This is a genomic window from bacterium (assembly GCA_004299235.1).
GTDB lineage: Bacteria > Chloroflexota > Dormibacteria > Dormibacterales > Dormibacteraceae > SCQL01.
In genome coordinates this window covers 227,979-285,649 of sequence record SCQL01000031.1, presented here as the reverse complement: position 1 = coordinate 285,649, position 57,671 = coordinate 227,979, and the positions used below count along the sequence as shown (strand labels likewise).

Sequence of the window (57,671 nt, the reverse complement as noted above, 5' to 3'; positions counted from 1 at the left end):
GAGCCACAGGCTCGGCGCCACGTAACCGAGAAAAGCGGCGACCGCGCCGGTGATCGGCGCCAGCACCAGGGTTGGAATCGGAAGCGGGAGCAGCAAACCGGTCCCGAGCCCGACGATGGCGACGAGGGCGGCAAGGCTGTACCGCACGGCCTGGAATCCCGCTGGGGTGAGGCCGCCCGGATCGCCGGCGCGGCTCAACTTCTGGCGCAGCTGACCTGCTGCTCGCGCCGGCAGGCGCGCGGTGAACGGCCGCACCAGTGATTCGAGCCGTTTGACCAGCGTCTGCCTGGGCGCCGGCGCCGCCCAGGAACCGTTGGTCGCCGCCGCGGCCGCCTGGTTCTGGTCGAGGGCGACGAAGTACGTCACCACGATGGCGCCGCAGATGACACCGGCGGAAAGCGCGATGAGGAACATCTAGTGCACTAGCGGCTCACGCTTGCAGGGCGGTCATGCGGCGTATCAGCAGGTTGCCGACCAGGATGAGGAAGCCCGCGATCCCGAGCAGGACGTAGCCGAGCAAGGTGCCGGTCATCGGCGCGAAGTAGCCGGGGACGAACACGTAGAGGCCGAGGGCCAGGAGGATGGGCAGCCCGGTGATGATGGTCGCGGAGGCGCGCGACTGGGCGGTGAGCACGCTCATGTCACGCTTGGTCTGCAGGCGGTCGCGGAGTGTGTCCGAGATGTTGTCCAGGACCTCGGCCAGGTTGCCACCGACCCGGGTGTGAAGCAGGATCGCGGTCACGATGAACTCCAGGTCCGGGCTGTTGATGCGCAGCAGCAGGGCGCTGAGCGCGTCCTCGACCGAGGTGCCCAACGTGATCTCGGTGGCGACGCGCTCGAACTCCGTCGAAACAGGAGGCTGGGACTTGGTCGCCACGGTCTCGAGCGCTCGGTCGATCGCGTAGCCCGTCTTGAGTGAGTTCGAGAGCAGCTGCAACATGCCGGTCAGCTGGTCGTTGAACATGTCCTGCCGGCGCCGCTGAAGGAACGAGATCACCAGCGGCGGGGCCACGAACCCGATCACCCCAAGCACGATCGGACCGATGGAGAAGCCAAACCGGAACAGGCCGATCAACGCCCCGAGTGCCACCGATCCGATGCGGACCAGCAGGTACTCGGGCGGCGTGATGTTCAAACCGGCGCGAGCCAGGTCCTCCATCAGCGTCGGCCGTCCGCGGATGCTGCGCCGCTGACTCAGGTTGTCCGCGGCGGGTCGCAACAGCCTTTCGACCAGCTCACGCGGCGTGGCTCGAGGCGGCGCGGGCTCCAAGGGCTGGGCGATGCGTTCCTTGCGGATCCGGTCGAGGCTCCAGAAGAACACCGCGATCGCCGCCGCCATGGGCACAGCGACGATGACTGCCGGCGGCAGGTCAATCACCCTAGAAAAGCGACGGGTAAGCCGCCTGTATGGTCTGCAAGGTCACGCCCCTGGCGGCCGTGACCGTCGGGCACCCGGGATCCGGGGTCTGGCTGCCGGGCCCGAGGTAATCGTGGAACGACTCCAGGGAGTACTTGAGGGAAGCGTAGGTCAGGAACCACGTGATGACCTCGGCCTGACACTCGGACACGACCACGGTCAGGCTGCTTGCGGTCGATGCGGCCGACGTGCCCGAGCTCGCCTGCATCCCAACCCGGATCACATGAAGGTTGGTGAAGATGGTCTTCGACGCGACCTTGCCGCTGGACGAGACGGTCGCGATCACGGAGATGTAGTCATCAGGCTGGATATAGTCGGCGACGCCCTGCTGCTCGCTCGTCGGAATGGTCAGTGCGACAAAGCCGGCGGGGATCGGCAGGTATGCCGACTGCGAGCCCAGTGCCTCGCTTGGCTTGGCGACGTCGCTGGAGGTCACGGCCTGCCCCGGCACGATGGTGACCAGCGGGATCATGCCCTGCACGTCCTGGATCTTGGTGAAGTAGAGCTTGGGATAGCCCAACGGCACCGGAATGGCCTTCAGCTCCAGCGAAGCGGCTTCGATCGGCAGCCTGGGCGGGAGTTCCTTGGCGGCCACGACCACGGTCAGAGGGGGACTGCTGGACGCCGTCCCAGCGTTGAGAGCGACGAGGACGAAGGCGGCGATCACGAGCAAAGCCAGCACAATGCCCAGGAGGGTGAACGGCCTCCGCGACGTCAGGCCGGTCAGAGTCGTGCGCACAGCCGACCCATCATAGGCAAGATAGTCCGGTGCCGCGCTCTCGTTATGTGAGCCTCAGACTCCGTAAAAAGCACCAGCGCGGCCAGTCTCTGGTCGAGTTCGCGCTCTCGTCGGTGGTGCTGCTCCTGCTCGTCGGCGGCCTTGTCGACATCGGCCGCGCGATCTACGTGACGGAGGCGCTTGCCAACGCTGCGCGCGAGGGCGCTCGACACGGGGTCTTTTTCGACGCCCCCACTCAATCCCACCCCTACCTGTTCGACAGCCCGATCAAGACGGCGGTGGACGCGGAGCTGGCGACCATCTCGCTGCCGGCCTCGGTGCTGAAGAATCCCGGTACGACGTGCCCGGCCCCGACGGACGGCAACGCGTACGGCAACCCGCCCTACGCCAACTCCGCGTACCCCTCGACCCCCAACCAGCCCTGGCTTTACATCTGCTACAACAACACGCCTGGCCTGGACTTCACCAGCCCGGCCACCAATCAGGGTCAGCTGGACCTGAACGTGATCGTGGTCTACGCCTACGGGCCGCTGACGCCTCTGGTCACGGCGCAGTTCGGGATCTTCCGCATCGCCGCCAACCAGCACATGACGGTGCAGGGCAGTTGACCAGGAGGCGAGGAGTGGGGGCCGCGAACGAGGGCCCAGGTCCTCGGCCGCGCCTTCAGAGCTCACAGGCGCTCATCGAGTTCGCCCTGATCTCGCCCGTGCTGCTGCTCCTGCTCTTCGGCATCGTCGACATCGGGCGGGCGGTCTTCTACTACGACACGCTCAACCACGCGGTCCGCGAGGGCGCTCGGACGGCGGTGCGAGCCTCGATTCCGCTGCCGGCCAACGCCGACATCCTCGCCGCCGTGACGACGCAGCTGATCGGCACCCCCGTGACCGAACCCTGCCCCCAGGGACCGCTCGGCGCGGCCACGCCACCAGGCAACGCCGCATGGTTGTACGTGACCGAGCCCAACCCGCCGGCCGCGGTCGAGGCGACGCCGCCGCCGAACGCGCCCGGGGGTGAGTACCCGGCGCCGGCCAGCGGTCCGTGCAGCGCCGTGAACCCGGCAGGCGGCCACGCCCCGCTCCAGGTGACGCTGCGCTTCAATCTGATCCTGATCACCCCGGTCGTCGCCCAGGCGACGGCCGACCACATCGTCATCACCACGTCCGCGATCTTCAGGACCGAGTACTGATGGACGAACGCCTCCAGAAAGGACAGGCCATCGTCCTGATCGCCATCATGCTGGCGGTGGTCGTCGGGATGGCCGCGCTCGCCATCGACGGGGCGCGGGCTTATGCCCTGCGGCGAGACCTGCAGGCGGCCGTGGATGCGGCCGCCCTGGCCGCGGGAGACAAGCTCCAGCAGACAGGCAGCTACACGTCGGCCGAGCAGGCGGCGACCGCCATCTTCGGGACGAACATGCGCCTCTACAGCGTCCCCGCGTGCTCGCCCGGCTACGGCACGCCGGGGCCCGCGCCCGTCAATTTGACCTGCACGTACCCGGACGGCACGGTGCTGACGCAGGTCGTGGCGTCACTGGGTCCGCGAGGCAGCCAGTTCACCCTGGCCGCGACCCGCTCGCTGCAGCTCCAGTTCGCACGGATCCTCACCGACGGGTCCAACCCGAAGATCTCGGCGACCGCGGGCGGAGGGGTGAACAATCTCCTCAACACACCCACGATCGCCGCCCTCAACCAGGCTGGATGCGGTGGGGCCGGCGGCACCGCGCTCCTGATCAACGGCGGCGGCACGCTGGGGGTCATGGGCGATGTCGTCTCGAATGGGGCGATCAGCGTCACCGGGGGCGGCCTTCAGGTGGCGGGCGACATCTATGCCCGCTGCCAAACCGCCGTCCCGGGCGCGGTGAGCATCACGTGCTACCCGAGCGGCGCCTTCCCCCCGTGCACGTACCCGGATGTCGCGGGCGCCACCCGAACCGGTTACAACCTGGTCGACCCCGGCTATCCGCCGCCGCCAGTGGCCGCCGGCAGCCAGGGCGCGCCGGGCAGCGACGTGGTCCTTTCGCCTGGCATCTATGCGGCCAATCCCAACCTCAGCTCCGGCGTCTGCTATTTCCTGAGCGCCGGGGTCTACAAATGGCTTGGTGGATACACGAACAACGGGGACTTCGTCAGCAATCAGCTGAAGCCGCCCGCCGAGCCAAAGGCTTCTGACAACACGAAAATGGCGACACACCAGTTCTGGAACTCCGACGGCGCCAACTGCGCCGGCTCCTATCAGCTCAGCACGATCAGCACCGGCAATCCGATCAGCAAGGGCGCCTGGGCGATTGAGGTGACCTCGGTGCGCAGTGACACCTACAACGGAACGAGCTACAGGCGGGAGAGCGCGCCGTCCTACTGCCAGACGGCGAACGCCGGCAATGGCCAGGCACTGCAGATCCGGGTCAGCAATGTGCCCGGCGCGACCTCGTACGACGTCTACCTGGCGCCCCCGTCCAGCGGGTGCGCGGGGCCGTTCGGATTCGCGGGCAGCATCCCTGTCGCCGGCAGCGTCAGGAACGACGCCACCGGGGGTTGTCCCGCCTACAGCGGAAGCGGGTGCAGCCTCGGCAACGAGACCGCCATCTTCGACTCCACCGTCCTCACGCCGCTCTTCGCCCCCAACCCACTTGCGCCGCCGGACACGTTCGGAGCCTATCCACCCAGCAGCGAGACCGGCCCGCTGAAGAACAACCTGCCCAATCAGAACCCCGACCGGGCGGCGCCGCCCGCCGGCGACCGGGCGAACGAAGACCAGTGCGACGCCGCCGGCGGCGCGCTCGCGACCTGCCCGACCGGTATCACCCCTGGGGCGGTGGCCTTCTACATCCCGAGCGGGGGCTGCCTTAGCGCCACGACGAGCGGCGACAACTTTGTCTTCAGCGGGTATCAGTACAACTGGATGGTGATCTATGAACCGGGTGCCGCTTATCCGCCCGCCAACACCTGCAGCAACAGCCTGGCGGCCTTCAGCGACTCGGCGTTCATCGGCGTCATCTACGTCCCTTCCGCCGCGCTGACGGTGCAGAAAGCCGCCGCCTTCCGCACCGACGACACGGGGGGCATCATCGCGGACACCATCACCTTCAACGGGCAGCTGCCGAACATCATCTTCAGCACCGCTTTTGCGCCGGTCCCGCCCGCGACTCAGCTGATCAACTAGATCGGTTCCGAGGCGCCGGCCTCCCGGGTCTCGGCCGCCTCCGGCTCCTGATGCGCTGATCCGGCGTGGCCGGTATCGAGACGCCCGAGCCGCTCGTCGATCGCGGCCGCGGCCCTGGCGTCGCCCAGCTCCTCGTACCGCTGGGCCGCGCCTTGCCACGACGCCTTGGCATCGTCGATGCGGCCCAGTCCCCAGAACGCTTGCGCGCGTGTGGCGAGGGCTTCCGCTCGCTCGCGAGTCCTGTCTCCTGGGAGCAGGGGCAGGGTCCTTTCGGTCAGGCGGAGGACCTCTTCGAACGCGCCCACCGCGAGGGCGTTCCTGGTCGCCTGGGCCAGGAACGTCGAGGTTCGCAGGGGATCGGCCGCGGTGCCCGCCTGGTACAGGTGGTAGCCGATCTCGGCGGCCCGCTCGTTGGCGCTCCTGCCATAGACACGCTCGAGCATGTCGGCCACCGCGAGGTGGTAGGCCTGCAGCCGGGGCAGGGGCAGCACCGCCAGCACCCGCTGCCGCACCAGGTCGTGGGCAAAGCGGTACTTGTCGGTTGCCGCGGCGGTGAGGAAGTGCCCGCGCGTCGCCTCGTCGAGCGCGTCACGAAGCTCATGGCCCGAGAGCTCGCCGAAGGCTTCCAGCAGCGCGATGTCGAAATCACGTCCCACGACCGCCGCGGCCACCAGCATTCTCTGCGCGGGCTCGCTGAGGCGTTCGAGCCGGCGGCCGATGAGGCCGCGCACGCTCTGAGCCAGCTCCAGGTCCTCCTCGGTAAAGCTGGCCTGCGTGCGAGAGCCGCCACCGAGCATGCTCTCCGACTCGGCCATGTAGAGGAAGGCATGCTCGACGAACAGCGGGTTGCCCTCGGTGGCCGCCTGGATGCCCAAGAGCTGCACTGGAGTCAACGGTGTATCCGACATCCCGGCCAGGATCTTTTCGACAGCTCGGTCGGAGAGGCGGCCGAGCACGACTCGCTGTCCGCGGCGGCGGCGCAGGAGGCGTGACAGCACGGTGCCGAAGGGTCGCGCCGAATCGAGCTCGCCGTCCCAGTACGTTCCCGCGATGACCATGTGGCTCCCGCCCACGCGCTCTGCCAGGTCACGCAGGAGCAGCACCGTGGCCTCGTCAGCCCAGTGCAGGTCGTCGAGGACGATGAGCAGCGGCTTGGAGCCCTGCACGCCGGTCAGGAATTCGAAGACGGCGCGGAACAGCTGCTCCCGCAGCTGGTCAGCGGGGACATCGCTGCCGGCCGGCATGCCGCGCGCCTTCTGGCGCAGGCCGGGCGCCAGGTACGCCAGCAGCGGACCGCTATGACCGGCGGCCTCCTGAAGCGTCTTGGCCGTCGAATGGGCCACCGCCTCGGCGAGGACTTCGCGGAACGGCCCGTACGGCGCGCCATCCTGCTCCGCACAGCGGCCGCTCAGCACCAGCCAGCCCTTGCCGGCCGCTTCGCCGGCCACCTCTGAGGCGAGCCGCGAAGCGCCGATCCCAGGGGCCCCAGTGATGAACACCGTGCCACCGGATCCCGTCGCCGCGCGGTCGAGCACCATGCGGATGTCGAGCCGTTCCTGATCGCGGTCGACGAAACCGTCGCCCGTGGGCAGCGCGCGTCGCTCTTCTCGCACCGCGACCGGCGTCACCTGGTGCAGTCGCCACCGGTCGGGAAACCCCTTGAGCCTGTAGCGCCCGCGGTAATCAAACTTCATTTCGGCGACCGGGCCCACGAGCTGGCGCACGACATCGGAAACGAGGATCTCTCCGCCCCTTGCCTTGCCCGCCACCCGTGCGGCGACGTTGACGGCGGCGCCGAAGATGTCGCCGGCCTCCTCGACGACCTCACCGGTGTTGATGCCGATCCGGATCCGGATCTTCCGCTCCGGGTTCTGCTTGCTGTATTCGGCGATCGATCTCTGGATGTCGAGCGCGCACTCGACGCCGTGGCGGCTCGACCCGAAGCTGATCATGTAGCCGTCACCGAGGCCTTTGATGCGCCGGCCCGCGTGCTCGGCGATCTTGTCGTCGATGATCGTCTCGTATGCCTTCATGATCTCGTGCGACTCGGTGAAGCCACGAGTCGACAGCAGGCGCGTGGATTCCTCGACGTCGGTGAACATGATCGTCACCGTGCCTTCGGTCTGGCCGACGGCGAGGCTGCCGATGATCGTTTCCGGCGTCAGCGGAGTGGCCGCGCTCACGGTCTGGCCGAGCCCTTCCGCTACCGCCCTCAAAAGGTCCTGCCCGGCGCGGAAGCCGGCCTCACCCTGCGGGTACCGGATGGTTTGCAGCAGTCCGGCCTCCACCGCCTGCCGGAGTTCGCGGCCGGCCGATTCCTTGCTGATCCGGGTGTCGGCCGCGTAGTCGCTCGCCTTCAGCTCGGCGCCTTCGAACGCCTGGGTGATCGCGGGGGCCAGGCGCAGGTTGAGGTTCCGGCGCGTGATCAGGCTCTCGATCACCGCCTGGATGCGGCGGGTCGCTCCGGCCGGGGTCGTGCCTTCGGCGCGGATGGTCGGCAGCATGCCGACATAGCCGCCGGAGGCGGCGGCCAGCTGACCGAGCGCGGTCGTGGCGCGGGCCATCGCCGTGGCGGCCTGCAGCGCCTGGCTGGCCTGGAACGCCGTTTCCGGGCCGGGCGCGGGAGGCGCTTGCGGGAAGGACGTCACAGCGGGTGCCGGCGCGGGTGGCTGGCCGGCGGCCGCCGGCGGCGCGGGCGCGGTTGGGGCGGTCGGAGCGCTGGGGATCACCGGCGCCGGCGGGGCTTCGGGCGGAGGGACCGGGGCGGCCGCCTGGAGGTCCGCGACGGCCGACCGCGCGGCGTCGATGAGCTTGCGCATCTCCTCCTGCATCTCCGGCGTCGAAGCCATGGTCGAGCTCGGCGCTCCAGACGAGGACTGCACCGCGTGTGACTGCTGCTGCTGCACGCCGGGACGGTCGGAGCTGAAGGGCACGACCACGACTTGGCGGACCACGTTCTCGGTCCGCTGCTGCCCGCTCATGAGCGGGTCCTTGACCACCGGCATCATGCTGTCCGAGCCCGCCGGCACGAAACGTGCCGTGACCGGGTCGAACAGGTTCTGGTTCACCTGGACGCCGTAGAACGCGGCCTTGTCGAGCGAAGTCGGGACGTACCCGGTGGCGTTGTATTCGAGCCGCAGGTCAGACCCCATGCCGAGCAGGAAGATGTCGCGCAGGATCGCGCCGTTGGCGTCGTAGCCGACCACCTCGGCAATCTGGGCGATCTTGCGCCGGCCGTCAGGCATGCGGGCCTGATGGACGATGAGGTTGACCGCGGACGCGATCTGCGCGCGCACCGCTTCGAACGGAATGTCGATCGAGGCCATCATCACCATCGTCTCCAGGCGGGAGAGAGCGTCCCGAGCCGAGTTCGAGTGGATGGTCGACATGCTGCCGTCATGGCCGGTGTTCATCGCCTGGAGCATGTCGAGGGCCTCCGCGCCGCGAACCTCGCCCACCAGGATGCGGTCGGGTCGCATCCGGAGGCTGTTGCGAAGCAGCTGGCGGATGGTCAGCTCGCCCTTGCCCTCGACGTTGGGCGGGCGGTGCTCGAGCGCGATGACGTGCGGGTGGTCGATCTGCAGCTCGGCGGCATCCTCGATCGTGATCACGCGCTGGTTGTGAGGGATGAAGCGCGCGATGACGTTCAGGCTCGTCGTCTTGCCCGAGCCGGTGCCGCCCGACACCAGGATGTTCATGCGGCCGAGCACGGCGGCCTGGAGGAACTCGGCCATCGCGGGGCTCAGGCTGCCCTCCCGGGTGAGGTCCTCCATCCCGAGCACCGCGTCCTTGAACTTGCGAATGGTCAGGGCCGCGCCGTGGATCGCGGCCGGCCGGATGATCGCGTTGACACGGCTGCCGTCCGGCAGGCGTGCGTCCACCATCGGGTTCAGTCCATCGATGTGCCGGCCGGTGGTCGCGACCATTCGGCGGATCGTCTCGAGGAGCTGGTTCTCGTCCTCGAACCGAACCTCGGCTTTGGTGAGCACGCCGCGACGCTCGATGAAGACCTGGTCGGGGCCGTTGACCATGATCTCGCTCACGGAGCGGTCGTGGAGAAGGCCGTCGAGAGGTCCGTAGCCGACGGCGGCCCGCAGGATGATGTCCGCGAGCGCCGACTTCTCCTGCGAGCTGAGGTCGATGCCATCTTCGGTGAGGAAGCGGTCGAGGTGCGTGCGCACCGAGCGCGAGAACGCGAGCGTGTCGCCGGTGGTCAGCCCGACGTCCCGAATGAGAGCCAGGCGGTCGCGAAAATCGTTGGCGAGCTTGTTCAGGTCTCTACCCTGTCTCGCGGCTGCTTCCATGATGTCCGAGCGGCGCCTCTGGGGCGGCGCGGAGTCCGTGGTCGTCGCCCACATGTCGACGAACTGCATCTCCAGCAGCGCACTCGAAGCCGCGATGGCGGGGATCAACCTCTGGCGCTCGGTCAGGCGGATCTTGACCGCCACACCGGTGCCGTTCGGCGGCTGTCCGGGGTCGATGTACGCAGCGATCCACTCGCCGTCGCGGAACCGCAGGATGGCCTTTCTGGCCGTGCTCCTGTCGCCGGGGTCCGGTTCGAGGCTGGGGTCGTCGACCGAGCCGAGGACCACGTACTTGATGTCGTGAGCCGGGATCCAGCGCGGGCGCTCCCCGTCCCCGGGGGTGTACATGGGGTACCCGTCGACGGTGAGGGTGCGAGCGTCGGATTCTCCCTCTTCCAGGCCGCCATCGAGACGGTGGACCGAGACCTTCACGCGCGGAGGGCGATCCGCTTCGACGCCGCTCGCCGGCTGTGCCGGGATCCCCGCCGGCGTGCGTTCGGGATTTTCGGACCAGGCGGTCCTGACCTCGCTCACGGGGAGCCTTCCGCCGGCGTGCGCAGGTTCACGGCCGTTACTCGCCCGGATGCTAGCACCGGCCTGGCGCGGCTCAATCGCCTTATGCAGGTCAACGCTCGTTCCCCAGGCGCTCCGGCGCACGGCGGCGGTCCAACACCCATTTCGAGCCCGGCATGCGCTTGGCGACGCCCTTGACCTCGGCCGCGCGAGAGGCGAGCGCCGCGGCGCTGTTGTAGCTGCCGGGCTCGGCGATCACGATGCCGATCGATAGCGACACCAGCGCCGTGCGCACCTTGTTGCCGGTGCGCTCCTCGAACTCGATCCAGCCGCGTTCGCGGTCCTGCGGGTCGTACAGGGCAGGCACGGCGGCGTCGAAGCGGCTGGTGACCTCGGCCGCGATCGACTCCGCGAGACCGGGATCGGTGAGGATCACGAAGTCGTCGCCGCCGACGTGTCCGGCGAAATGCTGCGGCGAGTAGTTCTCCTCGAGCACCTCGAGGATGATCGTCGCCAGCGACTTGATCACGTCGTCGCCGCGCAGAAACCCGTAGTGGTCGTTATAGCTCTTGAACGCGTCGATGTCCGGATACAGGACGGCGAACCGCTCGCGCTGGGCGAGGCGGCGGCTGATCTCTCGCAGGATGTCGCTGTTCCCGCTCATGCCGGTGAGCGGGTTCAAATCCCTGGTGGTGGTCGAGCGGCTCATCACTGCGCGGAGGCGGGCGACGAGCTCTTCGGGGATGAAGGGTTTGGTGACGTAGTCGTCGGCGCCGGCGAGCAGATGCTCCACCTTGTCCTTGAGCGACGCGCGCACGGTCAGGAAGACGACCGGTATCAGGCGGGTGCGAAAGTCGCCCCGCAGTTCGGTCAGGATCTGATCCCCGGTGGTTGCACCGAGCATCAGGTCGAGGAGGATGATGTCCGGTCGCCATGCCACCGCCGCGTCGTGTGCGGCCTGTCCGTCCGCCACCGGCACGCACTCAAAGCCGGCACGCTCCAGCACTCGCTTGACCAGCCGCAACACCTGCTCGTCGTCATCGACCACGAGCACGACGTCGTGGTGTGTCGGTGAGACTCGGGGAGTGGCTTCGCTGTCAGGCTCCACCCTTCTCGCTACGGTCACGTCGCGCTCGCTGGCGGCTCGAGCGCGCCCGTGCCCGGGCGTGGGAAGTTGTCGGTGAGCGCGATGGCGCGCTCGGCAGCGGTCTTGATCTCGAAGATGTCGGCGCGCACGGCGTCGGGGTCGTCGGTCTCTTCAGCGATCAGCTCGCTGTAGTTGACGATGACGGCGAGCAGGTTGCGGAGGTCGTGGATGAGGACTCGACCCTCGTCCTCCGAGTGCCCGTCGCCGGCGTTCACAGCCGCTTGACCAGTTGCCATCTGTTCATCTCGCCGTCGCGCTGATAGCCCAGCTCGTCGAGCAGCGAGCGCGCGATCGCGAGGCCACGCCCCGCCTCGCTCGACGGCGCCGGCATGGCGCGAGTGTGGTGATTATGAACGGGCGGCCCTCGATCGATGAACGAAGCGAGCGCGGTGCCCTGATCGAGGCGGAGGACGTATTCCACCGGATGCTCGGTGCCCGCGGGCAGGCCGTGGGTGAGCACGTTGGCGCCGATCTCGGCGAGCGCGGTCTCGAAGAGCATGAGACTGCGGTCGTCGGCCGCCCGGCCGGAGACTTCGCGCATCCGATCGATCGACCGGTGCAGCGTTTCCAATCCTTCGTCCAGACGGCTGAGGGTGGCGTGGAATTCAAATGACTTCACTTCAGACCTGCGGCGGTCAGAATCCAGCGAGGGCGTCCTCGACCGTGGCGTAGTACGGGAACACGCGGTCGAGCGTGGTCAGCTCCAGGACCACCCTCACCTGCTGGTTAGGAGCCGCGAGCCGGAGATCGCCCTTGGAGCCGCGCACCTGCTTCAACGCGGCGATCACCGAGCCGAGGCCCGTGCTGTCGACAAAGCTCACGCCTTCCATGTCGATGACCAAGCGCGGCTGGCCGTTTCTGACGGCCTCGCTGATCGCGTCTTTCAACGTCGGAGCCCCGGCGACGTCCAGGCGACCGGTCGGCGCGATCACCGTCACGCCGTTGTCGGCCTGCCGGCTCTGCACCTCCAGGCTCACCGTGGGTCTCCCATATACCGGCAAAGACTATATGGCACGGGCTCCGGGATTGTGGCCTCTACACTGCACGGGCGTGAGCGCTCCACCCGCGGCCCAGCGCCTGCTCATAGTCGACGATGAGGAGCCCCTGGCGAAGGTCGTGGCGCGCATGCTGCGCAGCCGCGGGTTCGAATCCGACATCGCGCTGACGGCCGCGCAAGCTCGGCAGCGCTTCGAGGCCGCCGACTACGCCCTCGCCCTCCTCGACGTGCGACTGCCCGACGAATCCGGGTATGGGCTGCTGGAAGAGGTGCGCCGCCGGTGTCCGGACACCGCGGTCGTGATGATCACGGGCGTCGACGATCCCGAACTGGGCAGGGCCGCCCTCGAGCATGGAGCCTACGCCTACCTGGTCAAGCCGGTCGGTACGACGGAGCTGTACCTCGCCGTGGTCAACGCGCTGCGCCGTCGCAGCCTCGAGCTCGACTATCGCGCCAACCTGAAGCGCCTCGAATCGATGGTCGGCGAGCGCGCCGAGCAGATGCGGCGCGCAGCCGAGCTGCAGTCGGGCATGCTGCCGCCATCCCCCTTCAAGGAGGACGGGTTTGAGCTGGCCGCGCACTTCGCCGCGGCGCGCGAGATCAGCGGCGACTTCTACGACTGGTACCGCCCCAGCCCGGGCCTCCTCACCTTCACTCTCGGCGACGTGATGGGCAAGGGCCTGCCGGCGGCCCTGATGATGGCGACGGCGCGTGCCGCCCTTCGCGGGTCGGCCGGCGTCGCGGAGATAGCCGCCGGCATCAAACTGGCCGCTGACGTCATGGCCGCGGCGTTGGAGGCCAACCACGCTTACGTGACCGTCTTCCACGGCGTTTTCGATCCGGGCACCGGCGAGCTGCACTACGTCGATGCGGGGCACGGACACGCGAGGCTGTTGCGAGGTGCGACCGGGCAGGAGACGCTGCCCCACCGGAGCGCGCCGATCGGCATCTTTCCAGACAGTCAGATCGCCGTCGGCACGGCCACGCTCAGCCGGGGCGATGCGCTGGTCGTGTTCTCGGATGGACTGCTCGACCTGCGGCCGGACCTGGCGACCAAGGATGTGCAGCTGCCTTACGAGGCGCGCCGCGCCCAGACGGCGCAGGAGATGGTGGACATCCTGGCCCACGGCTCCCGAGATCGCGAGCTTTTCGACGATGTGACGGTGCTCGCCCTGCGACGGCTTTAGTCTCGCGAGCCTGAGCCCCCTCACCTGCCTTCACCCGAACCAGAGAGAGGGAGGCTTTGAACACGTTGCCGGCGCTCTCCCGGAGGAGAGCGGCGATACCTCGACACTTAAGGGGGGACTGGGTGGAAGGTTGGCGGCTACACTTTGGGTCCTGCGCACCTTCCATCCCGCCAGGGGGGGCGAGGTTACCGAGGTGTCGCCAGGACCCCGTCCGCAGGCTGCGCCGAAGCCGATGTGGACCCGGGGCCTGGTGCGTCGCGCGTCGCCCTCAGTCGCGATTGCCGCCATCTTCGCCGTCCAGGCCGGCACCGGCGCCGCGCCCATGCTGGTGTTCCCGCTCTACCTGTCCGTCGTCCTGCTCACGTCGCTGCGGCTCGGCCGGACCGAGTCGCTGTCGATGGCCGGGCTCGCCGCCGTCGCGATCCTCATGCCTGCTCTTTTCCGGGGCGGTCAGCCTGGCGACGCGGCGCCGGCCGTCCTCCTCGCCATCCTGCTGATGGTGGTGGCGTTGGCGATCGGCGAAGTCGTTCGGCAGGCCCGCGAGACCGCCGCTGGGGCACATCGCAAGCTGGTCGAGGTCGAGACCAACGAGGCGCGCCTCCGGCTGGCCCTGGAGGGCGCGATGGTCGGCCTCGCGCTGGCCGGAGCGGACGGCAGGTGGACGGAGGTCAACGACAGGCTCTGCACGAGCCTCGGCCGCAGCCGCGACGAGCTCTTGCGCCTGACGCTCGGCGAGGTCACCGCCGAAAACGACCGCAAGGCGCTCGACGACGCGCTCGCCCTCTTGCGCGGCGGCGACATCGTGCGTTGGGAGGCGGAGCTCAACTTGGTGCGTGCGGACGGGAGCCACGTCCCGGTCGCGATTGCGATCGCGGCGGTGGCCGGCCCTGCCCCTGAAGATTCGCGTTGGCTGGTGCAGGTGACCGACATCTCGACGCGCAAGCGGCTCGACGGGCTCCGCGACTGCCTGGTCGCGGTGCGTCAGGTGATCGTCAACGCGACGAGCTGGGAGCAGGCCGCGCCGCAGATTCTCAGCAGCCTGTGCTGCTATCTCGATTGGGACCTGGCGGAGTACTGGGCGGTCGACCCCGACCGGCAGGCCCTGCGCGTGCGTCAATCGTGGCAGCGCCCGGCCGCCGGGCTGCACGAGTTCCATGAGGAGAACCGAGCCATCTCGTTGGCCAGCGGCTCAGGATTGCTGGGTCGGGTCTGGCAGTCGGGCGTCGTCGCCGCCTATGAAGACATCGCCCAGGTGCCCGACTACATGCGGTCCGGCGCGGCGCGCCGGTCGGGTCTCAGGTCCGCGGCGGCGTTTCCGGTCATGGAAGGCGGGGTGGTGGTCGGCGTCGTCGAGCTGCTCGCCGGCCAGAAGCGCGGCGTCGAGGACGACATGGTCACGATGCTCGCTTCGGTGGGGGTCGAGATCGGTCAGTTCATGCGCCGCTCGGAGACCGCCCACGCATTGAAGCGCAGCGAGACCGACCACCGGGCGATCTTCGAGCGCTCGCCGATCGGTATCGCGCGCGTCAGCAGCGAGGGTGAGCTGCTCGAAGCCAACCCCGCGCTGCTGCAGATGCTCGAGCACGACCTCGAGACCATGCGCGGGAGTGCGTGGCATGACCTGCTGAGGGCCTACGACCAGGCGGCGGCCCGCCAGCGGTCGGCGCCGCTGCTGGCCGGGCTTGCGGATCGGAGCAGCATCCAGGTCCGCGCCGCGACCGGCGGCGGGAAGTGGCTCTGGCTCCAGCTCACGGCGACTTCGATCCCGGATTCGAGCGGACGGCTGGAGCACATGCTGGTGATGATCGAGGACGTCACGACGGTGCGGGCAACCTCCGACCAGCTCAACGAGGCACTCGAATCTCAGCGCAGCGCCAACGCCACCCTTGAAAAGCTGGACCGGACCAAGACGGAATTTCTGTCGATCGTCAGCCACGAGTTCCGGACGGCACTCACCGGCATCCAGGGATTCAGCGAGCTCATTCGCGACGGCGGCCTGGAGCCGGACGAGGTGCGTGCGTACGGCGGCTACATATTCAATGACGCGGACCGGGTCAACCGGCTGATCGGCGACATGCTGGACCTCGACCGGATGGAATCGGGCCGCATGAGCATCCGCACCGGCGATGTGGACATCAACGAGGTCCTGAGCGAGGCCATCGCCAGAGCCGGGACGGCCGCCTCCACGGCGGAGTTCAAAGCCGACCTCGACCCGCGGCTGCCGATCGTCGCCGGCGATCGCGACCGGCTGATCCAGGTCGTGAGCAACCTCGTCAACAACGCGATCAAATACTCACCGGAGGGTGGAACGGTCACCCTGTCCAGCCGCGCCGAGGGCAGGTTCGCCCTGGTCAGCGTCACCGACACGGGGCTGGGCATCCCGCCGGACGAGATCGGCCACGTGTTCGAACGCTTCCGCCGCGTCCGCAGCGGCGCTGCCCAGTCGATTCCCGGGACTGGCCTGGGCCTCACGATCGTTAAACAGATCGTAGAGATGCATGGCGGTGAGATCTGGGTCGAGAGTGCGGTCGGGCTCGGTTCGGCGTTTCATTTCACCATCCCGCTGGCGGCTGAGAACGTCCCGCCGTTGCAGCGACGGCATGCCTGATATCGGGATCACCGGTGGGACCGCTCCATTCACGGTGCTGGTGGCTGACGACAACGACGTCGCCCAGCGGCTGTGCAAGCGAGTGCTGGAAAAGGCGGGCTACGGCGTGCTCATCGCGGCTGATGGACTCCAGGCCGTGGACATCGCGGTCAGGCAGCGCCCGTCGATGATCCTGATGGACGTCGCGATGCCGGGCATCGACGGGCTCGAGGCGATGCGCCGGATCAAGGCGGAGATCCCGGCGATGCCGATCGTCATCGCGAGCGCGCACTCGATGGCGAGCGACCATCAGCGCTTCCTGGAGGCGGGCGCCGACAACGTGCTGAGCAAACCGTTCCGGCTTGCCGACCTGATCGCGATCGTCGAGAACCTGGCCAGGGGGGGCAAGTGAAGGACCTCACCGGGACCAGGCTGGGTCAGTACGAGATCGTCGAGCGCCTCGGCGGGGGCGGGATGGCGGTCGTCTACCGAGCCGTGCAGCAGCCGCTGGGCCGGGAGGTGGCGCTCAAGGCCCTGTCTTCGGAGCTCTTTCAGGACGACGGGTTCGTCAAGCGTTTCGAGACCGAAGCCAAAACCCTGGCCAAGCTCGACCACCCCAACATCCTTCCGATTTATGACTTCGAGATGTCGGATGGGGTCGCCTACCTGACCATGCCGCTGATTCGCGGCGGCACGCTGCGCGACGTCTTGAACCACGGACCGCTCGACACCCTGACGGCCTGGCGGTACCTGCGGGAGATCGGCGACGGCCTGCAGCACGCCCACGACGCGGGCATCGTCCATCGCGACCTCAAGCCGACGAACGTGCTCATCCACGCCGACGGGCGGGCGATGCTGGCGGACTTCGGCCTGGCCCGAGGCGCTGGCCAACCGACGCACCTGACCACGATCGGCCTGGCCATCGGCACGCCGGGCTACATGGCGCCGGAGCAGGTGATGGGCCACGACGTCGACAAGCGCGCCGACATCTACGCCATGGGAGTGCTGACGTTCGAGATGCTGACGGGCCGGCTGCCGTTCATCGGGTCCAACCGGATGGAGGTCGCATACGCCACCGTCAACGCTCCCATACCGTCGGCGGTGAAGCTCAACGCCAACCTGCCGGACGAGCTCGACCAGCTGCTGGCCAAGGTGCTGGCGAAAGACCCGGCCGAGCGGCCCCAGACGGTCCGTGAGCTGCTCGCGCAGATGGCCAGGCTGCCGCAGCGCCGCCAGGCGGCGACTCCGCCCGCGCCGGTGGCGCCGGCGGTGGCCGCAGTCGCCTCGGCACGTCCCGCGCCGGCCGCCCTGCCGCCCGAGACCGCCGCGATGCGGGTCATCTCCTCGCCGGCCGGGCTGCACGGGTCGCCGCCTCCCACCCCGACCGCCGGCGGGGCGTCGGCGATCCGGACCCTGGAGATGATGGGGGTGCGGGCGGCCCGGGCGAGGGGACGGTTCATCCTCAACTCGCACGTCAGCAACCTCGTCCACGTCGCGCGCGATGTCAGCGGCGATCGGTGGCCGGAACTCGCCTACGCGGCCGGCCTCGTGCAGTACGTGGAGCAGGACCCGCCGCACGACGAGCAGCTTTCGTCGCCGGTCGAGTCGCTGAGCCGGCTGAACGAGGCGTTCGAGACCGTCTACGGACCCGAGGCCGAAGACATGATCCGGGCGTGGGGGCGGCGCGCCACCGAGCGCTGGCTCGCCGAGGGCCGGCACGGGATGGGCGGGCCGCGGTGGCTGGTTCCGGGCCGGCAGCGGAGGCTGGCGGGGGTCGTGAGGGCGTTCACCGAGGCCATGGACAACGTGCGCGGCGAGCACACCCATGCCTGGCTGCAGGTCGACGAGCACCAGTTCTGGCTCGTCAACTTCTCCAACATGTTCGCTCTCGGACGCATCAAGACCGTCAAGTCGTGTCACGTCTGGACCGCCAGCATCGAGACCATCCTCCGCTGGGCCGGGCTGGCCAACGACTGGTACGTGGAGGAGGTCGAATGCGGCTGCGTGACCGGCACCTTCGACTGCGTTTTCGCCATCCGGTCGGTCGAGAGCTGACCGCCGCTGCGGATGCCGTCGAGAATCTGTCGGCGGTCTTGACCCAAAACGAACGGCTCGGGTCCCGTTTACCCTCCTCGGTGTAGCCCAGGCCACGCGCACGCCGGCTCCGCTGGGTCGGGTCGTTTCAACTTTTCCAGCATTCCCAGGGCGCCGGCCTGCTCCAGGAGGCCGGTCTTGGCCAACTCTCGAAGATAGGCAGAATTCATTGTCCAGAGGTACGAGTTCGGCAACGGCCTCAGTCTCGGGACGGCCCGCCTTTGAATCTATGCTTGGCCAGTGAAGGCAAGGAACGAAGCCATGCCCCCCGGGGTCCACCTAAAGTCGGAGGTGGTCGGGCCCTTTGCGACAGGGCCGGTGCGGTATCAACTCAGAATCCTGGGCGACCCGACCAGAGGCTACCTACTGGCTGGTCTAAGCTCGCTGCCGGCGGCTCAGCAGGGTGAATTCTGGTTCGAAAGCCTGGAGGCGGCCAAGAGGGCGGCTCAGGCATACGGTGTCCCTCTCGACAGTTGGACGGAAATCACAACAGTCGGAGAGGTCGCTGAGCCTTGGCAGAGAAACGGGCGGCGCAGCTAAGTAGGGCTCCGAACTCGGTCTCGTTTTCATCTGCGTCGGTCAACCCCGCCTGTCATGTCCCTTGGAGCCGGGCTAACGCGCCTTTCCCTCAAGGCCGCCGCCCCTCGACAAAGGCCTCCACCGTCGCAATCAGGGCGACGACGAGCAACTCGAATCGCGCATATGTGAGCGGGATCTCGCTGCTCAGCACCGCCACCTCCTGGTCGATGGCGATCGCCGCCATCGCGAGCGCGCAGGCGTACGCCCTCGTTCGCCAGAGCTCCCAGCGGGTGGAGCTGGACTCCCGGAACGAACGCAGCGGATCGGACCGTCCAGGTGCGTTCGCGCCGGGCGCGGCTGGCCTCCGGGCGCTGTGAAAGTGAAACGGAAGGCCCTTGGTAAACACGGGGCCGAGCGACCAAGGACCAAAGTAGGGCTTGACGGCGCTCATCTGCTCATCCAAGATAGTAGATGTCTGATAAGTGTGCGGCCAGTCGGCCGCGATTGTCTTGCTGCGCGAGTGCAACGCGGCGTTAAGCGTTGCCCTCGGGTCATCGAAGGAATTGGGGCGCAATGAATAGATGGGGAGTCGAGAAGTGAGCGGACAGCCTGAGGCGCTGGGCGACCGTCCCAGGAGAATCGTCGATGTCGGGGTGTACCACAACTGGGCCACGGCTCTCGAAATTGTGGAGTACCTCCCGCCAGGCTGGCGCCAGTTTGTGGCGGACCACGTCCGCCAGCCCTGGCACGACTTCCTTTTGGGTCTGGGCCCCAAGCCCGCGGGTCCGCTCGGTTTCGGTCCCCTGGGGGGCGACTTCCCGTATCAAAGTCCCCATGGACGTTATTTCCCCGGTTCTCAAGAAGAGGGTGCCGTTGCCGGTGGCAGCAGCGCCGGGAGCCTCGTTGACCAGCATCTAAACCCGAACGGGATTGACAGCGCCATCCTTTGCCACGGGCTCGGCATGTTCGTTCCCATTGGGGTGGTGCCGCGGTTGGCTCTTGAGCTGGTGCGGGCCGTCAACGACTGGACGGTCGAACGATGGCTGGCCTCTGACGACCGTCTCCGTGCGGCGGTCTTGGTGCCCACACAGATTCCCGACGCAGCCGCCGAGGAGATCAGGCGGATCGGCAAGCCCCCTCAGGTTGTCGCTGTGCTTTTGGGAGCGAATGGTTTGGGAAAGCCTTTTGGCCACCCGGCCTACTTCCCGATTTACGAGGCGGCCGAAGAGATGGGTTTACCATTGATTATCCGCGCCGGGGGGGACTCTGGAATGGAGGCTCCGAGCTACCCGACTGCGGGCGGAATGCCCGGAACGTATACGGAATTCCGAGTCCTTGGCTTCCAGTCGCTGGCCACCCACGCTGCCAGCCTGATCGCCCAAGGTGTGGTCGAGAGGTTCAAGTCGCTCAAGTTTCTTCTCTTGGGCGCAGGTGCGACTTGGGTGACGCCATTCCTATGGCGATTTGACACGGAATACATGGCGTTCCGGCAGGGCATCGCATGGATTCAGAATGAAATGCCGAGCGACGTCTTCCACAGGCATTTCTTCGTCGGGACAGACTCCTCATTCCAGCCTTCGGATCCGGAGGTCTTTAGGGCTGTGCTGGAGGCCGACCCAAGTCTGGCCGACATCATTTGCTATTCAAGCGGATATCCAGATCGGGAGTACCTCAGTCCTTCTCGGCTCCTGGAAGTGCTGCCGCACGACTGGGGCGACAAGGTAATGAGCGCGAACGCCGTGCGGCTGTTCGGATTGCCATCCGGTCCAACCGACACTGCAAGCGTTGCGGACACGTTATCGAGCGGTAGATTGAGGAAGGTTAAATGAGTAACGACATGATCATCGACGTCGACTGCCACCACAGCTGGCCATTCGACAGAGACCTGATTCAGTACATGCCTAGGGCATGGCGCGAGTACTTTACAGCCGCGGCCGGCCCTGGTCTGGCAGACAGTGTGCAGGATGTCGGTTACGGGTCAAGCGGTGGATACAGCCCGTTCCTCCCGCCTTGGGTCCACTACCCCTTTTCGGGCGGCGGTGGGACGAGGCTGGAATGCATGCCGAAAGAGGGCGGAGCGGCTGGCTCGAGCCGGCAGGTGTTGATTGATGAGCATCTGAACCCACATGGCATTGCTCGGGCGGTGCTGACTTTCGGTTACGGGACGCAGCAGGGGATTCTGAATGCGCCCGCTTCAGTTGCCCTGTGTCGAGCCGCCAACGACTATACGATCGACAAATGGCTCGATGGACGAGAAGATCGCCTGTACGGCGTTCTGCTTGTCCCCGTCAGCGCTCCTGAGGAAGCCGCCAAGGAGATATACCGTCTCGCGGATCACCCTCGCATCGTCGGGGCACTCGTGATGACGAATCCGTTTCTTAAGCCCCTCGGCCATCCGGTCTACGATCCGATTTTGCGCGCAGCGGACGAAACGGGCTTGGTGATCTTCACGCACGCCGCCGCTGACTTTACGAGTAAAGGTGCATGGTACGCGGGCGGGTTGCCGACCAGTATGACCGAGATATACCTAGGCTTGGAACAAGTCGGGATGCACCATTTCACGAGTGTCATCTGCAGCGGCGTTTTTGAGAAATTCCCGCACCTCCGAATATTGTTCAACGAGTATGGATTCACTTGGATGCCCTGGATGTTGGCAGAACTCGATTCACGGTATGCCGCGCTCAAGATTGAGAACCCACTTATCAAGCGGTTGCCAAGTGAGTATTTCGCTGAGCACGTTTGGGCATCAACGCAGCCATTCGCCATGGTGGCTGAGGCTTCCAAAGTGGAGCGCCTCTTGGAGACATGTCCGTCGATCGCCGATCATCTCTGTTACTCGAGCGACTATCCGCATTGGGACGCTGAGGACCCCGGCTCTGTGCGTGTTCGGCTACCTCAAGAGTGGCGGTCCAAGGTCATGGGTAAAAACGCTGCACGCCTCTTCGGTTGGGATGACTTAGTCGGAGGTGCCGTTGGGACCGGTCGCCGTACCGAGGTGAGACTGAGTGCCGGATCCTAAGCCTGGGCCGGATCGGGTATTCGAGGTGGGGACGGTGGATGAGTTCACGCACGGCGTTGTTCGTCTAGTCCAAGTCAAAGGCCGCGAGGTCGGTGTTCTTAGGTGGTATGACCGCTGGTACGCTTTGCGGAACGTCTGTCCGCACATTGGCGGCCCGGTATGTAACGGCCTCGTGAGCCCCCTCCTAGTCGAGGAGCGACCGTGGTCTGATGCCGACCTGAGAGTCGATACTGAGCGACCGATGCTCATGTGTCCCTGGCATTTCTGGGAATACGATCTGACGACTGGCCTCAGCCTTAGTGGTCGAGAGAGCGTCAGGATGTACGGAGCTTACGAATCCGCGGGCAGAGTTTTCGTTGATTTGAGCTTACCGCCACGGGCGATCGGGTCGGCAGGCGTTGTGGCGGGAAACGGCGGCGCGCGAGACTGATATGCGACAGCTGAAGAGTCCAAGAGCCGATTTGTCCCGGCGGAGCGTGGCCCGGCGCCGCAATCCAAGTCCGGCGCGAGCAGGTCGGACTGTCCGGAAAGCCGGTAACAGAGTCTGAGTGGCGTCACCAGTCGTAATCGTTGGAGGTGGCGCTGCTGGCGCCGGAGTTGCTTCCGGCCTCAGGCGGGGGGGATGGACGGGCGGAATCAGCGTGATCTCCGACGAGGCTGTGGCCCCGTATGAGCGGCCTCCGCTCTCGAAGGAGTTCTTGAGGTCAACTCGATCGGCGGAATCGCTGGGCGTGCTCCCCGTTGATTGGTACCGCGAGAATGATGTGGAGCTCATCGATGGTCGGGCCGTGTCCTTGAACCCAGATGAGCGGGCGGTACAGGTAGCCGGCGGCAACAACATCAGGTACTCGAACCTCGTTCTAGCCACTGGCGGCCGGCCCCGGCGATTGGATTGGCACGACCCACAGGGACGCATTTTGTACCTGCGGTCGCTTCAAGACGCTCGCGCCTTGAAGGAAGCCCTCGGCCCAGGTCGGCGCATCGTTATCATCGGCGCAGGATTCATCGGGGGCGAGGTCGCCGCCTCTGCACGCCACCTCGGCGCAAGCGTGACTATCGTCGAGGCCTTGCCGCTGCCCTTGGCGCGTGTGTTGGATGAGGACATCGCGGGTATGTACGCCGACCTGCACGGCGAGAACGGGGTCAACCTCCGGCTTTCAAGTCAGGTTGTGGCGGTCCGGGCGGGCTCCGACCTAGAGCTGACACTGCACGATGGCAATGTCTTGAATTGTGACGTAGTTCTTATCGGGATTGGTCTGGAACCCAATGTCAACTTGGCGGTTGACGCTGGTCTCGAGTGTCGCAATGGGATCGTCGTTGACGAGTTCGGACGAAGCAGCGCCGACGGAATTTTTGCTGCCGGTGACGTTGCCAATCATTTCAACCCTGTGTACCAAAGATGGTTGCGCGTCGAGCACCACGACAATGCTCTGAAGCAGGGTGCCATCGTTGCAGCCAATATCCTCGGAGACCGTCGGCCGTACGAGGCTCCCCATTGGTTCTGGTCGGTCCAATATGACTGCACTTTGGAGGCGGTCGGCTGGTGGCAAGAGCACGATCAGGCCGTCACGAGAGGAACTCTGGAATCCCGCAGGTTTGTGAGGTTTTATTTGAAGGCTGGCCAGATTGTCGGCGCGGTCGGTCTCAACGCGGGCCGGGATGTGCGCAGGGCAGGTCGGCTCGTTGGCTCCCGCATGCGAATCGAGGCGGTCAATCTGGCTGACGAGGCGTGGGACCTGCGCAGGGCATTGGTGGCCACGCCGATAGGAGGAATCGAGTAGGAGTGGGTATCGAGTGCAACATCTGGTAGCGACGGAGTCGGACCTGCAGCCGGAGGAGTCCATGCAGGTGACAATTGACGGCCTGAAGATCTGCCTGGCCAGGAGTGGCGATGGGTCATGGCACGCCATATCCGATGTCTGTACGCACGAGGAATACTCGCTCAGCGAAGGCGATATCTGGGGTAATCACGTCGAGTGCGCCCTACACGGGTCGCGCTTCAATCTGGTAACGGGTGAGCCCGACCAGTTGCCGGCCCGGACGCCCGTCCGCGTCTATCAGGTCGAAGTCAGGGGCGGCTCGGTGTTCGTCAAGATGTAACGTTTTCGCGGACTGCTGATGACCTGGTCAATGACCACTCGGGATCAGCGTTTGAGCGGGAAGGCAACGCAGTCGCCGAACTGTTTAGCATCGCCGCCGGTCGGGCAAGCCACGGCCTGTCAAGTGATGTACGGCGATGGCCGCAGCCAGTTAATCAAAGGATGACGCGCTCGGAAGTTAAGTTGACGGTCACTCGGGATAACTCCCGTCGCCTGATCCCTAAAAAAAACATCTTGACATTAGCTTATCCGATGAGTAGCCTTCGGTCGTCTTAACAGCTATCGGACGCGGCCAGCTGCGTGGTTGTTCTCCAATCGTTTGCGAAATTGTGAGGTGAGAAGTGCAGAAACCGGGAGTATCGGGCAGGCCTGCGAGGAACCCTGTCTTGAACGTGGCGTTGCTGGCAGTTGTTCCTCTGGTCCTCGCGGGATGCGGCAGTAGCGACGGCTCGGCTCCATCGACTCCGGGCGTGACGTCCAATCAGATCGTGATCGGCAGCGATATGGCGTTGACCGGCCCTGGGAGCGCTACCGGTCAGGGCTTCAAGCTTGGCCTCGAACTCGCCGCATCTGAGATCAACGCGCATGGCGGAATCAACGGCCGCAAGGTGAAGCTGGTGATCGAGGATGATGCTGGAACCGCGCAGGGAGGGGTTGAAGCGGCGCGCCGGCTCGTCCAGCAAGACGGAGTCTTCGCCGACTTTGCTGGTGCCGGAAGCACATCTGCGGTCTCCGAGGCGCCCTTCTTCACCTCGTCCAAGGTCCCGCTCTATGCCACGCTAGCTTCGGACCCGCGCATATTCCAGCCCTTCAGCCGCTATGTGTTTACTGGCGTGCCGCAAAGGAGGGACCTGTCGCAGGAGGTCGTCAAGTACGCGCAGTCGATCGGTGCCGCGACCCTCGACATTTTGTACGCGAGCGATCAGGCGTTTTGTCAGTCCGGGGTGCAGCTGGTCCAAGGGGACGCCGCAGCTTCGGGGACGCATATCGTGGGCCTTCAGTCGTTCCACAGCGGTGACACTGACTTCACAGCGCAGATAAGCTCGGTCGCGCGTCTCAACCCCTCGGCTGTTTACCTCTGCGGCCTCGACGTCGATGGAGGCAGGATCGTGCCGCAGTTGCGGCGCGTTGTTGCCGACACCACCATCATCGCAGACGCATCGATGGCGACCGCCGCGCTACTCAAGACTGCCGGGCCGGCCGGAGAGGGCGTCCGCTGCTTCTGGCTTTCTTCCTCACAACCGGTCACCGCTCAGACGGGCGCGATGGGCGACTGGAACAAGCGACTGGACAAGTTCGCACCTAATCGGCCTGCCGGGACACCCAACATATTCACCGTCTCCGGGTATGTCGACTTCTATGTGTTCGCAGAGGCTCTTCGACATGCCGGCTCGTCGGTGACTCGTGACAACTTCGTAGATGCGCTTGAGGGAGTTCACAATTTCGTCCCGGGCCGCGATTCCTACTTCTCCTATGCCGCACCGATAGGTGTGCCACGGAACTTCAGTAAGGAGAACCATCAGGGCACTCACGCCGCTGTTCCGATAGAAATTAAGAACGGCGAGTTCGTGACTATCGAGCCGGGAAGCTAAGGATGAGCAGCAACTCACCGGTTCGGCCGACCGGACACTACCAAGAGTAGGGCCGCCGGATGGCACTGCTCGTGGGAGCGTTGGCACTTGGCGGGATCTATGCGCTCGTGGCCGTCGGGGTTGTAATGGTCTTCCGGTCAACCGGAATACTGAACTTCGCCCAGGGTGAGCTGCTGATGGTTGGCGGCTACGCCTACGTGCTGGCTGCCGGCGCGACTAGCTCACCGATCCTGCAAATCGCGAGCCCGCTTGCAGCCGGTGCCGTGGCAGGCCTGCTGCTGTTCGCGCTTACCAGCATCTTGCTCCGATTTGCCGATGAATTGGTGGTGGTCCTCGGTACCTTTGCGCTTTCGATTCTCATGCAGGCCATCGCTCGCCTGAAGTTTTCGGACACCCCAATTCCCGCCCAGCCTTGGCTTGTCGGCGATCGGGTTATCTCGCTGGGGACCGTTCGCCTCGAAGCCAACTCGCTGCTTGCGATAGGCCTGAGCGCGGTGGTCACGGTCGTGCTCTTCGTGTGGTTCCAGCGTTCCACCTATGGGAAGGCCATGCGTGCGGTCGCCGAAGATCGCTTCCGGGCTGGGATCAGCGGCATTCCGGTGAGGCGCATGCTCATAATGAGTTGGGTCCTGGGCAGTGCTCTCGCGGCGGTCGCCGGTGTGTTCCTCGTTCCGACGACAGGGGCGTTCCCCGGTTTGGGCGCCACAGTTCTTCTCCCGGCATTCTTCGCTGCTGTTATCGGCGGACTTGACAGTGTTGTGGGTGCCGTCGTGGCGGGATTCATCTTCGGGCTGGCGCAAACGTATGCGGTCGTAGTCTTTGGAGACGCACTCCGAGACGTGGCGATCTTCGCCATTCTTCTAGGAGTCCTGATAGTGCGACCGAGCGGCCTGCTCGGTAGCCAGCGGATCCGGCGGTATTGATCGGCCGGGTCCCGGCGGTCACCGCGGGCGTTGCGTGCACCCTATGCGCGGTAGCAGCGTCGCTGCTGCCTCCCTTCGCGCGCTTTGTTGCTGGAGAACTGGGCGTGTTGATCGTCGTTGCGGTCGGGGTCAACCTTGTGATGGGTGTAGCTGGCCTGTTTTCTGTCGCGAGCCCGGCCTTCCTTGGCCTAGGTGCCACCTCAGTCGCGATCTTGCTGATTCATAGCGTCCCTCTACTACCATCAGTGTTGGCGGCAGTCTTACTGGGCTGTGCAATCGGTTGGCTTGTCGGACTGGTTGCTCTCCGGCTGTCGGGCATCTACTTCGCCATCATCACGCTCGCGTTTCTAAACGTATTTCTTGCCGTGATCAACTGGGCCGGCCCTTTGACGGGTGGGGGATACGGCTTGGTGGTCCCGATCCAGTTTCTTCCACTTGTCGGCCCGCTTACCGCCGACGAGGTCGCGGTGACAGCGGTTATGTGTGCTGCGATAGTGGCGGTGTTGACGCACTTTGCGATCCATTCTCGCGTGGGCCGCGCGTGGGTAGCGATCAAGAACAATCGCGCCGCGGCGGAGCTACAGGGCATCAATGTCGCGCGGACACAGACACAGGCCTTCGCGCTCGGCAACACACTCGTGACCTTCGCCGGAGTACTACAAGCATTGCTCTGGGGGCTGACGAATCCGAACTCTTATAGCATCGACGTGGCAGTCGCTCATCTCTCGTACGTAGTGGTCGGGGGGGTGACTCCGAGCATCATCGGTCCGATCGTAGGCCCAATCCTCTTATTCGCGCTCCCTCAGTTCGTTCATCAGCTCGGATCTTGGCTCGACGTCTTCTACGCGGGATTCATGCTCATGATCTTGCTTCTGGCGCCCCGTGGGATTGTGGGTGCCATCGAGCAGACGAGAGCTCGCCTAACACAGGGCAGACACTAGCCCGTGGATCCGGCGGTCCTCCTCAGGCTCGAGTCGGTCCGTGTCTCCTTCGGAGGCGTCCGGGCGTTGGACGGGGTTTCTTTCGCCGTCGAAGAGGGTTCGATACATGGGCTGATCGGACCGAATGGGGCTGGTAAGACCACAGCCCTGAACGTCGCGACAGGGCTCGTGCGACCGACCGCGGGCCGAGTCACTGTCGGCGCCGACGGGCGCGAGCCGGAGCCTCGCCGACTGATCGATGCGGGGATCGCCAGAGCTTTCCAAACGCCGGCTGTGTTTGAGGACTTGAACGCCGTGGACAACGTCCTTGTCGGGGCGCACCGGCTCGCGAACGCCGGCCTCTTCAGAGGTGTGCTCCGCATCGGCGCAGCGAAGCGCGAAGAGAGGACGCTTCGTGCTCGTGCGGAGCAGATCCTTGCTGACGTCGGATTTGATGGGCGGCTTACTGAGTCGGCTAGCACGCTCTCCTTCGGAAATCGCCGTCGTTTGGAGCTTGCCCGGTGTCTCATCTCGGAGCCGAGGCTGCTCCTTCTCGACGAACCGACCGCCGGTCTCAGCGGAGATGAGGTCCGTGCTTTCGCCGATCTGCTTCGTGCACTTTCGGACCGACTAAGTCACCCGGTCACCATCCTGATCGTGGAGCACAACGTTCCGTTGATGTTCTCGCTGTGCACAAAGGTGACGGCGCTGGCGGAGGGCCGCTGTCTAATCGAAGGGACGCCTCAGGCAGTCCGACATGACAGCCGCGTGATTGAGGCGTACTTGGGCCGACCATCCCGACCGACAAGCGAGCCGGACCACGCAACGCCGAAGATCGAAGACAGAAAACCGCGTGTCGGTGGGGTCCAACCTCACATAGCGGAACTGCGATCTACCAACGAGACGCCACTGCGTGTGGCCGGCCTCTATGCAGGCTACGGGAACACCGTCGTCCTGAGGGACGTACACATTGAGGTGTGGCCTGGGGAAGTTGTGGCGATGTTCGGTCGAAACGGAGCAGGTAAATCGACTTTGATGAGTTCGATCGTTGGCGCGGTGAAGATCCGCCGGGGACAGGTGACGTACGGAGGGTCGCGTATCGATCGGCTTCGCACAGACCAAATCGTGAACAGGGGAATCGGTTTCGTCCCCCAAGGGCGCGCGACCATCGAGAGCCAAAGCGTTGACGACAATCTGCTTCTATCGCTGTTCGGGCTCCGCCTCTCGAAGCGGCAAATCGTGGAGAGACGCGCCGAAATCTTCGAGCGGTTCCCACGTCTTGCGGGACGTCAGAGGCAACTCGCAGGGACGCTCAGCGGCGGCGAGCGCCAGATGCTCGCCATAGCCAAAGCGACGATACGCAAACCGGCGCTTCTACTGCTCGACGAGCCATCGACGGGCCTGGCCCCGGCCATCGTCACTGAACTCCAGGATGCCCTGGCTGGTATCGCGAGGGATGGGACGGCGATTCTGATAGCTGAGCAGGCTGTGGACTGGGTGGTTCCGCTCGCCAACAGGGCCTACTGGATCGAGTCGGGGAGAGTCGTCAGGGAAAGCTCAGCCGATGATCTGATGGACAGCGATGGCGTCACGTCCGCCTACCTCGGAGATCAGGCGTCGGGCGACTTCTCGGAGATGGGCAGGCGATCGCGGTTGGGACGGCAGCCAGGCACGCTCGAAGAGGCGGCCGCGGAGTGCTGACCAGGACAACCGTGACGGCGAGATCACGCCTTCCGCGACCTCTACCGGGTCATTCGTGTCACAGATGAGATCCTTGATGACGAAGCGTTAGCCATGCGGGAGCTTCGCGGCGTCGCTACCTCGGGAGTTGGAACCCTTCGGTAGATCCGACAAGTCTGGGCTTGGGTCGGGAATCCACTTGGATTGAAAAGGATCTCCGAGCAGACGGGCCTGAATCGTGATGGGTGCGGGTTTATAGCCAGCCTTTACTACGCCCCGACCGCTATGCGCTTATCTGTGTCCACGACAACGTCGCGATGCAGGAGCACATCCTCCGTGCCTCACTGGCTGACTGCTGGAGTTGCCCGGTCCGGGGCCGCTGCAATCCGTACATGCGGGCGGTTCTCGGACAGGTCGGGCGGCCGATTCCCTCCACTGGCCCTGGTCGCCTCGAGCTGCATTGCCCAGAGCAGGTGTCCTTCCATCGCCTCGGCGGCCGCTTTGCCGTCACGCCCTTGTATCGCTTGCACGATGGCATTGTGCTGAGCGGTGAGAGTCTCGAGGTGCTGCATGCCGACGCGCGAGTTCGTCCAAGCTCGGGCCAGGTGGGACTGGAGATTCCTCAAGACGATGACTAGAACACCGTTTTTCGATGCAAACGCTATGTCTGAGTGCAAATCACGGTCGATAGCAAGAAATTCAGCAATTCGCCCGCTCCTGGAAGCCTCTTGGAGTCTTTGGGCGAGCTCCTGGATGTGAGTCACATCATCGGGCTCGGCGCGCTCGGCGGCCCATGCGGCGGCCCTGGTTTCCAGAGCGAGCCGCAACTCGTAGATCTTGGCCGTCAGGCTTTCCGCCCGACCCTCAAGGAGGAAGGCATTCTGCATGACCGGAGCCAGAACGTTCCATTCTTGAGGCTCGAGTACCTGAGTTCGTTTGCCCTGTTGAACTCGAAGCATCCCCAGATTCGCCAGGGCCTGGATCGATTCACGGACTACCGGCTTGCTGATGGCGAAGCTGACTGCCAGCTCAGCCTCGGGCGGGGCTGGATCCCCTGGTTTGAGGCGGCCGCCAACGATCTCCCTTGCCAGATGGAGGATCAGATGCTCGCTGAGCTTCGCCCTCTGGTGATCGAGAGTCGTGCGCACATCGCGCATTTTGAGGCAAATCTGCTTGACTGGATCAGCTGAATGGGATAAGTTATCAGATGCCTGATATGTTACTGCCGTGGCGGCCTGGGCGCCGCATCTGTGCTTGAGGAGGTGTGAGCTTGACTGATGACACGACCGTTTTGGTCGACCGAGCGCGCCGCGTAATCCCCGGTGGCGTCAACAGCGGACAGAGAAGCGTCGCCGGGATCGATGACCTGATCGTGGTCGCAACAGACGGTGCGACATTCACCGACTCACACGGAAAGACGTACACCGACTACCACTCCGCGTTTGGTCCTCCCGTCCTCGGGCACAACGACGCCGACGTTGACCGAGCGGTGGCCGAAACTCTTCGCTCTGTGGATTTGATGGGCGTCGGCGTGACGACCTTGGAGATCGAACTGGCCGAGCAGATCGTCGAACACATCCCATCCATCGAACGCGTGCTGCTGACCTGCTCAGGCAGTGAGGCCACTTTCCATGCCATCCGGCTGGCTCGAGCCGCCACCGGCCGAAAGTATCTGATCAAGTTCCAGGGGTGCTATCACGGCTGGCATGACGCGGTGGCGATGAACGTCATCTCAGCCGCCGACCGCGTTGGCCAGAAGGACCCGCTGTCGAAGGGCATTCTGCCCGAAGTTCTCGACTCGACTATCGTGCTGCCCTTCAACGACACCGATGCGGTGGTCCGTGAATTCGCCTCGCGAGCGGACTCCATCGCGGCCGTCATCTTGGAGCCGATACCGCACAACATCGGTGCGGTGCTTCCGAAACCAGGATTCCTCCAAAGCCTGCGCGAACTCTGCGATCGCTACGGTGCGGTGCTGATTTTCGACGAAGTCATAACAGGGTTCCGTCATGGTCTGGGCGGATATCAGGCGGTCGCTGGAGTCAAGCCAGACTTGACCACGTTGGGGAAGGCGATGGCGAACGGATATCCAATCTCAGCTCTGGGCGGCCGCGCCGATCTCATGGACCTGTTCAGCACCATTCCCGGGCAGCCGGCGTTTTTCGCCGGCACCTTCAACGGCCACCCGGCGATGGCTGCTGCCGCGCTAGCGACCATTCGCAAGCTCGAGTCGGAGCCAGTCCACGAGCACATCTTCGATCTCGGTCAGCGCGCCCGAACAGGGCTGACGGCGCTTTACGAACAGCTGGGCGTCCGAGCAGTTGTGAGCGGCTTCGGTTCCGTCTACGTGACCTACTTCCAGGACGGCCCGGTGGAGGAGTATGCCGATCTGCTCCGCAACGACGTTGACCTGTTCATCGAGTATCGGAAGGAGCTCCTCAACCACGGCATCTTCGAGCTGCCACTCAACCTCAAGCGCTGTCATTTTTCATACGCACACACGCGCGCCGACGTGGACGCACTGCTGGAGGCGACAGGGTCTGCCGTGCAGGCGGTTCTTGTGAGGCGAGTCGCGAGTGCTTAGCTGTACCCGGCAGGCGCAACTGGCTTAGGGCCACGGCATTGCCTGTTAAGGGGCTTCCGCGCCGCCCGCGGGAGGATTAAGATCAATCTGTTAACTGACGCCCTCCCTCCTTTCTGAAGGTCCTCTACGCAAGTGGGGGGCCTTCTCCTTGGTCGGGACATCGCCTGGCGGTCCTCTTTCTTTTACAGTCCTTCCGTGGCCCGGTTTGCGATCGACGTCACCGCCTGCTGGCGCCCGCGCCGGGTGGGGATGACCACCGTGGCGGTCGAGCTGACCAGGGCCCTGGTGGCCAAGAAAGATGGGGACCAGTTCACTCTCCTGTGCAGCCGGGAACGCCCCGCCGCGCTGACCGACCTCGACTGCGAAGCGGTCCTTTCGCCCTACCGGCACGAGCTCGTCCTGAAGACGCGGTGGCTGCCCGCGGTCGAGCCGCGGCTGGACTGCGACGCGATCCTCTACCCGTACTGGCCGAGCCCGCCGTTTCGCGATCCAGGCGCCCCGCCGGCGGTGATCTTCGTCCACGACCTGGCCTTCCGGCACCGCCCCGCCGAGGTGCCCTGGCAGCAGCGGGCGTACCTCGGCACCGTCATGGGCCCGGCACTGCGGCAGGCGGCGGCGGTCCTGGTCCCGTCGGAGTCCACACGGCGCGACCTGCTGGGCCATTACAAGGTCCCGGGCCTCGAATCAAGGATCTTCGTCGTGCCTGAAGGCCTGCCTCCCGCCGTCCCGGCGGGCCCGCTGCCGGATGGCCTGGCGCCGGGATACATCCTGGCGGTCGGCACCGTCGAGCCGCGCAAGAACTATCCGCGCCTGCTGGCGGCGTTCCGGCAGCTTCGCGGCCGGCAGGGATCGCTGCCTTTCATCATCAACGGCAGGCCGGGCGTGCCGGAGCTGGTGATCGCCGGCCGGCCCGGCTGGGCTTATGGCGACACGCTGCGGCGGATCGCGTCGGAACCCGGCGTGCGGTATCTCGGCCACGTGGACGAGGCCACGCTCAGCGCGCTCTACCGCTCGGCCGCGGTCCTGGCCTTCCCCAGCCTCTACGAAGGCTTCGGCCTGCCGCTGCTGGAGGCGATGGCCAACGGCGTGCCGGCCGTGGTCGGGTCCGCCGGCGCGCTGCCCGAGCTGGCGCTGGGGGCCGCCGTACCGGTCGAGGCGGACGATGTGGGCTCGATCGCGGCCGGCCTGGAGCGCTTGCTGGCGGATGCGTCGCTGCGCGAGCGGTTGGGTGAGGCGGGGAGGCGCCGGGCGGCCAGCTTCACCTGGGAGCGAGCGGCCGAGATGACGATCGAGGTTCTGCGGCGGGTCGGCCATGCAGCCTCGCGTAGAGTGGCATAGGTGCGGGTGAGGGCGTAGATGCGGGAGAAGGTCTCGGTGGCGGTGCTGCTTGCCGGCACCGCGCACGACTACCTGCGCATGGCGCGCCCGCTTCTCCGTGCGCTAGAGACGACCCACCACTTCCACATCGACGTGGTCACCGACCTCGATGGGCCGGCGCCGCGGACATCGCAGGTGGTGCTAGCGGCGAGCGACCAGCCGCTGCACGGCCGCCAGGCAGCCGAGCTCGTGGACTTCGTGCGTCGCGGTGGCGGCCTCATCCTCCTCCACGGCACCCTGGCCGCCTGGTCGGAGGCGGGCGAGCTGGCGGAGGTGGCGCGCTGGACTCCCAGCGGCCCGGGACCGCTGACCGAGCTCGTGATCAAGCCGGAGCGGTCTCACCCGCTGACCGAACGCCTGGCGGCTGAGCTGAAGCTGGACGACGAGCTCTACCTCTCGGAGGGACCGCCGGGAGACGCCAACGTCCTGCTGCGCGCGAGCTGGCATTTCACCGAGCAGGTGGTGGCCTATGAGCGCGCCTTTGGGGCCGGCCGTTTCGTCCAGATCGGGCTCGGTCACGATCCATCGACCTACCAGGACCCCCGCTTTCAAAAGCTGATCCACCATGCCCTGCTCTTCGCGGCGGGGCAGTCCGCGGCGCCGCCGGTCGGCGTGGGGCTTGTCGGCTACGGCGCCATCGCCCGAGCGCATGCCGCATCGGTGAAAGCGACCGCGGGACTGCGGTTGGCCGGGGTCTGCGACGTCTCCAGGGAGCGCCGTGAGCTCGCCGCGCGTGAGTGGTCCGTGCCCACGCACGCGCGTGCCGAGGACATGTTCGACGACCCGGACGTCGGCTTGGTCGTCGTCGGCACGCCACCGAGCGCACACGCCGGCTCGGTGCTGGCGGCGCTTGCGGCCGGCAAGCACGTCGTGTGCGAGAAGCCGTTCGCGCTGCGCGTCGAGGAGGTCGATCGCATGATCGACTCCGCCGCGGCGCGCGAGCGCGTCCTCACGGTGTACCAGAGCCGGCGCTGGGACCCGGATTACCTGGCGATGCGCGACGTGGTGAGGTCCGGCCGGATCGGTGAGCCCTTCTACATGGAGTCATTCATCGGCGGGTACTCGCATCCGTGTGATTTCTGGCACAGCCACGAGCCCGTTTCCGGCGGGACCATCTACGACTGGGGGTCGCATTACTTCGACTGGATGCTGCAGCTGTTCCCCGATGCCGTGAAGTCGGTCTCGGCCGGCGCTCACAAGCGCGTCTGGCACGATGTCACGAACTCCGACCAGGTGCGCGTCGACCTGACGTTCGCGGGCGGCGCGCAGGCGAGCTTCTTGCAGTCGGACATCGCGGCCGCGCTGAAGCCGAAGTGGTACCTGCTGGGGACGCGCGGGGCCGTGGTGGCCGAGTGGCGCGAGGAGACCGTGACCACGCGCGCCGCGAGCGGAGAGCTGGTCGAGGAACGGCTGGCGCCGGCGGATTCGCCGGCTCGCGTCAAGGTCGTGCTCCCGGCCCCCGAGGGCGGATCGCACGAAGAGCTTCTCGCCCTGCCGCGGCGCGACGAGCAGGGCTTCTACCGCAACCTCGCCGACCACCTCGCGTGGGGTGAAGCGCTGGCCGTGGCCCCCGAGGAGGCTCGGCGCGCGGTGGCGGTGATGGAGGCGGCGGCGCGCTCGATCGCTTCTGGCGGGGCGCGGCTCGAGGTCGACATATAGCCCGTCGCCTCGGTTGGGGCGTGCTTGGCGCCGCATGGATCGCCGGGCGTGCGGTGCTGCCTGCGATCGAGGCTTCGAGCAATGGGCGTGTGGTGGCCATCGCCAGCCGCGACCCGGATCGGGCGCGCCGGCTGGCGGCCGCGCATTCCGGTGCGCGGGTGGACGATTCGTATGAGGCGCTGCTGGCGGATCCGCGGGTGGACGCCGTCTACATCCCGCTGGTCAACAGCCTGCATAAGGAGTGGACGCTGCGGGCGCTGGCGGCGCGCAAGCACGTCCTGTGCGAAAAGCCGCTCGCGATGAACGCGGCGGAGGCGGCGGAGATGGCGGCGGCGGCGCAGTCCGCCGGCCGACACCTGATGGAGGCGTTCATGTACCGCTTTCATCCCCGGACGCGCGCGTTTGTCGACCGCCTGCGCGAGCCGCTCTACGTGCAGGCGAGCTTCGGCTTTCCGCTTTCGGACCGGGCGAACTACCGGCTGCGGCGCGAGTTTGGTGGCGGGGCGCTGCTCGACGTCGGCTGCTACGTGGTCAACGTGGCGCGATGGATCCTCGGCGAACCGGCCGATGTGCTGGCGAGAGCGAGGATCGAGCGAGGCCAGGGCCGCGCGGAGGGCGATGTGGAGATGAGCGTCAACGCGCTGCTCCAGTTCGCCGGGGGTGCGACCGCGTCGCTGTGGGCGAGCTTCGAATCACCCGAGGAGCAGGAGCTGACCGTCGTCACATCAGGCTCCCTGCACCGCCTGGAGCGCCCATTCACGTCGATGGAGGAAGCCGACCCCTATCGGCTGATGGTCGAGTCGTTCGCCGACAGCGTCCTGCACGACCGGCCGGTGGCGATCCCGCTTCGCGAGTCGATCGCGAACATGACGGCGATCGACCGCATCCGCGCGGCGGCGAAGATCAACTGATCTTCAGGCGGCCGTCTTGGGCGCTGCCTCCGGGGCCTCGGCGGTGGCCGGCCGGGGTGGCGCCGGCGGCTGGATCACGGCGGCGGGGACGATCTGGCGGAAGGTCTGAAGGGCGCGATCCCAGTCGGCGAGCATCGCCGCGGCGCGGGCGCTGCCGGTGCGCCGGCGGTGTTCTTCGACCAGGGCTCGCAGCTCGTCCGCGTCCTCGGCCGGCACCTCACGCGCGACCACGCTGTCGGCGTTGAGCTGGCGCCACTCGGTGACGTAGGCGACGCCTCCCGTCATGCCCGCTCCGGCGTTCCAGCCGACCGGGCCGAGGGCGACGGCGACGCCGCCGGTCATGTACTCGCAGAAGTGGTCGCCGGCGCCTTCGACGACCGCGATCGCGCCCGAGTTGCGCACGCAGAACCGCTCGCCCACCCGGCCCGCGACGAACAGCTTGCCGCCGGTGGCGCCGTAACAGATCGTGTTCCCGGCCAGCACCGGGTCAGCAATGCCCTCTTGCTTCTGGGAGAGGTCCGGTGACGCTGAAGCTTCAACCTCGAACGGCCGGATCGCGATCACTCCCCCGCCCATGCCCTTGCCGACGTAGTCCTGCGCCTGGCCCGCCAGGGTCAGCTCGACCCCTTGGTCGAGAAAGGCGCCGAAGCTCTGGCCCGCGCTGCCCTGGTAGTGGCGCGCCTCACCGGTCGCCAGCGCGGCGCCGACCGTCCGGTGGGAGTTGTCGATGCGCCCGCTCGGCGGGGCCGGGGCCGGCGGCTCGCCGTTGCGAGCCCAAAAGCGGCGCCGGGGGAGCGCCGCGTCGGTGGCCCCGAGGATGAATGAGAGGTCGAGGCTCGCGTCCGGCTCCGCCTCGAGCAGGTCGACCCGGCCGACCACGTCCGCGAGCGCGCGCGCACCCAATCGGGACAGGTGCTCGCGCACCTCCTCGGCGATCAGGAACAGGTAGTTGATCACGTGCTCGGGGCGGCCGGCGAACTTGGCTCGCAGGTCTTCGCGCTGCGTCGCGATTCCGGTCGGGCAGGTGTTGAGGTGGCACTGGCGCGCCATGTCGCAGCCGAGCGCCACGAGCACGCCCGTCCCGAAACCGAATTCCTCGGCGCCGAGCAGGGCTGCGACCACGATGTCGCGCCCATTGCGCAGTCCTCCGTCCGTGCGCAGGCTGACCCGTTCGCGCAGGCGGTTGGAGACCAGGACCTGCTGCGCTTCGGCCAGGCCGACCTCCCATGGCGCGCCCGCGTTCTTGATCGACGACAGCGGCGACGCGCCGGTGCCGCCATCGTGTCCCGAGATGAGGATGTAGTCGGCGCGCGCCTTGGCCACGCCCGCGGCGATGGTGCCGACACCGGCCTCCGAGACGAGCTTCACCCCGATGCGCGCGCGTGGGTTCACCGTCTTCAGGTCGTGGATCAGCTGCGCCAGATCTTCGATCGAGTAGATGTCGTGGTGGGGCGGTGGCGAGATCAGCTGCATGCCAGGCTGTGCATGGCGCAGCCGCGCGATGAGACTCGTCACCTTCATGCCCGGCAGCTGGCCGCCCTCGCCGGGCTTCGACCCCTGGGCGATCTTGATCTCCAGCTCGTCCGCGCGCTTCAGGTAGCGCGGGGTGACGCCGAATCGCGCCGAGGCGACCTGCTTGACGCGGTTGTCACGACGATCGACCTCGTCGTCGTAGGTGTCCTGGTCTTCGCCGCCTTCGCCCGAGTTGGAGCGGGCGCCGATTCGGTTCATGGCGACGGCCAGCGCCTCATGCGCCTCGGGTGACAGGGCCCCCAGCGACATGGCGGTGCTGACGAAGCGCTTGACGATCTCGCCCGCCGGCTCGACGTCCTCGAGTGGGAGCCGCCGCGCGCTCTCTTGGATTCGCATCAGCTCCCGCAGGGACTGCGGCCGGCCCATGCTCGAAAGGCGCCGCCACTCGCGGTACGCCTCGTGGTCGCCGGTCTGCGCGGCTTTCTGCGCCGCGCGTACCGCGAGAGGGTTGTACGCGTGGTGCTCGCCGGCCTTGCGGAAACGGACCCGGCCGTGGTCCGGGACGCCGGTCTCGCTCTCGTGTCGCGCGCGAGCCATACGCTCGATGTCGGCGAGGTCGACGCCGCCGATGCGGGAGGGTACGGCCGGGAAGCAGAGCTCCATCACCTCGGCGCCCAGCCCGAGTGCCTCGATGACCTCGGCGCCCCGGTAGCTCGCGACGCATGAAATGCCCATCTTCGCCATGACCTTGAGCAGCCCCGCGTCGAGCGCTTTGCGGTAGAGGGCTTCGCCCGCGGGCCCGGCGGTCGCGAGCGCGAGGTAAGGGTGGACCGCCGTGGCGCCGACCGTGATGAGACAGGCGACATCGTGGACGTCGACGGCGTCACCGGCGATGGCGACCAGGTCTTTGGCCATCCGCTCACCGCGAACGAGCAGGTGCTCGTGGACGGCGCCGGCCGCCAGCACCATCGGCACCGGAAGCCGTGAGGGCCCTGCCCGGCGGTCGCTGAGCGCGATCACGCCGTCGACCCCGTCGGCCTCGCGGCACAGCCGGAGCAGGGCATCGTGCAGCGACTCGTCGGGCGAGTAGGTGGCGTCCAGCACGGTGGCCTCTTCGAGCACTCGGGCCAGCTCGGCCGCGCCCAATACCGGGGAATCGAGCTCGAGCAGGCGTGCGTCAGAGGCGGGGGAGTGCCCCCTGGCGGCGGCCGCGCGGGCCCCAACCACCGCCGCACCCGCCGTGCCCGGCACCGCCGGGTGATGCTGACGGCGAAGCTCGTGGTCGGTCCCGCCTTCCGGTTGCAGCGTGCCGCGCCGCGGGCCGAGCAGCGTGCGCAGGGACATCACCGCCTTCTCTCGGAGGGGATCGATGGCCGGGTTGGTCACCTGCGCGAAGCGCTGCCGCAGATAGCCGTACAGTCGGCGCGGCGTGCGGCCCAGCGCGGCGATCGGGATGTCGTCGCCCATCGAGTAAACCGCCTCGGTGCCGGTCTCGGCCATGGCGCCGACGACGAACTTGACGTCCTCGGAGCCCCAGCCGTGCAGCCGCTGCTGCGCCGCGAGGTCGCCGGGCGTCTCGACTTCGATATGGCGGCGCTCGACCGGCACCAGGACGCGGTCGGCGAGCAGACCGTAGTCGTGCCGCGAGGCGGCGCGCTGCTTGGCGTCGGCGTCGCGCAGCAGCGATCCGTCACGCGTGTCCACGAGCAGCATCTGACCGGGACCGAGCCGTCCACGCTCGACCACCGCGTCCGGAGCCATGGTGACCACGCCGGCTTCCGAGGCCGCGGCGACCATGCCCTCCCTGGTGCGTTGCCATCGGAGCGGGCGAAGGCCGTTGCGGTCGAGCGCCGCGCCCACGACGTCGCCGTCGCTGAAGACCAGCGCCGCGGGCCCGTCCCACGGCTCGAAGCGGACGGACTGGTAGCGGTAGAAGTCGCGCACCGCGGCGGCGAGGTCGCCGCGTCCCTCCCACGCATCGGGGACCAGGCTCATCAGCGCCTCCGACACCTCCCAGCCTCGCCGCACCAGCAGCTCGAGCGCGTTGTCGAGCGCAGCGGAGTCCGAGCCTTCGGGCCACACGACGCCCCGCAATTCGGGCTCGAGCTCCGGCTCCCGTGCCCGCATCCACGCGCGGTTGCCGGTGATGGTGTTGATCTCGCCGTTGTGGGCGAGCATGCGAAACGGCTGCGCCAGCCGCCAGTCGGGCATCGTGTTCGTCGAGTAGCGCTGGTGGAAGACGGCCAGGCGGCTCTCGCACGCGCGGTCCTGCAGGTCGGAGTAGAAATCAGCCAGGCGCGTGCCCGCCATCAAGCCCTTGTAAACGAGCGTGCGGCTCGAGCACGAGCTCAGGTACATGAGCACGCGCTCGTCCTGGGCCCGCGTTTCCGCTCGGCGCCGGGCGAGGTAGAGGCGCCGCTCCCATTCGTCGGGGTCGAAGCTCGGTTTTTCGATGAGGCCGTGCCAGACCGCCGGCATCGTGGCGCGCGCCCGCTCGCCCAGGGTGCCCGGGTCGACGGGGACCTGCCGCCAGTCCAGCAGCCGCAGCCCGCAGCCCGCGACGGCGTCGGCGACCAGGGTCCTGGCGCGCTCGTCCCAAGCGAACAGCGCGGCCACGGCGAACTCCCCGCCGAGCAGTCGATGGGGGACCTGGATCAGGAGGCCCGCGCCGTCGCCGCTCTTGCCGTCCGCATCGAGCCCTCCTCGATGCGAAAGACGGGCGAGCGCCTGGACGCCCAGCGCCACCGCTTCGTGGCCGAGCCGCGGGGTGGCGACAAAGCCCATCCCGCAGGCGGCCCGGTTGGCGGGGACCTCCCCGGGCCAGGCAAGGCGTGAACGGCGTAGCGAGGGGGGCATTGAACTCAAGGGTAATGACGAGCCGGAGACCGAGCTAGTGGGCTGCCAACAAACGCAGCCCATCATCGTTATGTGGTCCTTACATACCCTCAGAACCCCAACAGAGCCTGGACGCGGAGCGCGACGGCCAGGTTGAGGCGCGTTTCGGGGTCCTCCAGATCGACGCCGCTGATCTCACGGATGCGGTCGAGGCGGTAGCGCAGCGTGTTGGGGTGGACTCGCAGGCGCTGCGCCGCCTGCTGCTGCTCCCCCGTCTCCAGGTAGGCCCGCAAAGTGGGCACCAGGCTGCCCTTGCGCGCCGTGTCGTGCTCCATCAGCGGCCCCAGATGACGGCGGCTGTAGTCGATGAGGCGCTCGTCGGTGACCGCCGCCAGCAGGCCGGTGAGGCCCAGCTCGGGGACGGCGATGACCTGGCCCCAGCGCTTGAATCGGGCCAGCGAGTCCATGACGGCTATGACCTCGCGCTGCGCGCTGGCGATGCCGGCCGGCGCTTCCGCCGGCCCGCTGAAGCCGACGGAGACCGTGAACCCCGGTTTCCAGTCGGCGATCGACTGCTTGACCTGCAGGCCGAGCGCGTGCCCGCGCGCCTGGTGGTTGCCGCCCTCGGTGCCCAGCGGGAGCAGTGAGACGACGCTGTCGGAACGCCCCTGGACGAGGGCCCGTGGATAGCTCGTCCGCACCACGCCGGTGACCCGGCGTAGGAACTCGCGCTTGAGCGCCTGGATCGCCTCCTCCGAGATCTGGCGCGCACGGTTGAAACCGCGGAAGTCGTCGATGTCGACGAGCATCACGATGTGGTGGCCGTGGAGGGGGTAGCCGAGGTGGCGGGCGCGGCGCTGCGCGGCGGCCTCGTCACCGTAGGTGCCGTGCAGCAGGTCCTCCAGGAACTCCCCGCGCACCCTGCCCTCGACCTCGGACAGCTCGCGCTCCTTGGCCACCGCCAGCGCCAGGACCAGGGCCGCCTGCTCGATGGCCATGAATGCGAGCTCCTCGTTGGCCGGCGGGTGATCGAGGACTGAGATGTAGCCGAGTACCTGGCCGGCGGCCAGGATGGGCGCGATCAGGCGCTCGCGGGACATCCCGACGTGTGGGAACGCGGGCACCTTGACCGGGCCACGCTTGGCCTCGATCTCCCGCAGCATGCGCTGGATTTGCGGGTCGTACAGGACCCGCTGCGGCGTGCCCTGGCGGAGGATCGTCTCCTTGCGATGCGGGTCGCCGCTCCCGCCGGCGTGGGCGAGCAGATGGAAGCTGGCGTCCTCGATCACGACGGCGCTCTCGAGCAGCTCGGCGAGGGTGCGGCAGATCTCGCTCACGCCCTTGCCGTCGAGCACCAGCTCGGTGAATCGCCGGTGGATCTCGATCGAGCGCTTGAGGCGCCAATGTTCGGCGTTGATGATGCGCTCGAGCAGCGGCGCCATGAGGTCGATGAGCGCGACGTCGGCGCCGACCGTGAACAGCGGGACGTTCAACCGGTCGGCTTCGGCCAGCATCTGGGGCGGGAGCTTGCGCAGATACGGCTGCGGCCTGACCACCAGGCCCGCGCCTCCGGAATCGGCGATGCGCCCGACCAGCCGGATCTGGGCGTCGGGGTCGTCTTTGATCGGAAAGCCGGTGGTGAACATGAGATCGCCCGCGCGCGGCTGGACCTCGGGCTGCTCCATCGAACGCACCCATTCGACCGTGCGGTCGAGTCCCTCCCCGCCCGCGACCAGCTTCGCGTTGGCAAGCGCTCCCGTGCGCATGACCTCACGCACCGTGGGCCGGGGCTCGACCAGGGCCTCCGGCTCTTTCCTGGTCACCATGACCCCAGCTTAGGGTGTGGGCGGAGGACAAGCAACCACGCTCAAGGGTTGTACGGCGATCACTAGGACTATTTCGACGCAATGCGTAATCTTGTGTCATGACCCACGAAGACGCCCCGGCTTGCGATCGCCACGAGCAGGCAGTGCCGATGCGGCTGCAGACCATGCACTCCGATGCATCCCGACCCCAGACCGTCGTCGGGCTGTACGAGTGCCCGGTGTGCGGCTACGAGCGAAGGTTTCCGATCCGGACCGGCGAAGCGGCCTAGCGCTCCGCCGGTCGGCCGTCAGGCTTCCGCGATCAGTTCTCTGAGCACCAGCGGCAGGATGCCGCCATTGTGCATGTAGCCCGATTCGGTCTCGTTGTCGACGCGTGAGCGAGTCTTGAACGTGGTCTCCTTGCCATCGTCGGCGACCGCTTGGACCTCGACCTCCTGGCCCGGCTTGTTCGCGTCGAGCCCACGGATGGTGTAGCGCTCGCGGCCGTTCAGGCCGAGTGATTGCAGGTTCTCGCCGCGCGCGAACTCGAGCGGCAGGACGCCCATACCCACCAGGTTGGAGCGGTGGATTCGCTCGAAGCTCTCGGCGATGACCGCGCGCACGCCCAGCAGGAGCGGACCCTTGGCCGCCCAGTCGCGTGAGGAGCCAGAGCCGTACTCCTTGCCCGCGATCACGATGAGGGGCACACCCTCGGAGCGATAGCGTTCGGAGGCGTCAAAAATCGTCGTTTCTTCTTCTTCGGCGCCCAGGTACAGGGTCCAATAGCCCTCGCGCTCGACCAGCTTGTTGCGCAGGCGGATGTTGCCGAACGTGCCGCGCGCCATGACCTCGTGGTTGCCGCGGCGCGATCCGAAGCTGTTGAAGTCCGGCCTCTGAACGCCGTGCCCGATGAGGTAGCGACCGGCCGGACCGTCCACGGGGATCGAGCCGGCGGGCGAGATGTGGTCGGTCGTCACCGAGTCGCCGAGGACGGCAAGGACGCGCGCCCTCTCGATATCGGGCAGCGGCAGCGGCCGCGGAGCGAAACCCTCGAAGTACGGCGGCTCCTTGACGTAGGTCGACTTTTCGTCCCACTGAAAGATGGGCCCTGTCGGCGCCGCCATCTGCTTCCAGTGCTCGTCGCCCTCGAAGATGCGGGAGTACTCGCGCTCGAACATGTCCTGCTGCACGACCTTCTGGACGACGGCGCTGACCTCGGCCGGGGAAGGCCACAGCTCCGAGAGCATCACGGGCTTGCCGTCCGGCGTCTTGCCGATCGGGTCCTTGGTGAGGTCGATGTGGACCGTGCCGGCGAGGGCATATGCGACCACCAGGGGCGGCGAGCCGAGGTAGCTGGCCTTCACCAGCGGGTGGATGCGGGACTCGAAGTTGCGGTTGCCGGACAGGACGGCGACGACGCTCAGGTTGTCCGCGGTCACGGTGGCCTCGACCTCCGGGGTCGACAGCGGACCCGAGTTGCCGATGCATGTCGTGCATCCGTATCCGACCAGGAAGAACCCGAGCTTCTCCAGCGGCTTCATGAGGTCCGCCTTCTCCAGGTAGTCCGTCACCACCCGCGAGCCGGGGGCGAGGCTGGTCTTGACGTAGGGATGGACCTTGAGGCCGAGCTCGACGGCCTTCTTGGCCAGCAGGCCGGCGGCGACCATCACGGACGGGTTGGAGGTGTTGGTGCAGCTCGTGATCGCGGCGATCACCACGCAGCCGTTGTCGAGCTCGGCGGAGGGGTCGGCGGCCAAGGCGACCGCCCCGCGGTCGGGGACCGGTCCGCCCTCACCGGTCAGACGGGAGAGCGAATCGTTGCTCGGCTCGGGGCCGTTGCCAAACGCCGACGTGAAGCTCTCCCAAACGTGCGGCAGCGAGGCGCGGTCCTGCGGGCGCTTGGGGCCGGCCAGGCTCGGCTCGACCTGGCTGAGGTCGAGCTCCAGCAGCTCGCTGAACTCAGGGATGGGGTCGCCGTCCTTGCGGAACAAGCCCTGTTCCTTGGTGTAGCGCTCGACCAGGTCGATCTGCTCGTGGCTCCGGCCGGTGATGTGCAGGTAGCGCAGCGTCTGCGCGTCGACCGGGAACAGCGCCGACGTGGCCCCGTACTCGGGGCACATGTTGCTCATGGTGGCGCGGTCGGGAACCGCCAAGCTGGACAGGCCGTCGCCGCAAAATTCAACGAACTTCTCGACCACGCCGTGCTTGCGCAGCCGCTCCGTGAGCGTGAGCACGAGGTCGGTGGCGGTCGCTCCGGCCGGCAGGGCGCCGTGGAAGCGGACTCCGACCACCCTCGGCGTCGCGAGGTAAGCGGGCTGGCCCAGCATCGCCGCCTCGGCCTCGATGCCGCCGACGCCCCAGCCGAGCACGCCGAGCCCGTTGACCATCGTCGTGTGCGAGTCGGTTCCCATCAGGGTGTCGGGGATCGCGACCTTGCGGGCCCCGAGGTCGCGGATCTGCACCACCTTCGAGATGTATTCGAGGTTGACCTGGTGGCAGATGCCCATGCCCGGCGGGACCAGCGAGAAGTTGTGAAACGCCTGCTGCGCCCATCGCAGGAGGGCGTAGCGCTCGAAGTTGCGCTCGATCTCCTTTTCGATGTTGCGCGTGTAGGCGTCGCGGAAGCCGAAGGCGTCCACCTGCACCGAGTGGTCGATGATCAGGTCGACCGGGACGAGCGGGTCGACCTTGCCCGCGTCCTTGCCGGCACGCTTCATCGCCGAGCGCATGGCCGCCAGGTCGACGACCGCGGGCACGCCGGTGAAGTCCTGCATGAGGACTCGCGCGGGCAGGAACGGGAGGTCGGCGCCCTGGGGCGGGGCGGCGGGCCAGGCCGCCAGCGCGGCCACGCTCTCCTCGCGCGCGGTGCCGGCTTCGGCCAGCCGGATGAGGCCTTCGAGCAGGATCTTGACCGTCATCGGCAGCCGGTTGGGATCGTGCAGGCCCGCCTTCGGCAGCGCGCTCAGTGAATAGAAGTCGAGGTCGGTGCCAAGGAGTGGGGAGCGGTTGATGGTCATATTCGAATCGTACAAGCCCGTTCGAAGCGACTCAGCGGCGGGCGGAGGCGCGACGCGCGGCGCGCATCGCCTCCGCGATGCTTCGCGCCCCGCCGGCCTGCTCGATCTCCTCGAGCGATTGCGGCAGCGCCAACCGCCAGTTCGGTCGCTCGGTCGTCGTCCCCGGAACGTTGGGCCGCTCCTCGACGCCGAGCGCGTCTTCCAGCGCCGCGAGCACGATGCGCGATCGCGCGTGGGCGAGCTTTCGGTAGGCGGCGACCGCGACCTCGACGGGCGGGGTCCCGTCGGGAAGGCCGGTGGTATCGGTGAGGTGGCGGCGGAGGTGGTGCTGGCGCTCGTCGGGCTCGGTGAGGTTCCAGATCCCCGCCACGGTCGGCAGATCGTGCGTGCCGATGGCCGCGACGGACTCACGCGGCCAGCGCTCGGGTGGCGATGACTCGAACCACAGGAGCCGGTAGGACAGCACGCCGGCACGCCGCAGACGGCTCCGCACGGATGGCTCGACCAGGCCGAGGTCCTCACCGACGACGAAGGTGTTGGCGCGCCGGCTCTCCCGGGCGAGGAGGGCGATCATCTCGGCGCCGGGGTAGCGCACGTACGCGCCGCCCGCCGCGGTCGCTCCGCCGGGGATCCAGAACAGGCGGAAAAGACCCATCACGTGGTCGAGGCGCAGGCCCGCCGCATGCCTGGCGGTGCTGCGCAGCGTCTCGAGGAACGGCTCGAAACGCGCGCGCCGAAGCTTCCAGGGGTCGAAGGGCGGCATGCCCCAGTCCTGGCCGTCAGGGAAGAAGAAATCCGGCGGCGCGCCGACTCGTAAGTCGGGCGCCAGGAGGTCCTGCCAACGCCAGGCGTCGCATCCGTCGGCGGCGAATCCGACCGGTACGTCGGTGACGAGGCCGATCTCCCTGGCGGCGCGAGCGAGCTGGCGGTCGAGGTGGAACTGCACCCACCGGTGATAGGCCACGCGATCGGCGAGCTCGTGGCGCCGGCGGGCGACCCCCTCGCCGCGTGGATGGCGCAGGTCGGACGGCCAGTCGCGCCAGGCGGGTCCATGCACCTCCGCGATGGCGCTGAAGGTCGCGTAATCCACCAGGGCTCGGCCTTGCCGCTTGACCCAACCGGCCAGTCCCGCGGGCTGCGGATCAGCTCGAAAGATCATCTCGAGCGCCTGCGACTTGAGGCGGAAAACCTCGTCGTGGTCGATGAGCCGGTGGCCGTTCAGGGCCTGCGCCGCGGCGCGGAGCGGGCCGAGCTGAGCGGCGCAACGGTCGGCTCCGGGCACCTCCTCCACTCGCAGGTAGAGGGTGTTCAGGAACCGGCGCGATGAGGCGTAGTAAGGGCACGGCTCCTGGGAGGCGGTCGGCGGCTGGGCGCTGAGAGGATTGATGAGCAATAGCGATGCGCCCTGGCCGCGCGCCCAACGGCCGAGGCGGCGGAGGTCGGCGAGGTCGCCGATGCCCCAGCTGTCGCGGGACCGCACCGCGTAAACCTGGGCCGCCCAGCCCCAGGCGCGGGGAGGCGGAGGCTCGCACCGGTCCAAAGGCACCGCCAGGCGTCGAGCGCGCGGCGGGCGGGCGGCCGCCGCGCCCATCGCGGCGAGGATCGCCGCCTGGGTCTGCGGCTGCGTCTCGACGGCGTCGCCGCGGTAGCCGAAATACCTCGGCAGAATGCCCCAACGCAGCGCGCGGCCGATGCCCTCTCCCCCCGGGGAGAGGTCCGGTGAGGGGGAATCGTCTCCAGCGCCCTCTCCTCCCGGGTCCAGGTCCGGTGAGGAGGAGGTCCGCCGCATGGTGGGAAGTATCGTGCCAGCGCCAGGAGCCTGGTGCTGGCGCCGGCGGCGTAGGATGCGGCCATGGCCGTCGCCGAAGGTCTCGAAGTCGCCGGCTTCCTGAAGGCGCAACCAAAGAAGCTCTTCATCGGCGGGAAGTGGGTGGAGTCGGCCTCCGGCAGGACGTTCGCCACCATCGACCCGTCCAACGGGGAGGTTCTCGCCACGGTGGCGGAGGCGGGCGCCGAGGACGTCGACCGTGCGGTCGCCGCCGCCCGGCGGGCCCACGACCGCGGCGTGTGGCGCGACCTGCCGCCGGCGGAACGAGCCAGGGCGTTGTGGCGCGCGGGCGACCTGATCGAGGAGCGGGCCACCGAATTCGCCCAGCTCGAAAGCCTCGACAACGGCATGCCGATCAACGACGCCATGCTCTTCCACGTCCCTCTCACCGCCGCCACCTTCCGCTACTACGCGGGGTGGGTGACCAAGCTCGACGGCGGGACGCAGCAGACCTCGTTCCCGGGCAAGTACCTGAGCTACACGTTGCGGGAGCCGGTGGGCGTGGTGGCCCAGATCATCCCGTGGAATTTCCCTTTGTTGATGGCCAGTTGGAAGGTCGCGCCGGCGCTCGCCTGCGGGAACGCGGTGGTCTTGAAACCTTCCGAGGAAACGCCGTTGAGCGCGCTCCTGCTGGCGGAGATATTGGAAGAGGCGGAGATCCCCGCCGGCGTCTTCAACGTCGTTCCGGGTCGGGGCGAGACGGCCGGGGCGCGGCTGGCGGCGCATCCGGATGTCGACAAGATCGCGTTCACAGGGTCGACCGAGGTCGGGAAGTTGATCGCGAAGGCCTCGGCGGAGAGCAATCTCAAGCGCGTCAGCCTCGAGCTCGGCGGTAAGTCGCCCAACATCGTCTTCGCCGACGCCGACCTGGCGCGAGCCGTGTCGGGGGCGTTCCTCGGGATCTTCTTCAACCAGGGTCAGGTCTGCTCCGCCGGTTCGCGGCTGTTCATCCAGGAAAAGGTGTACGAGCAAACGGTCGACGAGCTGAGCAAGAGCGTCCGGGACCTGCGCCTCGGGCCCGGGATCGACCCCATGACGCAGATGGGACCGCTCGTCTCGAAGACGCAGATGGAGCGGGTGCTCGGGTACATCGGCGACGGCAATCAAGAAGGGGCAAGGCTCGTCACCGGCGGCGGGCGGGAAGATGCCCTTCCTGCCGGCTACTTCGTCAAGCCGACGGTGTTCGCCGATGTCGACGGGCGCATGCGGATCGCGCAAGAGGAGATCTTCGGACCGGTCGTCGCGGCGATCCCGTTCAGCAGCGAGGAGGACCTGGTGGCGAAGGCCAACCGCAGCGTCTACGGGCTGGTCGCGGGGGTGTGGACCAACGATGTGAAGCGGGCGCATCGGGTGGCGCATGCGCTCCAGGCGGGGACGGTGTACGTCAACTGCTATCACGTCGCCGATCCGGCGACGCCGTGGGGCGGGTACAAGCAGAGCGGGTGGGGGCGGGAACTGGGTCCTTACGCCCTCGATCTCTATACCGAGATCAAGAACGTGATCGTGGACATCGCCTGACGGCGACGAGATCTACTCTTCGTAGCCCAGGTTCGGCCGGAGCCAGCGCTGCGCCTCGGCAAAGGGGATCTGCTTGCGGCGGGCGTAGTCATCGACCTGGTCGCGGCCGATCTTGCCGACCATGAAGTACTTCGATTGCGGATGCGCGAAGTACAGGCCTGAGACCGCCGCGTTCGGGGTCATGGCGCCTGACTCGGTCAGGCCCATGCCGATCGAGCGCGCGTCCAGCAGGTCGAACAGCTTGTGCTTCTCCGAGTGGTCAGGGCACGCCGGGTAGCCGAGAGCGGGGCGGATGCCGCGGTACTTCTCCGCGATCAGCTCTTCGCCCGAAAGCCTCGGCCCGGTGTCGTACCACTCGCTGCGAACCGACTCGTGCAGGTACTCCGCGAACGCCTCCGCCAGGCGGTCCGCGAGCGCCTTGGCCATGATCGCGCTGTAGTCGTCGTGCTCGGCGGCGAAGTGCTCCGCGAGCTCGTCCGAGCCCAGGCCGGCGGTGACGGCGAACGCGCCGATGTGGTCGCCCTGCTCGGCGACGAAGTCGGCCAGTGAGAGATATGGCTTTTCGTCGCCGTGGTCGACCTGCTGCCGGAGCATCGGGAACCGCACTCCGCCGTCCAGGACGACGTCGTCGCCCTCTCTTCGCGCCGGCCAGTACCCGTACGCGCCCTTGGCTCGAAGCCAGCCCTTGGTCTGGATCTCGTCCAGCAGCTCCTCCGCGTGGCTGAACAGCTCGCGTGCCGCCGCGCCATGGGTCGGACTCTCCAGGATCGCGGGGAACTTGCCCTTGAGCTCCCAGGCGTGGAAGAAGAACGTCCAGTCGATGTAGGCGCGCAGAACCGACACCTTGGGCTCGACGAACTTCGTGCCTGTGAACGGCGGGACGGGCAGGTCGTCGAAGTCGAGCTTCATCCGCCTGGCTCGCGCCTCAGCGAGCGTGATGAGGCTGCGCCTGGAGCTCGAGTGCTGCGCCCGCAGCTTGTCCTGCAGCGCCCGGTTGTCCCGGTCGAACCCGCCGCGCCGGTCCGCGTCGAGCAGGTTGGAGACGACGCCGATGACACGCGAAGCGTCCAGCACGTGCACGGTCGAGCCGCTGTAAGCGGGTGCGATGCGCACCGCGGTGTGCTGCTTGGACGTGGTCGCTCCGCCGATGAGCAGTGGGATCTTGAACTCCCGGCGCGTCATCTCCTTGGCCACGTCGACCATCTCGTCCAGGGATGGGGTGATCAGGCCGGAAAGCCCGACCAGGTCCGCGCCCAGTTCGATCGCGGTGTCGAGGATCTTGTCGACCGGCACCATCACGCCGAGGTCGTGGACCTCGTAGTTGTTGCATGCGAGCACGACCCCGACGATGTTCTTGCCGATGTCGTGCACGTCGCCCTTGACGGTCGCGAGCACCAGCTTGCCGCGCGCCCGCTGGACCGTGGTGCCGGCGGCCGCTGCTTTTTCCGCCTCCATGAACGGCTCGAGGTAGGCGACCGAGCGTTTCATCGCTCGCGCGCTCTTGACCACCTGCGGCAGGAACATCTTGCCGGCGCCGAAGAGGTCGCCGACGACCTTCATGCCGTCCATCAGCGGACCTTCGATCACCAGGAGCGGCCGGCCGTACTTGAGACGGGCCTCCTCGGTGTCCGCCTCGATGAACTCCACCTCGCCGTGCAGCACCGCGTGGGCGAGCCGCTCCTCCACCGTGCCCTCCCGCCACGACAGGTCGACCTCGCGCTTGGCGCCGGCGCCGGAGACCGATTTCGCGAAATCCACCAGGCGCTCCGTGGCGTCGGGTCGGCGGTCGAAGATGATGTCCTCGACCAGCTCGAGCAGGTCCTTGGGAATGTCTTCGTAAACGGCCAGCTGGCCGGCGTTGACGATCCCCATGTCCATGCCGGCGCGGATGGCGTGATAGAGAAAGGCCGAGTGGATCGCCTCGCGCACGCGGTCGTTGCCGCGAAAAGAGAAGCTGAGGTTGGACACGCCGCCCGAAATGCGGACGCCGGGGCAGCGCTTCTTGATCTTGCCGATCGCCTCGATGAAGGCTTTCGCGTAGCCGGCGTGCTCCTCGATCCCGGTCGCGATGGCCAGGATGTTGGGATCGAAAATGATGTCCTCGGGTTGGAATCCCGCCTGCTCGGTCAGGAGCTTGTACGCGCGCGAGCAGATGCTCACCTTGCGCTCCACCGTGTCCGCCTGGCCCTTCTCGTCGAAGGCCATGACCACGACGGCCGCGCCGTACTCGCGCACGCGCCGGGCCTTGTCGAGGAAGGGCTGATCCCCTTCCTTGAGGCTGATCGAGTTGCAGACCCCCTTGCCCTGCAGGCACTTCAGGCCCGCTTCGAGGACGGACCATTTGGAGCTGTCGACCATGACCGGGATGCGGGCCACCTCGGGCTCGGTCGCGATGAGGTTCAGGAAGCGGACCATCGCCTTCTCCGAGTCGAGGAGGTCGGCGTCCATGTTGACGTCGATCAGGTTGGCGCCCCCGCGGACCTGGTCCAGCGCGACCTGCACCGCGCCCGAGTAATCGCCGCTCTCGATCAGGCGCCGGAAGCGGATGGAGCCCGTGACGTTGGTGCGCTCCCCGACGACGACGAAGCCCGAGTCGGGGCCGATCTCGAACGGCTCCAGGCCGCTGAAGTGCGACCGGCGGGCCGACCGCTTCGGCAGCTGCCGCGGCGGGATGTCCGCCACCGCCTGGCGCAGCTGGCGGATGTGCTCGGGCCCGGTGCCGCAGCACCCGCCCGCCGCGTTGAGGAAGCCGGCTTCAGCGAACTCCCTCAACAGCCGGCTCGTCATCGGCGGCTCCTCGTCGTAGCCGCCAAAGGCGTTGGGCAGACCGGCGTTTGGGTAGCAGGTGACGTAGGCGGGAGCGACGCGTGAGAGCGCCGCGATGTAGGGGCGCATCTCGGTCGCCCCGAGCGAGCAGTTGATGCCCGCGGCCAACGGCTCCGCATGCTCGACCGACGTCCAGAACGCCTCGACCGTCTGGCCCGACAGGTTGCGGCCGCTGCGGTCGACGATGGTCACCGACACGAAGAGCGGGAGCTCCGGCGCGACCTCTTTGACCGCGGCGATGGCGGCCTTGGCGTTCAGCGTGTCGAAGATCGTCTCGATGAGCAGGATGTCCACCCCGCCCTCACGGAGACCGCGCGCGGCTTCGGCGTATCCCTCCCGCAGCTGGTCGAACGTGACGTCGCGATACGACGGGTCGTCGACCTTGGGCGAGAGGGACAGGGTGACGTTGGTCGGCCCGATGGAGCCGGCGACGAATCGGTTTTCGTACGCGTCGGCCGCCTGGCGCGCGAGCCGTGCCCCTTCGAGGTTCATCTCGTACGCGACGTCCTCGAGCCCGTAGTCGGCCTGCGACACCCGTGTCGCGGTGAAGGTGTTGGTGGTGATGATGTCCGCGCCCGCTTCCAGGTATTCGCGGTGGACCTTGGTGACCAGGTCTGGCTGCGTCAGGCAGAGCACATCGCTGTTGTTCCGCAGCGGCTTCGGATGGTTGCGGAAGCGCTCGCCGCGGAAATCGGCGTCAGCAAGGCCCTTGCGCTGGAGCATGACGCCCATCGACCCGTCGAAGATCACGATCCGCTGCTTGAACAGCTGATCGAGGCGCTCTCGGACCCGGATTGCGACCGCCATTGAGGGATAAGACTACGGAGTCAGTCCCCGACAGGGCTCCAGACCTGGAATCGGCCATCGTCGTACAGCAGCTGCCGGCCGCTTTGGGGGATCGCGTCGATGGCGGCCTGGCGCCCGGCCGGGCGGGTCGGTCCGTCGATGTAGGGCTGGTGATCCAGGACGATGTAGCACGCGCCGCCGAGCCGGTCAGGGAAGTCGTTGATGGTGTGCCGGTTCGCGAGCCAAACGGCCAGGCCGTCGTCGGCTGAGACAGGGGCGTTGGCCGGGATCATCGACGTCGCGCTCTGGAGCTCGGCGACGGTGTTCGGCTGCGAGTAGAGACTGGGCTCGGCCCCGAGCGCCGGCGGCCAACGTCCGGTGCCCCACCCCAGCATCAGGGCCGGCAGGATCGCGATCAGGGCGGTGGCGGGCTGGATCGAACGCAGCTCCAGGAACCTGCGCGCGCCGGCGCCACCCGCGACGAGCAGCGGGAACAGAAGCGGCAGCACGTAGTGGAATTGAAGAGCCGCCTGCGGGGTGTGGCTGCTGAGGACGGCGGCCAGATAGGGTGGGACGGCCAGCAGCAGCCACCGTGGCGCCAGCAGCGGCAGCGCGAACATGGAGGCGATGACGGCTGAGACCACCAGGAGCGCGCTCGGCTGGATGATGGCTTGGAGGACCGTGGTGAGCGAGGGGTGCAGGGAGGGGTCGAGCCCCACCAGCCACCGGTAGTACGCGAAGTCGGTATCGCCGTGGTCGAGGAGGTGCTGCTGGACGACGCCGGTGCCGATCAGGAACCATGCGCCCGCCAGGTACACGATGAACCGCCAGTGCCGGCGCACGTGGGGAGCTCCGTGGCCGGCCATCAGCAGCCCGATGACGAACACCGTGTAGACCTGGTCCTCCTTGCACATGAGCACGAGCACGCACAGGAGCCACATCGCCACCCGACGTCCACGAATCCCCGCCCACGCGGCCAGAAGCGCCAGCGCCATCGCCATGTCCTCGGGCTGGAAGAAGTCCCGGGAGGCTTCCTGGATGGCGGCCCAGAAAGGTATGGGTGCGGACAGCGCGATGGCGAGCCACGGTGACGCCGGCCGCTCGTCTGGGAGGAGCGAGCGGAAGAAGACGTAGGCGGCCGGCCCGGTCGCGGCCAGGCCGGCGGAGGAGAAGATGAGCAGGACCGCGGGATTCGGCCACAGCTTCTCGACCGCGGCGAGCACGACGAGGATGGGCTCGAGGTGAAGGCCGAGGAGATCGGCGCGGGCGAAGCTCGAGTAGAAGCCCTGGCCGGCGGAGATGCTCCAGACGACCTGCTGGTCGTAGGCGAGATACCAGGCGGAGCCGGTCATGCCGTACATGCGCTGGAGCTGGCCGTGCAGCGTCCAGGTGAAGGCGATGGCCGCGGCCAGCAGCGGCAGGGTGGGGAAGATCCACCACGCCACGGGCCGAGCCTGATCGAGGCTCTTGCCGCTCATCTGCATCGCGTCGATGCGCATGGCGAGCCGAGCTTAAGCGATGGCCGTCATTCCCCCGTCAGCGCACCAGCTCTTCCGCAGCGGTTCGGGCCGGCTCGGCCGGGGCGCGGTAGGTGGCGAGGGCCGAGCCCAAAAGGACCAGGACGAAGCCGGCGCCCATGCCGGTGGTGAAGGTCTCCCCGAGCACGGCGATTCCCAGCGCTGCCGCCACCGCGGGGTTGATGTAGGTGATCACCGTCGCCCGCACCGGTCCGATCTCCGCGATCAGAGCGAAGAAGAGCAGGAAGGCGAGCGCCGTGCAGACCAGGGCGAGCACGACCACCGACGCGATCACATCGGCGTGTGGGGTGGAAGGCGGCCATTGGAGCGCCGCGACGGGGGCGTACGCGATGGCGCAGATCGCGAGCGAGAAGGCGGTGACGCTCACCGACGACAGCCCGTTCAGGTGGCGGGCGAGGATCGCGGGCCCGGCGGCATAGCCGACGACGACCAGGCCGACCTCGAGCAGCGCTATCCAGCTCGATGCGTGCAGGTCGAAGCCGACGATCGCTGTGACGCCGACGACGCCGAGCAGCAATCCGGCGACGGTGGCGGCGCCGATCCGGTCGCGGTTGCCGAGGCCGAAAGTGATCACGGTCCCGACGAGCGGTACTGCGGCGATCAGCAGCCCGGCGAGGGAGCTGGAGATGTGCTGCTCGGCGCTCGCGAGGAAAAACCAGGGCACGCCGATCTCGGCGATGGCAAACGCGAGGAGCGGCCGCCACTTGGCGAGGACTGCGCGCAGGTCGCCGCGCGAGAGCGCGACCGGCACCAGCACCAGTGCGGCGAGCCCGGTGCGCATGAAGACCAGCGTGGCTGGGGAGAGCCCGCCGACCGCGATGCGGATGAAAAGATACGGAATGCCCCAGATCACGCACATGGCGACGAACAGCAGGAGGCCGCGGCGGGACATCGGGACATCACCTTAGAGGGTCGGCGGTCGCGCCGCGATCGCTACAGGGCTTGCTCGATGACCTCTTTCAGCACCGCGGCCTGGTTGTGCTCCTCATCCCTGGCCCCGAACAGCAGGACCAGGTGGCCGGTGCGCGCGAGCAACGCCAGCTCCTTGAGCATGGGGAGCTTGCTTTCGAGCTCCGCTTTGTAACGCCGCTGAAATTCCGGCCATTTCTTCGGGTCGTGGCTGAACCAGTGGCGCAGCTCGGCGGACGGCGCGACGTCCTTGGCCCAGCGGTTGAGCGCCAGCGAATCTTTGGTCACGCCGCGCGGCCACACCCGGTCGACCAGGACCCGGATCTCGCCCGGGTCGGTCTCGGTTTCGTAGAGCCGGCGGATCCGTACGCGCGGCCGCTCGGGCATCCGCCCCTCGTCGTCCAGTAGGTGGGCAAAGCAGGGCGGGTCGCCCATGCGATCAGGATGCCACGTTCGCGGATCGAGCGTCCCTAACGGCTATCCGGCACTTGAGCCGCGGTCGCGCAGGCGGGTCGAGCAGCTCGGCGGGTCGACGATGTCTTGAGACAGGCTCCACTATGTCGTGAGACATGAGTTTGGTGGACCCGAGGGGATTCGAACCCCTGGCCTCGTGAGTGCGATTCACGCGCTCTCCCAACTGAGCTACGGGCCCACGTGCGGCCGGGCGCGCGCAGAGCGCACCTGACTATAGGGTGGAACGGCCAGTATAGCCCGGGACGTTTTGGCATCCGGGTCGGGAACAACTGCCACCCGGGCGGCGATTCCTATACTCGCGAGATGTCGTTCCTCTTCAAGGGCAAGCGCGTGCCGGAGGGCGTAGATCCGGGGCGCATTCCCCCCGGACAGACGCTCACCGCCCCGGAGCGGTGGCCGCTCCTGCACTTCGGACCGGTGCCCAAGACCGACATCGCGACGTGGGACTTCAAGGTGTTCGGAGCGGTCGCCAACGAGCTGACCCTGGATTACGGCGAGTTGCGAGCGCTTCCCTCCAAGGAGGTCGTCGCAGACATCCACTGCGTCACCGGATGGAGCCGGCTCGGGGACAGGTGGAGGGGCGTGCCGATTCGCGAGATCCTGGCCCGGGTCAAACCCACGCCTGCGGCGAAGTACGTCAACGCCCACTGCGAGTACGGGTACACGACCTCGGTGCCGCTGAGCGTTCTCGAGGGCGAGGACAATCTGCTGTGCTACGCCTGGAACGGCCAAGACCTGACCCCGGACCACGGCTGGCCGCTGCGCCTGTTCGTGCCGTCGAAATACTTTTGGAAGTCGGCGAAGTGGCTGCGCGGGCTAGAGTTCATGGAGCGCAACCGGCTCGGTTTCTGGGAGCAGCGTGGATACCACGACGAGGCCGACCCCTGGAAGGAGACGCGGTACTGGTAGCGCCGGCGCAGTAGCCGGGCCGCCGGTCGTCACTCTGACCACCGACTTCGGGTCCGGCTCGCCCCTGGTGGCGGCCATGAAGGGCGTCGTGCTGGCGGGCTGCCCGCACGCGGTGCTGGTCGACGTGAGCCACGAGGTGCCGCGCTTCGACGTTTCCGCCGGGGCCTTCATGCTCTTTGCCGGCACCCGCCACTTCGGCGCCGGCTCGGTGCATCTGGCGGTGGTGGATCCTGGGGTCGGGAGCTCGCGCCGGCGGCTGGTGATTCGCGCCGGCGGGCGGTATTACGTCGGACCGGACAACGGCCTGTTCGCTATCGTCATCGAGGAGGTCGGGCTGCAGGCCTGTGTCGAGCTGGCGCCGAGACCTCACGGCGCGCCGACGTTCGAGGGTCGCGATGTGTTCGCGCCGGCGGCGGCGGCTCTGGCGTCCGGGGTGCCGATGGAATCCCTGGGGCCGCCGACGAACGCCCCCCAGAACCTCTCGGATCCGTCGCCTCGAGTGCTGTGGATCGACGGCTTCGGCAATCTGGTCACGAACCTGAAGCCGCCCGTGCGGCGCATGCGCATCCACAACCACGACATCACCGCGTCGGCGACGACGTACGCCGAGGCGCGTCCCAACGAGCCGTTCGTCTATCTGGGGAGCATGGGGTACCTGGAGATCGGCGTGCGGGAGACACGCGCGGACCGCATGCTGGGCGCTCGCGCGGGGATGCGCATCGAGCTGATCTAGCCGGCTCCCGTCTCTGGTTCTCCGCGGCTTTACAAGCGGGGTTGGCGGATCAAGCTGGCGCCGGTAGCGTTGCGGGCGCTGTGGTTCGAGTCGCCTGCCTGCTGATCCCCCTCTGCCTGGTGGGTTGCTCGAACCCGGCCCAGGCCGCGGATTACGCCGGGCGCGCGCAGGGCGCATCCGGCATGGTGCCGGCTGTGGGGGCTTCCGGCGGCGCGGAGGCGGTGCGATTGTGGCAGGACGCGAGCATCTTTCAGCTGGTCGGTGGTCTCATCGGGTCGGCTCACACGCGGGTGCTGGTCGAGATGTACGAGCTCGGCCGGGCCGACCTGGTGCAGGAGCTGGGGGCCGCGAGGCGGCGGGGGGCGGAGGTGCGCGTGATCACCGACCCGACGGTCGGCGCCAGCCGCCGCGGCGCCGCGGTGCTCGACTCGCTGGCCGTGCCGGAGCGGGCGTATCCCGTCGACGGCGGGCGTCACCAGATCGACCACGTCAAGCTGCTGATCGCGGACGGAGAGGCCGCGGTCGGCGGTATGAACTGGGGCCGGCACAGCGATCGCAACCACGATTACGTTCTCGCGACGCGGGTCAGGGCCGAGGTCGACCGGCTGGTGAGGATCTTCGACCAGGACTGGAACCTGGCCGGGGGGCGTCCTGCGCCGCTGCGCGCGGAGGCGGCGGAGGTCGCACAGACCGCGCCGGGCGAAGAGATCCGGGCGATGCTGGAAGCGGCGCTGAATCACGCGTCGCAGCGGGCGCTGGCCGAGGTGTACACGCTCACGGATCCGGAGGTGATCGCCGGGCTGGTGTCGGCGCACCGGCGCGGGGCACTGGTTCGCGTCCTGCTCGATCCCAACCAGGCATACAACCGGCACGCGTATGAGGTGCTCAGGGCGGGAGGCGTCGAGGTGCGGTGGTACCCCATCCCAAAGGGCGCGCTGCTGCACGCCAAGATCGGTCTGTTCGACGGCGAGCTGGTGCTGGGCTCCGCCAATTGGACCCGCAGCGGCCTGGGCGTGAACCACGAGCTGGACATCGAGACGGGTGACCCGGTCGCGCGGGCGGCGTACGCGGCGCGGTTCGCCGCGGACTGGGAGCGGTCTGGTGGCCTGGCCGGCTAGCTCTGGACTGGAGGTCCCGACGATCCGGCGGCCGGCGGAGCCGACGAGCCTGGCGACGGGGGACCCGAGGTGGGCAGGGTGCCGAAGCTGACCTGCGGCACCGCGCGGTCGCCGTCGTCGGCCTGGAAGAAGCCGAACGCCTTGAAGCCGAGGGCGCCGGCGATCAGCGACGTCGGGAGGGTCTGCAGCTTGATGTTGTAGTCACGCACGTTGCCGTTGTAGAAGCGGCGCGAGAACTCGATCTTGTCCTCGGTGGCGGTCAGGGTCTCCTGAAGGTTGGTGAAGGCGGAGATCGCCTTGAGGTCGGGGTAGTTCTCCGAGACCGCGAACAGGCTGCGGAGGCTCTGGCTGAGCACGTTCTCGGCCTGTCCGATCTTGGTCGCATCGCCAGTGGCGCCGGCGGCGACGGCGTTGGCGCGGGCGTTGGTCACGGCCTCGAGCGTTCCACGTTCGTGGCCGATGTAGCCCTGCACGG

General features: G+C 67.3%; 42 protein-coding genes, 1 tRNA gene and 1 pseudogene (2 of these 44 cut by a window edge). 24 read left to right on the top strand and 20 right to left on the bottom strand.

Annotated elements, in window-relative coordinates:
- The 3 genes in view from EPN29_11770 to cpaB are tightly spaced (at most 16 nt apart) and all read right to left on the bottom strand, a layout consistent with a single transcriptional unit that may run on beyond the window.
- A protein-coding gene (locus EPN29_11770) for a type II secretion system F family protein (GenBank protein TAN31874.1) crosses the window boundary here: on the bottom strand, positions 1-414 show its 5' end (the start). Its footprint begins 471 nt before the window's first position; the window shows 414 of its 885 coding nt (coding positions 1-414); it begins with the start codon at positions 412-414; its stop codon lies off the left edge, out of view.
- A 16-nt stretch (positions 415-430) separates the two neighbouring features.
- On the bottom strand, positions 431-1,378 hold the full coding sequence (locus EPN29_11765) for a hypothetical protein (GenBank protein TAN31873.1): 948 nt from the start codon (positions 1,376-1,378) through the stop codon (positions 431-433).
- 1 nt (position 1,379) lies between these two features.
- Positions 1,380-2,156, bottom strand: a complete 777-nt coding sequence (gene cpaB, locus EPN29_11760) for a Flp pilus assembly protein CpaB (GenBank protein ID TAN31872.1) — start codon at positions 2,154-2,156, stop codon at positions 1,380-1,382.
- Between the two features lie 47 nt (positions 2,157-2,203).
- Between cpaB and EPN29_11755 the strand changes: the two genes are divergently transcribed.
- The 3 genes and pseudogenes from EPN29_11755 to EPN29_11745 all read left to right on the top strand — a co-directional run bounded on the left by EPN29_11755 (position 2,204) and on the right by EPN29_11745 (position 3,494).
- Positions 2,204-2,764 carry a hypothetical protein gene (locus EPN29_11755; GenBank protein TAN32008.1) on the top strand — a complete coding sequence of 187 codons (561 nt, stop codon included), beginning with the start codon at positions 2,204-2,206 and terminating at the stop codon, positions 2,762-2,764.
- 14 nt (positions 2,765-2,778) lie between these two features.
- Complete coding sequence (locus EPN29_11750) at positions 2,779-3,342, top strand: hypothetical protein (protein TAN31871.1); 564 nt, start codon at positions 2,779-2,781, stop codon at positions 3,340-3,342.
- Positions 3,342-3,494 (top strand): annotated as a pseudogene (locus EPN29_11745) (hypothetical protein). Before EPN29_11750 ends, EPN29_11745 begins: the two are co-directional and overlap by 1 nt.
- Positions 3,495-5,311: 1,817 nt before the next feature.
- On the opposite strand, the gene EPN29_11740 reads toward EPN29_11745, so the two are convergent.
- From EPN29_11740 to EPN29_11720, 5 genes are all read right to left on the bottom strand, one after another.
- Positions 5,312-10,153, bottom strand: a complete 4,842-nt coding sequence (locus EPN29_11740) for a hypothetical protein (protein TAN31870.1) — start codon at positions 10,151-10,153, stop codon at positions 5,312-5,314.
- A gap of 91 nt (positions 10,154-10,244) precedes the next feature.
- Positions 10,245-11,258 (bottom strand): response regulator, encoded by a 1,014-nt coding sequence (locus tag EPN29_11735; GenBank protein TAN31869.1) that lies wholly within the window; start codon positions 11,256-11,258, stop codon positions 10,245-10,247.
- Positions 11,255-11,494, bottom strand: a complete 240-nt coding sequence (locus EPN29_11730) for a hypothetical protein (protein TAN31868.1) — start codon at positions 11,492-11,494, stop codon at positions 11,255-11,257. The genes EPN29_11735 and EPN29_11730 overlap by 4 nt, the downstream gene beginning before the upstream one ends.
- Positions 11,491-11,850, bottom strand: coding sequence for an ATP-binding protein (locus EPN29_11725; protein TAN31867.1), 360 nt, complete (start codon positions 11,848-11,850; stop codon positions 11,491-11,493). The genes EPN29_11730 and EPN29_11725 overlap by 4 nt, the downstream gene beginning before the upstream one ends.
- Positions 11,851-11,914: 64 nt before the next feature.
- Positions 11,915-12,250, bottom strand: a complete 336-nt coding sequence (locus tag EPN29_11720) for an anti-sigma factor antagonist (protein TAN32007.1) — start codon at positions 12,248-12,250, stop codon at positions 11,915-11,917.
- A 37-nt stretch (positions 12,251-12,287) separates the two neighbouring features.
- Here EPN29_11720 and EPN29_11715 point away from each other — a divergent pair, with 37 nt between their 5' ends.
- The 4 genes from EPN29_11715 to EPN29_11700 all read left to right on the top strand — a co-directional run bounded on the left by EPN29_11715 (position 12,288) and on the right by EPN29_11700 (position 18,105).
- On the top strand, positions 12,288-13,463 hold the full coding sequence (locus EPN29_11715; GenBank protein ID TAN31866.1) for a fused response regulator/phosphatase: 1,176 nt from the start codon (positions 12,288-12,290) through the stop codon (positions 13,461-13,463).
- A 193-nt stretch (positions 13,464-13,656) separates the two neighbouring features.
- Positions 13,657-16,071, top strand: coding sequence for a PAS domain S-box protein (locus EPN29_11710; GenBank protein ID TAN31865.1), 2,415 nt, complete (start codon positions 13,657-13,659; stop codon positions 16,069-16,071).
- Entirely contained in the window at positions 15,962-16,462 is a 501-nt protein-coding gene (locus tag EPN29_11705; GenBank protein TAN31864.1) for a response regulator, read from the top strand. The genes EPN29_11710 and EPN29_11705 overlap by 110 nt, the downstream gene beginning before the upstream one ends.
- Entirely contained in the window at positions 16,459-18,105 is a 1,647-nt protein-coding gene (locus tag EPN29_11700; GenBank protein ID TAN31863.1) for a serine/threonine protein kinase, read from the top strand. The genes EPN29_11705 and EPN29_11700 overlap by 4 nt, the downstream gene beginning before the upstream one ends.
- A gap of 667 nt (positions 18,106-18,772) precedes the next feature.
- On the opposite strand, the gene EPN29_11695 is transcribed toward EPN29_11700, so the two are convergent.
- Positions 18,773-19,114, bottom strand: coding sequence for a hypothetical protein (locus EPN29_11695; protein ID TAN31862.1), 342 nt, complete (start codon positions 19,112-19,114; stop codon positions 18,773-18,775).
- Between the two features lie 130 nt (positions 19,115-19,244).
- On the opposite strand from EPN29_11695, the gene EPN29_11690 reads away from it, so the two are divergent.
- The 9 genes from EPN29_11690 to EPN29_11650 all read left to right on the top strand — a co-directional run bounded on the left by EPN29_11690 (position 19,245) and on the right by EPN29_11650 (position 28,917).
- Positions 19,245-20,492, top strand: a complete 1,248-nt coding sequence (locus EPN29_11690; protein TAN31861.1) for a hypothetical protein — start codon at positions 19,245-19,247, stop codon at positions 20,490-20,492.
- Positions 20,489-21,682 carry a hypothetical protein gene (locus tag EPN29_11685; GenBank protein ID TAN31860.1) on the top strand — a complete coding sequence of 398 codons (1,194 nt, stop codon included), beginning with the start codon at positions 20,489-20,491 and terminating at the stop codon, positions 21,680-21,682. Before EPN29_11690 ends, EPN29_11685 begins: the two co-directional genes overlap by 4 nt.
- Entirely contained in the window at positions 21,669-22,112 is a 444-nt protein-coding gene (locus EPN29_11680; GenBank protein ID TAN31859.1) for a Rieske (2Fe-2S) protein, read from the top strand. The genes EPN29_11685 and EPN29_11680 overlap by 14 nt, the downstream gene beginning before the upstream one ends.
- Before the next feature lie 118 nt (positions 22,113-22,230).
- On the top strand, positions 22,231-23,463 hold the full coding sequence (locus EPN29_11675) for a ferredoxin-NAD reductase (GenBank protein TAN31858.1): 1,233 nt from the start codon (positions 22,231-22,233) through the stop codon (positions 23,461-23,463).
- Positions 23,464-23,524: 61 nt separating this feature from the next.
- Positions 23,525-23,782 (top strand): non-heme iron oxygenase ferredoxin subunit, encoded by a 258-nt coding sequence (locus EPN29_11670; GenBank protein ID TAN32006.1) that lies wholly within the window; start codon positions 23,525-23,527, stop codon positions 23,780-23,782.
- A 385-nt stretch (positions 23,783-24,167) separates the two neighbouring features.
- Positions 24,168-25,373 (top strand): hypothetical protein, encoded by a 1,206-nt coding sequence (locus EPN29_11665; protein TAN31857.1) that lies wholly within the window; start codon positions 24,168-24,170, stop codon positions 25,371-25,373.
- A gap of 59 nt (positions 25,374-25,432) precedes the next feature.
- A complete protein-coding gene (locus tag EPN29_11660; GenBank protein TAN31856.1) occupies positions 25,433-26,296 on the top strand; it encodes a branched-chain amino acid ABC transporter permease in 864 nt (287 codons plus the stop codon).
- Positions 26,293-27,237, top strand: coding sequence for a branched-chain amino acid ABC transporter permease (locus tag EPN29_11655; protein ID TAN31855.1), 945 nt, complete (start codon positions 26,293-26,295; stop codon positions 27,235-27,237). Before EPN29_11660 ends, EPN29_11655 begins: the two co-directional genes overlap by 4 nt.
- 3 nt (positions 27,238-27,240) lie before the next feature.
- Positions 27,241-28,917: an ATP-binding cassette domain-containing protein gene (locus EPN29_11650; protein ID TAN31854.1), complete on the top strand. Its 1,677-nt coding sequence runs from the start codon at positions 27,241-27,243 to the stop codon at positions 28,915-28,917.
- A 320-nt stretch (positions 28,918-29,237) separates the two neighbouring features.
- On the opposite strand, the gene EPN29_11645 is transcribed toward EPN29_11650, so the two are convergent.
- Positions 29,238-30,053 carry a FadR family transcriptional regulator gene (locus tag EPN29_11645; protein ID TAN31853.1) on the bottom strand — a complete coding sequence of 272 codons (816 nt, stop codon included), beginning with the start codon at positions 30,051-30,053 and terminating at the stop codon, positions 29,238-29,240.
- A 134-nt stretch (positions 30,054-30,187) separates the two neighbouring features.
- Between EPN29_11645 and EPN29_11640 the strand changes: the two genes are divergently transcribed.
- From EPN29_11640 to EPN29_11625, 4 genes are all read left to right on the top strand, one after another.
- Positions 30,188-31,480, top strand: a complete 1,293-nt coding sequence (locus EPN29_11640) for an aspartate aminotransferase family protein (GenBank protein ID TAN32005.1) — start codon at positions 30,188-30,190, stop codon at positions 31,478-31,480.
- 195 nt (positions 31,481-31,675) lie between these two features.
- Positions 31,676-32,818 (top strand): glycosyltransferase family 1 protein, encoded by a 1,143-nt coding sequence (locus EPN29_11635; protein TAN31852.1) that lies wholly within the window; start codon positions 31,676-31,678, stop codon positions 32,816-32,818.
- A gap of 18 nt (positions 32,819-32,836) precedes the next feature.
- Positions 32,837-34,516, top strand: a complete 1,680-nt coding sequence (locus tag EPN29_11630) for a hypothetical protein (GenBank protein ID TAN31851.1) — start codon at positions 32,837-32,839, stop codon at positions 34,514-34,516.
- Entirely contained in the window at positions 34,513-35,427 is a 915-nt protein-coding gene (locus tag EPN29_11625) for a Gfo/Idh/MocA family oxidoreductase (protein ID TAN31850.1), read from the top strand. The genes EPN29_11630 and EPN29_11625 overlap by 4 nt, the downstream gene beginning before the upstream one ends.
- Positions 35,428-35,430: 3 nt before the next feature.
- On the opposite strand, the gene EPN29_11620 is transcribed toward EPN29_11625, so the two are convergent.
- The 4 genes from EPN29_11620 to malQ all read right to left on the bottom strand — a co-directional run bounded on the left by EPN29_11620 (position 35,431) and on the right by malQ (position 46,346).
- Positions 35,431-39,822, bottom strand: coding sequence for a glutamate synthase subunit alpha (locus tag EPN29_11620; protein ID TAN31849.1), 4,392 nt, complete (start codon positions 39,820-39,822; stop codon positions 35,431-35,433).
- Between the two features lie 23 nt (positions 39,823-39,845).
- Complete coding sequence (locus EPN29_11615; GenBank protein TAN31848.1) at positions 39,846-41,561, bottom strand: PucR family transcriptional regulator; 1,716 nt, start codon at positions 41,559-41,561, stop codon at positions 39,846-39,848.
- 287 nt (positions 41,562-41,848) lie between these two features.
- Positions 41,849-44,557, bottom strand: a complete 2,709-nt coding sequence (gene acnA / locus EPN29_11610) for an aconitate hydratase AcnA (GenBank protein TAN31847.1) — start codon at positions 44,555-44,557, stop codon at positions 41,849-41,851.
- Positions 44,558-44,588: 31 nt separating this feature from the next.
- Positions 44,589-46,346, bottom strand: coding sequence for a 4-alpha-glucanotransferase (gene malQ / locus EPN29_11605; protein ID TAN31846.1), 1,758 nt, complete (start codon positions 46,344-46,346; stop codon positions 44,589-44,591).
- A gap of 63 nt (positions 46,347-46,409) precedes the next feature.
- On the opposite strand from malQ, the gene EPN29_11600 reads away from it, so the two are divergent.
- On the top strand, positions 46,410-47,903 hold the full coding sequence (locus tag EPN29_11600) for an aldehyde dehydrogenase family protein (GenBank protein TAN31845.1): 1,494 nt from the start codon (positions 46,410-46,412) through the stop codon (positions 47,901-47,903).
- 12 nt (positions 47,904-47,915) lie between these two features.
- Here EPN29_11600 and metH read toward each other — a convergent pair whose 3' ends face one another.
- The 5 genes from metH to EPN29_11575 form a co-directional block, all read right to left on the bottom strand.
- A complete protein-coding gene (gene metH / locus EPN29_11595; GenBank protein ID TAN31844.1) occupies positions 47,916-51,536 on the bottom strand; it encodes a methionine synthase in 3,621 nt (1,206 codons plus the stop codon).
- A gap of 20 nt (positions 51,537-51,556) precedes the next feature.
- Positions 51,557-53,014, bottom strand: a complete 1,458-nt coding sequence (locus EPN29_11590) for a DUF2079 domain-containing protein (GenBank protein ID TAN31843.1) — start codon at positions 53,012-53,014, stop codon at positions 51,557-51,559.
- Between the two features lie 37 nt (positions 53,015-53,051).
- The gene (locus EPN29_11585) at positions 53,052-53,945 is read right to left on the bottom strand and encodes a DMT family transporter (protein TAN31842.1); all 894 of its coding nucleotides are present in this window, start codon (positions 53,943-53,945) and stop codon (positions 53,052-53,054) included.
- Between the two features lie 41 nt (positions 53,946-53,986).
- Complete coding sequence (locus tag EPN29_11580) at positions 53,987-54,349, bottom strand: DUF488 family protein (GenBank protein ID TAN32004.1); 363 nt, start codon at positions 54,347-54,349, stop codon at positions 53,987-53,989.
- 189 nt (positions 54,350-54,538) lie between these two features.
- Positions 54,539-54,614: transfer RNA gene (locus tag EPN29_11575), tRNA-Ala, on the bottom strand.
- Between the two features lie 125 nt (positions 54,615-54,739).
- Here EPN29_11575 and EPN29_11570 point away from each other — a divergent pair.
- The 3 genes from EPN29_11570 to EPN29_11560 all read left to right on the top strand — a co-directional run bounded on the left by EPN29_11570 (position 54,740) and on the right by EPN29_11560 (position 57,196).
- On the top strand, positions 54,740-55,345 hold the full coding sequence (locus tag EPN29_11570; protein TAN31841.1) for a sulfite oxidase-like oxidoreductase: 606 nt from the start codon (positions 54,740-54,742) through the stop codon (positions 55,343-55,345).
- A complete protein-coding gene (locus tag EPN29_11565) occupies positions 55,296-56,078 on the top strand; it encodes a hypothetical protein (protein ID TAN31840.1) in 783 nt (260 codons plus the stop codon). Before EPN29_11570 ends, EPN29_11565 begins: the two co-directional genes overlap by 50 nt.
- Before the next feature lie 80 nt (positions 56,079-56,158).
- Entirely contained in the window at positions 56,159-57,196 is a 1,038-nt protein-coding gene (locus EPN29_11560; GenBank protein TAN31839.1) for a phosphatidylserine/phosphatidylglycerophosphate/cardiolipin synthase family protein, read from the top strand.
- Here the strand turns inward: EPN29_11560 and EPN29_11555 are convergent.
- Positions 57,193-57,671 carry the 3' portion of a LemA family protein gene (locus EPN29_11555; GenBank protein TAN31838.1) on the bottom strand. It continues 160 nt past the right edge of the window, so 479 of the gene's 639 nt are visible here — the last part of the coding sequence; its start codon lies beyond the right edge, outside the window; its stop codon occupies positions 57,193-57,195. The two genes, EPN29_11560 and EPN29_11555, sit on opposite strands and share 4 nt — an antisense overlap.

Coding starts and splice junctions, on each gene's coding strand:
- EPN29_11620 (TAN31849.1), bottom strand. CDS start 39,822: ATGATGGGCTGCGTTTGTTGGCAGCCCACTAGCTCGGTCTCCGGCTCG.
- EPN29_11685 (TAN31860.1), top strand. CDS start 20,489: ATGAGTAACGACATGATCATCGACGTCGACTGCCACCACAGCTGGCCA.
- EPN29_11570 (TAN31841.1), top strand. CDS start 54,740: ATGTCGTTCCTCTTCAAGGGCAAGCGCGTGCCGGAGGGCGTAGATCCG.
- malQ (TAN31846.1), bottom strand. CDS start 46,346: ATGCGGCGGACCTCCTCCTCACCGGACCTGGACCCGGGAGGAGAGGGC.
- EPN29_11585 (TAN31842.1), bottom strand. CDS start 53,945: ATGTCCCGCCGCGGCCTCCTGCTGTTCGTCGCCATGTGCGTGATCTGG.
- EPN29_11580 (TAN32004.1), bottom strand. CDS start 54,349: ATGCCCGAGCGGCCGCGCGTACGGATCCGCCGGCTCTACGAAACCGAG.
- EPN29_11695 (TAN31862.1), bottom strand. CDS start 19,114: ATGAGCGCCGTCAAGCCCTACTTTGGTCCTTGGTCGCTCGGCCCCGTG.
- EPN29_11690 (TAN31861.1), top strand. CDS start 19,245: ATGGGGAGTCGAGAAGTGAGCGGACAGCCTGAGGCGCTGGGCGACCGT.
- EPN29_11715 (TAN31866.1), top strand. CDS start 12,288: ATGGCACGGGCTCCGGGATTGTGGCCTCTACACTGCACGGGCGTGAGC.
- EPN29_11645 (TAN31853.1), bottom strand. CDS start 30,053: ATGCGCGATGTGCGCACGACTCTCGATCACCAGAGGGCGAAGCTCAGC.
- EPN29_11615 (TAN31848.1), bottom strand. CDS start 41,561: ATGGTGACCAGGAAAGAGCCGGAGGCCCTGGTCGAGCCCCGGCCCACG.
- EPN29_11705 (TAN31864.1), top strand. CDS start 15,962: ATGGCGGTGAGATCTGGGTCGAGAGTGCGGTCGGGCTCGGTTCGGCGT.
- EPN29_11600 (TAN31845.1), top strand. CDS start 46,410: ATGGCCGTCGCCGAAGGTCTCGAAGTCGCCGGCTTCCTGAAGGCGCAA.
- acnA (TAN31847.1), bottom strand. CDS start 44,557: ATGACCATCAACCGCTCCCCACTCCTTGGCACCGACCTCGACTTCTAT.
- EPN29_11670 (TAN32006.1), top strand. CDS start 23,525: ATGCAGGTGACAATTGACGGCCTGAAGATCTGCCTGGCCAGGAGTGGC.
- metH (TAN31844.1), bottom strand. CDS start 51,536: ATGGCGGTCGCAATCCGGGTCCGAGAGCGCCTCGATCAGCTGTTCAAG.
- EPN29_11660 (TAN31856.1), top strand. CDS start 25,433: ATGGCACTGCTCGTGGGAGCGTTGGCACTTGGCGGGATCTATGCGCTC.
- EPN29_11630 (TAN31851.1), top strand. CDS start 32,837: ATGCGGGAGAAGGTCTCGGTGGCGGTGCTGCTTGCCGGCACCGCGCAC.
- EPN29_11590 (TAN31843.1), bottom strand. CDS start 53,014: ATGCGCATCGACGCGATGCAGATGAGCGGCAAGAGCCTCGATCAGGCT.